Raw genomic sequence first — 57,671 nt, 5'->3', positions numbered from 1 at the left:
CTTGGTCAGGTAGAGATCGCGTCGTTCTGGTGGTAGATCAGAGTGCTGTAAGAGGTGGACTGTACTGGAAAGCGCTTGCAGTGGGTTATTAATCTCATGCGCCATTGCGGTAGCAAGACGGCCAATTGCCGCAAGTTTTTCGGCCTGCGCAAGCTCGCGCGCCAGACGCTGTCGCTCGCTGATGTCGCGAGCAATGACCAGAAAGAGGCGCTGATCGCCATCAGGCACTACACTGACGCTCACTGCTACCGCAGTCTCATGCCCATCGGCGGTACAGAGTGTCGTTTCGATTTCACTATGCTCACTGCGACCGTTGACCGCAGTGCTCAACAGGGCAGGCAAGGTTGGCAACAAGCGGCAAGGGTTGAGCCTCAATATTTCCTCTCCAGGATACCCCGACAGGCGGGTCAACGCTAAATTGGCATCGAGAACGTTCATCCCGGTTGCATCGAGCAGCAAGACCGCATCGTTGGCATGGCGGAGGAGTGCGCGATAGCGCTCTTCCGAACGCAAGACCTCACTGTACAACCGGGCGTTCTCAATCGCCACGGCTGCCTGCCCGGCGAGCAGTTGTAATAGTTCTTGATCAGCAGCCGTAAAGGCCGCATCGAGCGTTGCTTTTGCTGCGTTGAGTACACCAAGCACATGCTCGCCAGCCATGATGGGAACCGACAACGCGGTAGTCAGTTCTGGGGCCAGGAGATGAGGCTTAAGTGCTTGATACCAGGGTGATAAGACAAGGTGCTGATCAATCAGCAGTGGCTGGCGATGGCGAACTACCCATCCAGAGATACTCCTGGCTACCGGTATCAGGGCACCAATGCCGACCGTGTCAGGCAGGCCGGTGCAGGCCACGATGCGGAGAGCCTGCTCATCCGGCTCCAACAGCATGAGCGAGGCGCGTTCAGCATGCACCTCAACCCGTACCGTTTCGATAATCAAGGCGTATAGGCGTGACTGATCAAGCTCAGCCAACAGATGCTGACTGATCTGCAACAGTGGTCGCAACGCTGCCAGGCGATCACTGGCTCGTATGGCCTGCCGTTTGGCAACTAGCTCGCGAGCCATATCGGCCAATTCCTGGGCGCGGAACGGTTTAATCAACAGACCACGGGCACCGAGGCGCATAGCGTAGGAAATCTGCTCGATAGAAGCAGCGCCACTGACAATCAAAATGGGCACACTGATGTCACGTGATCGGATCAATTCGAGCAGTTGGAGACCATTCATCCCTGGCATGACCAGATCGACCATAACCAGGTCAAACACCGTTGGTTCCAGCGCCTCCAACGCTGTCGTGACATCAGCAGCCGTTGTTACCACAAACCCGATCCGTGTCAGCGTTTGCCGACACAGGTCGCGTAACTGCGGATCGTCATCGACAACTAGTACGTGGCCAGCCCAACTGCTCATACGGTTATCCCGCAATCTCCAGTGATTACGAGGAGCTATAGCGACGGGCCAGTTCAGCCCACACTGCCTCTGCTGTCATTCCTTGCTGTTCAAGCAACACCAGGCTATGGTAGATAAGATCGGCCAATTCGTAGGCGATCTCTGCCGGGTTCCCATTTTTGGCGGCAATAATCACTTCGGCTGCTTCCTCGCCGATCTTCTTGCCGATCCGATCAACACCGCCGTGGAGTAGTTTAGCGGTGTAGGACTCGCCTGGTGTAGAATCGCGGCGGGACTGGATACGATCTGCCAGACGTGCCAGAATGGCGACCGGTGGTACTGGCCCAAAAACTTCCGTTTCATCGAGATCACGGAAGAAACAACCTGGCCGGCCCGTATGACAGGTTGGGCCGGCCGGTTCTGCCAGGACTAATAAGGCATCGCCATCACAATCCTGCCGAATCTCGACGAGTCGTAAGGTGTTGCCACTTGTCTCACCTTTACGCCACAGGCGCTGACGCGAGCGGCTATAAAACGTGACAAAGCCGCTGGTGAGCGTGGCAGTTAGCGCCTCTTTATTCATATATCCCAGCATTAATACTTCGCCGCTGCGGGCATGTTGTACGATAGCTGGTAGTAGTTCTGTATCACTTATGGACACCATGCGTCCGGTGTACCTCCCTTATATTCTGTAAGGCCGCAATGTAACAGTTGTCAGTGTATCTAATGGCGGAAATGGCGGCGTCCGGTAAAGACCATCGCCGCACCGGCGGCATCAGCCGCAGCGATCACCTCTTCGTCGCGTACCGAGCCACCGGGCTGAATAATGGCCGTGGCACCGGCAGCAATGGCCGCTTCAACACCATCGGCAAAGGGAAAGAGCGCATCGCTTGCCACCACACTGCCCCGTAGATCGATCCCGGCCTGCTGTGCTTTCCAAACCGCCAGGCGTGAGCTATCTACCCGGCTCATCTGGCCGGCTCCGATGCCAAGAGTACGGTCATGCGCTGCATACACAATAGCATTCGACTTCACGTGTTTTACCACGCGCCAGGCGAAGCGGAGCGCCGCGGCTTCAGCATCGGTTGGGGCCCGTTTGGTAACGACACGCCACTCTTCAGCAGCCAGAGGAGCATGATCAGGTTCTTGCACCAACACACCGCCGGGAACACTCCGCAATTGCCAGCGATCAGCACCGGTGATTGGGCGCACGCTTTGGAGCAGCCGCCGATTCTTCTTGCGGCGGAGCAAGGCCAGGGCATCGGGGGCAAAATCGGGTGCGATGATGATTTCCGAGAAGATTTCATCTACCGCTTCGGCAAACGCGATATCGACCGGTCGGTTGACTGCAATAATGCCACCGAACGGAGCTTCGCGGTCGGTGGCAAATGCTGCTTCCCAGGCATTACGGAGATCGGCAGCGATAGCTACACCACACGGATTGGTATGTTTAATAATGGCAACAGCAGCCGCTTCAGCCGCAGGAAACTCTTCAATCAACTCCTGCGCGGCTGCGGTATCAAGAATATTGTTATAACTTAGCTCTTTACCGTGCAACTGATGGAAGAACGTCCCAAAATCACCGTACAGGGCAGCCGCCTGGTGAGGATTTTCGCCATAGCGAAGAGGCTGATATTTTCGCCAGGCCAGCGGCAGCACATCAGGCAGTGGTTCTGTGCGGAGATAGGCGGCAATGGTCGCATCGTACTCGGCGGTGTGGGCAAACGCCTTCGCGGCCAGGCGCTGTCGTTCGCTCAATGGCACATCGCCGGCGCGTAGGCCATCGAGAATGCCGGCATAATCGGACGGATCGACCAGCACCAGCACTGCCGGGAAATTCTTGGCCGCTGCCCGTAGCAACGCAACACCGCCGATGTCAATCTGCTCTTGGGCTTCAGCCATCGTCACGTCGGGGCGGGCAATAGTAGCGGCGAAGGGGTAGAGGTTAACTACGACCAGATCAATCGGTTGTAGATTATGGGCAGCCAGTTCGGCCATGTGGGACGGCACATCACGGCGCGCCAGCAAGCCGGCGTGAATGGCAGGATGAAGCGTTTTCACCCGGCCATCAAGAATTTCGGGAAAACCGGTGACCTCACTGACAGCCAGAGCGGGGATACCTGCCTCACGTAGTACGCGTTGGGTCTGACCGGTCGAGATAATCTCAACACCAAGATTGTGGAGAGCCTGGGCAAACTCGACAATCCCCGTCTTATCGTAGACGCTCATCAATGCGCGCACAACACGCTCCTCACCAATCACAGAAACAACCCAAAGCGAAACCCTGCCCGCAGCGACGGGCAGGGTCGCATAGCCTCATTGTACCACAGATCAAACGAGCAACTCACGGGCCCGTTCGCGCAACTGGGCAGCAGCCTGACTGGCCCGGTCGGCCCCAATGAGACGGCGGGCTTCAGCTTCAAAGGCATCGGCCGCTGCCAGCATCTCGGCGGCAGAGGCGCGTGAAGGGTCAATGACCCCGGCGATGCGATAGGCTTCCTGAAGTAACACATTTGCGCCAGCACCGAGATACCCGGCAGCGATCTGCTCAAATTCTGGTGCGAGCGATTCACCAGCAGCAGCTTCACGGCGCTCGATCAGACCACTCTGCATCAGTTTGGCAATGATCTCACAGGTACGGGCCTCACCAAGACCGCTGCGTTGGGCAATCTGACCAACTGTATGCTTACCGTTGATCATGGTAAGGACGCGCCACTCTTCAGCGTTGAGACTGATCTCAACGGTACCTGAAGCCGGATTGGGTACCAGGCGTGGCACCATCGCCAGCGTAGGAGTTGTTGCCTGCTGCTGTGACCACGTCTCCTGGCGATGGACACCCTCCATAATAATCGACTCATTACTGGCCGTAATTGTCGTCTGGGGCGATGTCACACCCTCGTGAAAGCGAAACGGCCCGCTTGTGACCGTAAAAAATGTATACACTGCTTCCAGTGGCTCCAGACCGGGCAGTTTCGCATCAACAATTTTTCCATCGCGGAAGAAGATCCATCCGGTCAGCTTCTGGGTTCCTCGCCGGCCATCAATCTCAACACCGCCGGTCTTCTTACTCAGTTGCAACAACTGGATGAGGTCAGTGAGCGAAAACTCGCTCAAATCGCCTGCCAGCGCCATAGCTGTCCCTCACCTTGTCTCGCGTTTGTAATATTGCCCTGGCAACATTACAGCTTACTAATCACGACCCGACTAATCGCCCGCAACGTCTCGAAGACCCCCACACCCTTAGTTGCGATAGCCTCGATCCGCGGCCAATTCATCTTAGTCACACCCAGGAAGTGATCCATCATTGCCACCGGAGCCAGGACATCAGGCGGCAGATCTCGCTTGTTATACTGTAACACAATCGGGAAATCGGCGAAGCGTTTGTTCTGACGGGTAATATTTTGGGCCAACTCACGCAGGCTATTGATGTTTTCCTGCATCTTATTCTTATGTGAGTCGGCAACGAAGACCACACCATCGGCCCCGTTAAGAACGGCAACCCGGGTACGTTCGTACAGGACCTGGCCGGGCACAGTATACAGATGAAAACGGGTCTGGAAACCGCGCACCTTACCTAGATCAAGGGGCAGAAAGTCAAAGAAGAGGGTGCGTTCAGTTTCGGTGGCAATCGAGAGCAGATCGCCTTTGACCTCTTTAGGTACCTGACTGTGGATGTACTGCAAATTCGTCGTTTTGCCGCACATCCCAGGGCCGTAGTAAACGATCTTACAATGTATTTCACGTGCAGCGACATTGATCAGAGCCATAGATTCTCTCGCGAAGCCGGTCGGCGCCAGGCACCGACGCGACCAATCAGCAGGGTAGAAGCGCGGTTAATCGCGGAACAGCAGATCAATGGTATCTTCCATCGATGTACGGAAAGCCGAACCGAGCACTTCATCACGGGCTTTGTGTTGCTGACGTACCCGTTCAAGCACGGCAGCCAGTTCATCGGTTGCCTTCTTAGTAAGGACCTTCACCAGGCCAATGTGGGTGCCCTTGTTGAAGATGATACACAAAATCCACTGCTCTTCGATCAGGGCGATGAAGATATTTTCGCGCACACCTTGCTGGAAGGAAGCACGAAAGTCACGTTCGCGCAAAAGTTTGGCCACTTCCCGCGAGGAAGCAAAGACGCCGGCAATTAGGGCGCCAAGGGCAGTAATGTCTTGCCGGTCGCCATCACCTTTCGAGGAGATGACCTGACCACTTTTGTCGAGGAGCAGGGCATAGTCGCTGCCGGTGTCTTCCACCAGGCGGGAGAGACACTCTTCAATATGAGCGATCTCTTCCGAGGGCACGATGATACTTGTCAACTGAGGATCCATCGCAGCCTACCTTCACGTCTGAGAGTGGCGGGTGTCGATGCGTTACTTTCCAAAATTATAACATACCACTGCTAGATTGCGCTGAGCGCATCGATCATCTCGTCACGATGTTTGGCAGCGAGAAACCGCAGCAAACCGAGATCGTCACGGGAATTAGTGAGCAGCAAGAGCATGGCGTCGCTGCTGATCGGTTCGATGATGACCAGACCGTCTTCGTATTCGAGGACTGCCTGTACCGTGCCACCTTTGGCGACTTCACGCCCCAGGGCGTCAGCCATCGCCAGACCGTTTGAAGCAACCGCACCGATGGCGTCGATATCGACACCGGGTCGGGCGATGCTCTCGATCAACAGGCCGTCGGTTGCCACCACGGCGGCGGCTTCGACACTCTCGACCATGCGAAATCGGGTTAGAAGCTCTTTCAGCTCACTGCTCATGCTGCCTCGCTCTTGCGCCGGAACTCATCTGCGCACTGGTATCTATTATACACGGTCGTTGAACCAATCCGTTTCCATTTAGGACCCAATATCACCACTCAGATTATTCCGCTCTCGATCTTTCGGCGGTCGTCCGGTGCGAATGTTGCGCAATGAATGGATGGTTGCCGCCAGTGCTCGATCAGCCCAACCATAGATGGTTGGCCGGCTTTTTTGTAATTCGTCGGCAATTTGGGTGACGTTGGCCCGGTAGTCGGGATCAAAGGTGGCGAGATTGATCCTGGCTGCCGCAACGATCTGCTGAATCTCTTCGGGAGTCAGTCTGTGTTCACGAATCAGCTTCTGGGCACGTTTGCTGCTCAGATTTACCTTCATGCCGATCTCCTCGCCACAAACTGGCGGACATTTGCCTGCCCGGTACAGGTCTGTTTCTGATTACTGTACCCGTTACCAGAAACAGGCTTTTCTGTATCCTTGCCGCCTGTTACCATCCACGGCGCTGCCGATACCTGTCTGGTGAGGGATTTCGTCGTAATGGTGTTGGTTCACAGTGTAATCTTTTATCATCATACCACGTGTTATTGCTATTGTCGAGTCGTTGTGTAAATAGTAACCGCTTGTTTCAGAGGTGTTGCTGGGGTGTATCTGGTGGTCGGTCGCATGGGATGAAGATCAATCGTCAGCCATGGACTCTGACCGGGTCTTTGTCGGAGTAGAATGTTTGACAATGGTCTTGTAGATCGGTTTGATATGGTGTAAATGTTTACACATGTGAGTATAATCATCATCGTTCTTTTGCCGGTTCTATGGTACAATGAGCCAAATGACCGATCTTCGCCTCCGCCAGCGTGAATATTTGCTCCAGATCAGCCGGGCGCTCACTGCACAGCTTGACTTGGGTAGTGTGCTGAATCTGGTGATTACCTATGCGGTTGAGCTGCTAGCCGGCACGCTAGGCTTTATTGCGTTGTTTGACGAAGAGGATGGTGTTCTGCGCATTCGCGCTTCGGCTCAGTTGCCCCGTGAACTCTGGCCAGCCTTTGCCCCGTTGCTTCGCATCCCGATTGCCGATCTCGGTCGCTATGGCCCACAGGTGCTTCGTGATGTTTCGCTTGATGCCGGCATCCCTCTCCGCCAGATGATTGCGTTGCCGTTGACGGTACGTGATACGCCGCTCGGAGTGATTTATGTCTTCCGCGCAGCACTCAATGTAGCTTTTTCTGCCGATGACCGTCAGATTCTGCAGGATTTTGCCGATCAGGCGGCAATTGCCGTTGGTAATGCCCGTCTGTTTCAGAGTGTGTTGCGCGAGAAACAACATTTAAATGCTTTGATTGAGCAGTCGGCTGATGGAGTGATGATTATTGATGGGCGCTGGCGCATTACAACATTTAACCATACGATGGAACAACTGACCGGCTGGTCGCGCGAAGAGGCGATTGGTCGCCCTTGCGCCGAGGTGCTCGGTATTCGCAATGCGCACGGAGTGAATATCTGTCTGAACGAGTGTCCGTTGCAGCGCCAGCCCGACCTTGCCAATCCGGTGGTGGAAGGCTGGATTACCACGCACGATGGCCGCGAGCTGTTTATTCAGAATCGTTATGCCCCGCAACGCGGTAGTCATGGTCAACTTCTAAGTGCAATTGCCAATGTCCGCGATATTACGGCGCAAAAGATGGAGGAGGAGCGCCAGAATACTTTTATTTCGGTTATTTCCCACGAGTTACGTACACCGGTGAGTATCATCAAGGGGTTTGCCGAGACAATGCTGCGCCCCGATGGGCAATTTACGGTTGAGCAGTATCGTGAAGCGTTACAGGTGATCGGTGAAGAGGCCGACCGTCTGGCCCGTCAGATTCAGGATTTGCTCGATGTGTCACGCGTCGCTGCCGGTGGTCTGCGGCTGGAACGGAGTGATGTGGCGCTCCATCTGCTGGTATCAGATGTTGTGCACCGTTTTGCGGCACAGGTTGGCGAACGGATTGAATTTGAAATCCGCGTGCCTGATGATCTGCCCCCGGTCTATGCCGATTATGAACGGATGCGGCAGGTGTTGACCAATCTGATCGAGAATGCTGTGAAGTATAGTCCGAACGGGGGGGTTATTCGCATTGGCGCCCGTGCCGAGGGCGATATGGCCATTGTCTATGTGTCGGATCAGGGTATCGGTATTCCCCCAGAAGAGCAAGACCTGATCTTCGAGCGCTTTTATCGGGTTGATACACGACTACGCCGCGATCAACCCGGTAGTGGGCTGGGGTTGTTTATTACCCGTGCGATTGTTGAGGAGCATGGCGGTCGGATTTGGGTGGAGAGTCAGGTTGGTCGTGGGTCGCGATTCTTCTTTACCATCCCCCTTAGTCGACGGCAATTGCCCGGCGAATAGTGATCTGTTCGGGTGTCGGTTTGCGATTGTGGGTTGGGTTTATTACGGAAAGCTGCGACGGATGAACGTATGTTGAACTGACGATAACCCAGGTGGTCATCGGCTGCCGATGATTCTTGGATCGTCATGTTGCGCCGGGTGTATGTGCGTATGGTGCCCTCACTCCTGATCTTGCTGATACTGGCTCTGATTTTTCGTCAGGCGGCATTGGCCCTGCTGGTGGCAACGGTGCTGGTGAGTATTGGGGTAGCACGTCTCTGGCAGCGGTGGGCTTTGCAGCGCGTGGAATATCGACGTGCATTGAGCCATCTGCGGGCGTTTCCTGGGGATGAGGTGATCCTCACGATTACGGTGACCAACCGTAAACTTTTACCGCTGGCTCAGCTTCACATCTTCGATGCTATCCCCAGTGGTGTGACGGTCATTGATGCACCGGTGATCTTCAGTGGGAGTCGGCAGAGTAGCCTGATCCGACGCAGCACCGGCCTGCGCTGGTACGAGCGGGTGATCTGGCGTTATCGGCTACGCTGTGATCGACGGGGAACGTTTCGGTTTGGGCCGGCGCAGGCTCAGAGTGGCGATCCCTTTGGTCTTTTTCGTAGCGATGCGACATTTGCCGCCGATGTCTCTCTATTGGTGTACCCCCGGCTCTTCAGTCTGGCCGATCTTGGCCTGCCTGCACGTGATCCGCTGGGTTTGATGCGGGCATCGGCCCTGCTCCGCGATCCCCTACGGGTGGTTGGTGTGCGTGATTACGCGCCGTCAGACCCGCTAAAAGATGTACATTGGGCGGCGACTGCCCGTACCGGGACGTTACAAACTCGGGTGTACGAGCCGACGACATCCCATGTCCTGGCTTTAGTGCTCGATCTCGATACATTTGAGTTCTACTTTCAGGGTATTGATCCCGATCTGGTTGAGCATCTGATCAGTGTTACGGCCACGCTGGCTCAACACAGTATCGGTGCCGGTCATGCGGTTGGGCTGTACGTCAACGGCGCACCGGTCGAAGATGAGCATCTGGTACGGTTGCCGCCGGGCCGCAGTCCGCACCAGCTCGCCCAGATTATGGAGACCCTGGCGCGGCTGACGGCTTACTCAGTCTTACCCGGTGCCCGTCTGCTACGGCTGATGACGCCGGAACTGCATCCTGGTGCCACCATCGTGTTAATCGGTGCAGTTGCCTCCGATCCGATACGCGCAGCATTGCTACGCCTGCGAGAACTCGGTTTCCGGGTGGTCTGGCTCTTCTGCGGTGATCAGCCACCCCCAGCGATACCCGGTGTTCAGACCCATTGGACACCGCGACGAATCGAAGAACCAGACGCGATTTCTCCATCCTATACCCCAGGGGGGTAATCTGGATTACAGACAGGCACGCTTCGACCATGTTATACTCCTTCTTGCTGGCGGCGATAAAAGCGTCGCACAGTGAGATTATTGTGTGAATGATGCTGTTGCAAGGAGATGGTTGATATGCATCACAAAGTCGTTATTATTGGCTCTGGCCCGGCTGGCCTGACAGCGGCGCTCTACGCTGCACGGGCGAATCTTGAACCACTGGTTATTCGTGGCCTGCAACCGGGTGGCTTAATTGCCACGACCAGTGAAGTTGAAAATTATCCTGGTTTTGTTGATGGGATTGGTGGTTTCGAGCTGGCCGAGGCGATGGAAAAACAGGCGGCCCGTTTCGGTGCCCAATTTCTCGACTCGCTGGTGACGAAGGTAGAGGTTGCCCAGCGTCCCTTTACCATTCATACCGATAGCGGGCAGACGGTTACTGCCGATGCGATTATCGTCAGCACCGGCGCCTCGCCGCGCAAACTCGGCGTACCGGGTGAAGAAGAACTGGCCAATCGCGGCGTCAGCTATTGTGCTACCTGCGATGGCTTTTTCTTCCGAGGCAAGAAGGTCGTTGTTGTTGGTGGCGGAAACAGTGCACTTGATGAGGGTTTGTTCTTGACCCGGTATGTGGATGAATTAGTGATTGTCCATCGCCGTGATGCACTGCGCACCGATCCAATTTTACAGGAGCGCGCATTTAGCAATCCAAAAGTGCGTTTTGTCTGGAATTCAGTTGTGGTTGCGATCAATGGCAATGATAAGGTTGAGTCTGTTACCTTGCGTAATGTGCAGACCGGTGAGGTGAGTGAATTACCGACTGATGGAGTGTTTCCGTATATCGGACACGTGCCCAATACTGATTTGTTCCGTGGCATCCTTGAGCTGGATGAGGGTGGGTATATCGTGACCGATGGTCGTACCCGTACCAACATTCCCGGCATCTTTGCTGCGGGTGATGTGACCGATCATATCTATCGACAGGCCGTTACGGCTGCCGGCGATGGCTGCCGGGCAGCTATGGAGGCGACCTGGTATCTGGCCGAGCAAGAGCATGCCCGCTCGAAGGCAAAGGTGTCAGTTGCCTGACCTGGTTTTGAATTTATCTCTTCACAGGGGGGAAAGGTGTCGCTATAATAAGGCTACGATAGCAGCAAAGGAGGTGCCTATGACAGCGACACCCAACAACGATGAGCTGGTTGATGCTGGCGCACGGGAAGGTTTCGAGCACCTCGAGCAGGCCTACATTCTGGAATATCTACGCAGTCAAGGGTTGACTCTCGAACAGGTGCGCACGATGCCCGCCGATCAGGCCAAAGCGATTATGCGAGCGGCATCACTCTATGCTTCAACGCAAATGAGTGTGGTTGAAGCACGAGCGCATCTGGTTGAAGAATTGCACGGCGGGCCACGCGCATTGTAAGATTTGACTGCTGGCTCGCAGGGGAGGGAAGGCGGATTTGGTTATTGGCAGCCTTCCCTCAGTCTTTATGTTGCCCTTAATTACCCAATACCGCGTCTATGATAGCAACGGTGTCGCGCAGATCGGGCAGCAGGACATCCGGGCTGTATTCGGCCAGCTCTGCCATGCTGAACGGTCCGGTAGCGACTGCCACTGTCCGCGCACCGAATGACCGGCCACAGGCAATGTCACGCGGCGTGTCGCCGATAATCACCACGTCCGCTGGCGAGAATGCATAGCGATACCGCTCACTTGCTCGCCCTGCGGCAATCGGCGGGAGCGCCAAACGGTCAAAGTGATCGTCGCCATAAGCACCGGCTTCGACATCAAGCCAGCGAAGAAGGCCAGTACACTCTAGCTTGATCCGGGCCGCCGAAGCGACGTTGCCGGTCAGGGGCGCCTGATAAGCGTGGCTCGAAAGAGCATGCAACGCTTCCACCACACCGGCAAACACGGTGGAGCGTGCAATCAACGCTTCCCGTTGGGCGGTGAGTTCGGCGGTGTACAGGGCAATAAACTCTTGCAAACGTGACTGAATGGTGGCTTCGTCCACTGAAGGGAGACTCTCGCGGATAATCTGCCAGTCGGTTTTACCGGCGTATGAGGTGCGTTCGATCCGCACATGTGGGCCAACCAGTTGCCGCAATGCGGTACGCATAGCATTCGCGGCAATACCATCCGTCGAAAGCAAGGTACCGTCGATATCCCACAGCAATAACCGTCTCATTGTGACTCTCATCGGTGATCGTGGATTCAGCGGGATGGATTATTTCCGATTAATTCGGTGATCGTTTGTAATAACTCATCTAAGTCGGTTGGTTTGGTCAGGAAGCGATCAAAGCCTGCCGCTATAGCCGCACGCCGATCACCCTCGCCGAGACCACTCAGGGCAATAGCCGGGCATTGCCTCAGTGTTGGATGAGTGCGCAACTGTTGCAGCAGCTCAAATCCGTTACAATCCGGCAGACGCAGATCTATCATAAAAAGGGCCGGCAGCGAGATCGGGGCAGCCAGTGCGGCTGCCCCGGTAGCGGCAACTGTGACCTCGAAGCCGTGCCCACGGAGAAAGATAGCGAATAACTGCTGCATCAGCAGATTATCTTCGACGAGCACGATCTGCATGATTCTCTCCCGTTGTGGTGCAATGAGGGTTCGATAGTGCCGGCACCCCTCATTGCACCACCCACGTTGCTTTATGGATAGACTCCGCGCGTCGTGTTGGCATCGGCCACCCGCTGTACCGCCAGGAGATACGCGGCGAGACGGAGCGGAATCTGGCGTTGGGTAGCCATTGCGTACACCTGATCAAATGCACCGACAATAATGCGTTCCAGTTTCTCGTTGATGTCTTGTTCGTCCCAGAAAAACTCTTGCAGTCCCTGCACCCACTCGAAATAGGAGACAATCACCCCACCGGCGTTAGCCAGAATGTCGGGTACGATGATGATCCCCCGTTCACCGAGAATGGCATCAGCGTCGGGAGTTGTCGGCCCGTTTGCCCCTTCCACAATGAGTTTGGTGCGGATGCGTTCGGCATTATTCCCGGTAATCTGGTTTTCGAGCGCTGCCGGGATCAGGACATCACACTCCAATTCGAGTAATTCGCTCCCGCTGATACGTTCTATACCAGGTGCCTGGTACCCCTCAAGCAAATGGAACGACTGGCGGTCGGTGTACGTCCGCATCGCTGGAATGTCAAGCCCGTGGGCACAGTAGTAACCGCCAGAGGCGTCAGCAACCCCGATAATCTTACAACCGAGTTGATGCAGCAGATACGCCGCTGTACTACCGACGTTGCCAAACCCTTGCACAACGATACGCAATCCTTCGAGTGGCCAGTCGAGTTTACGCGCCATTTCGCGAACCATCAGCATCACGCCGCGCCCGGTTGCCTCTACCCGGCCTAACGAGCCACCAACATTGACCGGCTTGCCGGTGATGACAGCAGGTACAGTGTAGCCGCGATGCATCGAAATCGTGTCCATAATCCAGGCCATTACCTGGGCATTGGTGCCAACATCGGGCGCAGGAATATCTTTTTCTGGGCCGAGCAGGATGCTGATTTCAGTGGCAAAACGTCGGGTCAGTCGTTCCAGTTCGCCGATTGACAGTCGTTTGGGATCGACGATCACCCCGCCCTTCGCACCGCCGTAGGGAATGTTTACCAGCGCACATTTCCAGGTCATCCACATCGCCAGTGCCCGCACTTCATCGATATCAACGCTGGGATGGTAGCGGATACCGCCCTTTACCGGGCCACGGCTCAGATTGTGTTGTACCCGATAACCGGTGAAGACCTGAGTGGTACCATCGTCCATCTGCACCGGGAAGTTGACCGTCAGCTCCCGCTGCGGTACACGCAGAATAGCGCGAATATCATCGGGCAAATTCAGCATCTCGGCGGCCTGATCGAACTGTCGTTGAGCGACGTGGAACGGATTAATCTGGTGAGACGTCATTGTCTTTTCCTCTTCATTGATGCAATTCGTTGTGACCTGTGCTTCATATTGTTTATGACTCTATCGCCCTTGGAGACGATAAGGGTTACTACCGGCTCACACGTGTTGCGGCCATTCGCGAGCCTGTTATGCAAGACATGCGAAGGCTAAACCGCTCGCCGTTGGCAAGCGCTCCTGATTATACCAGATATGATGTTTCTGATGAAAGCCGGTCTAATCCAGGGTGTCTTTCACGTTCGCCGATAGATGCCCGGTAGCTACCTGTACGCACCGGTATCACGAGAGTTCTTTACGCATATACAGCCATCCACTCTGCCCGAAGAACAGTCGTCCGAAGAACGAATGGCGAACATGCATTGCCTGAAAGCCCAGCCGCTCGTACAACGTGCGAGCGGCTTGATTCGTTTCGCGGACGTAAAGACCGAGGTAGGTCAGTGAGCGGGCACGTGCCTCTTCTTCGGCGTATTGTAGCAATGTGCGGGCTACACCGCGTCGTCGCCAGGCGGGTGTTACGGCGACATCGGCGATAAACCCTTCGCCATAGCCGATCTGGTGGTCGAGCAGTGACAGTGCGAAGAGTGAGCGGAGTGCGCCCCACCATCCCAGTATCTCGAAGAATGCCGACTCAGCGAAACCACCGCTACCGGCTACCATGTCGCGGGTGCGCAGGCTAATGGTGCCGATAATGTGATCAGCATACTCAGCCACGAACATCCCACGCAGGGCTGCTGGCCCTTGCCGTCGCCACCCGGTAGCCAGCGCACGCGCACCGCGTTCGCTCCCCTGGGGGCCGAATGCTGCGCCAAAGGTGTCGGCAAACGCTTCTCGATGCAAGGCAACAATTGCATCAATATCGCTCAGGCGTGCCGGACGAATCGTAATATCACTGGCCGAGGTGCCAGCTTGTGGCGGTATCGTGGCGTACATGCGCACACAGGATCAAGATGCTTTCAAGCCGGCAAGCTGAAGTTCCAGCCGCTGTGCAATATCGCGATACATGTCTCCACGTCGCTCGGCGGCTGCCAGTTTACGCTGCAAAAGTACGATATATCCCACTGCTGCGCCGAGGGCAGCTATTAAGAACCAACGCATATATCCTCCTTTGCCTTTCGTTGCATATTCTAGCGCAGACCTGACCGGGATTCAAGCCAGAATGCAGAGAGCCAACGGATTGATGTCGATGCACAGGTTGCGTGGCGTCAAGTATGGACTACGTGAGTTTTTCCCCTGCCATCTATGCGCTGGGTTTGCCGTATGTATGGCGCAGGCTGAAGTCAGTGCTACGTTGTGGTGTCCACTATCTAATCGGTAACCGGGCGATGGCGTTGTCGCCAGGCGTGATAGATGGCGATGCTGCCAGCGATAGCCGCATTGAGTGAGCCAACCTGACCGACTATCGGCAAGCGAACTAAAAAGTCGCACCGTTCCCGTACCAGGCGGGCGATACCGGTGCCTTCCGCGCCGATGACCAGGGCCAGCGGGAGATCGAGGTCAACGGCATCAATATCCTGGGCCTGTTCATCTTGTTCGAGACCGACCACCCAAATGCCGGCGTGCTGCAACTCTTCGATAGTCTGATTGAGGTTTGTCACCATAGCGACACGCAAGTACTCTACAGCACCGCTACTGGCGTTAACGACTGCCGGTGTGATCTCGGCAGCACGCCGACCGGGAATGACCACGCCGTGGCATCCTACCGCTTCGGCAGTGCGGAGCAGGGTGCCGATATTCTGCGGGTCTTGCAGATGGTCGAGCAACAAGAGTAATGCTGCCTCTCGGCGTTCGGCAGCGGCATCGAGACAGGTATCGAGTTCAACGTAAGGGTACGGTCCGGTCTCTAACATGACCCCTTGATGATTGGCATCACGTAGTCGGCGGTCGAGGGTCTGACGTTCGATTCGTTCAACCGGCACCCCGGCCTGTTGAGCCAGATTGATGATTTCAGCGATAATACCGCTTTCCTGCACACTTTGCGAGACATACAAACGGTGGAATACGCGACGGCGGGCGCGAAGAGACTCACGTACCGCGTTGCGTCCGTATAGCAACTCGGTTGCCATAATCAACTCTCTCAAGCTATGTGCCGGTGTTTACCACACCAGCAAGGGTCTACAGACCAAAGGCATCTTTGATGCGCCCGAAAAACCCTTCATCGTGATGATCATCACCGGAGGGGGTGAAGGTTTGGGCTAATTCCTGGAACAAACGTCGCTGTTGCTCGGTCAATTTGGTAGGGATGTCTACCCGGATCACCACAATCTGATCGCCGCGCCCTTGTTGGCGGAGATAGGGTACACCTTTGCCGCGCAGGCGAAACGTCTGTCCGTGTTGGGTTCCGGGCGGGAGGTGCAACCGCTCACTTCCTTCGAGAGTCGGCACACTCACCTCCCCGCCGAGTGCCGCCTGAGCGACATTCACGGTCAGATTGAGGATAATATCGTTGCCATCACGCTCGAAGATGGGATGAGGCTGAATATCAAGGGCGACATACAGGTTGCCGGGTGGCCCATCGCGGGGACCAGCCTCACCTTCACCGCTGATGCGGATTTGTTGTGTTCCATCGACACCGGCAGGCACGCGCACCGTGATCTTGCGGGTCTGGCGCACCCGTCCTTCACCGCGGCACTCACGGCAGGGAATGGGAATGACATAACCAGTACCGCCACAGGTGTCACAGGTGGTGACAGTGACCATATTGAAGATGGGGGCACGCTGGCGAATCTCACCGGTACCGCCACAGCGGGGACAGCGGGTTGGTTCTGTACCCGGTTCAGCTCCAGAGCCTTGACACGCCGGGCAGGTTTCGAGCCGGCGAAACTCGATCTCCTTTTCGGTACCGAATACAGCTTCTTCAAAGGTGAGTCGCAGCGTGTAGCGCAGATCGGCACCACGTAATGGCCCACGTGTGCTGCGCCCCACACCGGCACCTCCGAAGAAGGCATCGAAGATCGAGCTAAAGGGATCAACCCCGCCAAACGGATCGGCGCCGACACCACCAAAACCGGGTGGATTATGGCCGAAACGGTCATACATTGCCCGCTTCTGCTCGTCGGAGAGCACTTCGTAGGCTTCGTTGATCTCCTTGAATTTCGCTTCAGCGTCCGGCGATTTATTGACATCGGGGTGGTACTGACGGGCCAGACGGCGAAACGCCTTCTTGATTTCGTCGGGCGTCGCACTGCGGCTCACCCCGAGCACTTCGTAGTAGTCGCGCTTGGCACCCGCTGTCATAATTCATTCCTCGTGACGAATGCTGCCATCGAGCAGCACGGTGTGTACCGACCTACCGCTATCTCTACTCTTTAACCTCATAATCTCCTTCGACCGTGCCGGCAGCATCATTTGACGTTGTCGTGACTGTGATCTGTTGCAGAGCAACGGCCAGTTCAGCGATTCGATTGCGAATCATCTGCTCATCATCATTGGCAACCACACTGCGTAGGGCCATCATCTTCTCTTCAACAGTGCTCCGCAGAGCCGGGTCGAGGGTGTCACCGGCTTCGCGTAACGACTTTTCGGCAGTGTACAGAATGCTATCAGCCTGATTCCGTGCTGCAATCAGCTCACGACGGCGGCGATCCTCTTCTGCGTGCAGTTCGGCATCGCGCACCATCTGCTCGATCTCTTCTTTCGACAGACCGGAAGAGGCAGTAATTGTTATCCGCTGTTCCTTACCGGTTGCCTTATCACGCGCACTGACGCTCACAATCCCATTGGCGTCAATATCGAACGTTACTTCAATTTGCGGCACACCGCGGGGAGCTGGCGGGATACCCGACAACTCAAAGCGACCGAGACTCTTGTTATAGCGCGCTTCGGCCCGTTCACCCTGCAAGACATGAATTTCTACACTGGTCTGGTTATCGCTAGCGGTTGAAAAAACCTGACTCTTGCGGGTTGGGATAGTCGTGTTGCGCTCGATAAGTGGCGTCATAACGCCGCCATAGGTTTCAATACCGAGCGTTAACGGTGTCACATCGAGCAGCAGAATATCTTTGACTTCACCACCCAGTACACCAGCCTGGATAGCGGCACCAATGGCTACTACCTCATCTGGGTTCACGCTGCGGTTCGGCTCTTTGCCAAAGAAATTGCGGACAGCGGCCTGAATTGCCGGCATCCGGGTCTGACCACCAACCAGAATAATCTCATCGATCTGGCTGGGTTGTAAACCGGCGTCACGCAGCGCCTGGCGAACCGGCCCCATGCTGCGCTCGATTAAATCAGCACAGAGCTGTTCGAGGCGCGAACGGGTTAGCGTAGCGCTCAGATGTTTCGGGCCACTGGAATCTGCCGTAATGAACGGCAAACTGATCTCGGTCTGCATCAACGAGCTAAGCTCCATCTTAGCCTTTTCGGCCGCTTCTTTCAGGCGCTGAAGCGCTACCCGGTCGTTGCGCAAATCGATCCCGTGTTCTTTCTGAAACTCATCGGCCAGCCAATCAATAATCCGCTGGTCAAAATCGTCCCCACCGAGGTGAGTGTCGCCACTGGTGGCCTTTACCTCAATCACACCTTCGCTCAGCTCAAGAATACTGACGTCGAAAGTGCCGCCACCCATATCGTAGACGACCACCAGCTCATCCTGGCCCTTCTTATCCAGGCCGTAGGCAAGCGCACTGGCCGTTGGCTCGTTCACAATACGCAGCACCTCGAGGCCGGCAATCTTTCCGGCATCTTTCGTCGCCTGGCGCTGGCTATCGTTAAAGTAAGCCGGGACAGTAATCACCGCTTGAGTTACCGGCTCACCGAGGTATGCCTCGGCATCGGCCTTGAGCTTCTGCAAAACCATCGCCGAAATCTCTGGCGGGGCATACTCACGGCCGGCCATTAAAACGCGCACATCGCCGTTGGGAGCCGCCGTGAGTTGATACGGCACCAACTCTTTGTCGCGTTGCACCGAAGGCTCATTAAACTTACGGCCAATAAACCGCTTCACCGAGAAGATCGTATTCTCAGGATTAGTGACGGCTTGTCGGCGGGCAACCTGACCGACAACCCGCTCACCAGATTTCGTAATTGCAACAACAGAGGGGGTCAGGCGCGAACCTTCAGCGTTGGGGATGACGACCACATCACCCCCTTCAACCACTGCAACGACCGAATTCGTTGTCCCCAAATCAATCCCAATCACTTTTGGCATTGGTAATTACCCTTTACCTTACACAGGCTTTTGGTGACTTTATCCGCGACCTACCTTGACCATACTCGGACGGATCACGCGATCGTGAAGCAGATAACCACGCTGCAATTCGGCGATGACCTTACCTTCCTGTCCCTCTGCATCTTCATAAATAACTGCTTCGTGAAGGTTGGGGTCAAATTCTTGCCCCAGTGCCTCAATCGGCTTAACCCCCTCACTTTCGAGGATGGTACGCAATTTCTGGGCAATGAGTTGCGTGCCCTGCCACCACGGTGTTTCGGCAATGTCAGGTGGAATGTTAGCAATAGCACGCTCGAAATCATCGAGTACCGGCAGCAGCTTTAAGATCAGAGCTGCGCCAGCATTCCGCACCAGCTCGCTGCGTTCAGTTTCGGTGCGGCGCTTGAAATTGCGGTAATCGGCGACTGCTCGCATCCACTGATCCTTGTACTCGGCAGCCTGGGCTTCGGCCTGCGCCAGGCGGTTTTGCAGATCGGCAATGACGGCTGCCGGATCAGCGGCTTCAGACGTAGCAGCCTCTACCGTCGTGTCAGGAGTTTCGGCTACAGCCTTGTCTGCTGACTGAGGTGCAGCAGCTTCGGTGGTTGTCTCAGGTTTCACTTCCTCAGTGTCTGGCATAGGTTCCTCTCATTATCTACTATACACCGCCTATCGTTCAGCGGCAGGTTCTATATCAGAAGGACGGGTATTAACGTGGTACAGATCGGCCAGCAGATTACTCATCAGCGACGCGATATAACGCACGGTTGAGATTGATCGTGGGTAAGCCATCCGGGTCGGCCCAATCACACCGAGCACACCTACCAATGCGCCTTCAACGCCATAGCGGGCCAGGATAACACTATAATCGCGCATCGCATCTTCACCATGTTCGCCACCGATAATCACCTGAACGCCACCAGAGGCGAGGGCCTGGGGGATCAGCGGACTCAGACCACGACCACTCTTCAGAATCTCCAGCGTGCGGCGCAGGCGTTCAATGGCTCGCTCGGCATCATCACGGCCACTGGCAGGCAAAAATTCCGGCTGGCTCAGCATTTCCAGGATGCCATCGGAATAAATCTGTTCCTGGGCCTGCTCTTCAAACACACTCATTGCCCGTACCACCAGATCGACGAGTGAGCGTTCAAACTCGCTCAGGGGCACCCCATTAAAGGTTGCGATAGCGGCCAGCTCCTCGGCCCGGCTGAGCGTGGCATCAGCCAGTAAATCGCTCACCAGCCCGGCAGCGCGACGCAGGTCTTCGGGAGTCCGTCCCGGCTCGATAGGCAGCGTCTGTTGCTTCACAATCCCACCGTGAAGGACAATCACTGCCAGCGCCATCGTCTCGTGGATCGCGATCAGCTCCAGGCTCTTAAAGCGGAGCTGCTCGGCGCGGGGCGCAGTGGCCACCGAGGCATTGTGTGCCGTGCGGGCCAGCACTGCACAGGCCAGTTGTACCCACTGATCGAGTTCCCCACGCACCTGATAAAACTGGTGGCGGATCATGCGCTGTTCGGCGGGGGACAGGGTGGTGCGCTCCATTAAATTCTCGACAAAAAAGCGATAGCCAGCATCGGTCGGAATCCGCCCGCCCGACGTATGCGGATGGGTGAGAAACCCCAACTCTTCGAGCGCAGCCATATCATTACGCACAGTCGCCGAGGAGACGGGAAGGCGATATTTACGCACCAGCGTCTCGGAGGCAACTGGCGTTGCCGTATCAACAAACTCTTGAATGACCAGCTTGAGTATCATCTGCCGGCGTTCGGTCAGAGGTCCGCTCATCGCTGTATCCTGCCTCGCTGGTCGCTGGTTAGCACTCGTGAGGTGAGAGTGCTAAGTCTTCTAACGTAAAAGGTTGGCGTGCATCTGATGCACGCCGTTAGAGAGTATAGCACAAGTTTCGCCACTTGTCACGGGGGGAGATGCACTTGGGTCTGGGGCAACGGTTGTGTCAAGGCGCAAAGACACCACCGCTACGTATGGCTACCTGACAATCTGCGGCAGAAAGACAAGATATCCAGGCGTGAGTTTACTCACAAATACATCATGGGCACCGTTATATGATGGGTCATACGCTCCGTTATTCGTAGGGAAATCGGCAGAATCAGTCCATCCCGCGACGTAGATATTGCTTTGCGTATCAACAGTCAGACCGAAAGCCCTGTCAGTGTCACTACCGCCGAGGAAGGTACTGAAGCTTAAACTCGACAAGTCATCGTTAAGAACACTGACAAAAACATCATCGCCACCATTATGTGAGGCATCAGGCACCCCCGGCGTGATCGGGAAATTGGTGGAACTGGTATTACCTGTCACAAACACATTACCTTGAGAGTCAACATGCATGGCGATAACATATTCACCTCCAGATCCACCAAGGAGAGAACTGGTGATTGGATTAGAAAGATTGTTGTCGAACTTGAGAATGAAAGCATCGTTACTACCATTAGGTGATGTGTCGTATGCACTGGTGGTGAGAGGAAATCCGGCCGACCAGGTATCGCCGGCAATATACAGGTTGTCATCAGCGTCAACAAATAACGCGTAAGCGAAATCCCAACTTTCACCGCCGAGGAAGGTACCGGCTTCAAGGCTGGTCAAATTACTGTTCAATTTGCTAATAAAGATGTCACTGATACCATTATAGGAACTATCAAATGCACCGGATGCAGTTGGAAAGTTATTAGAGTCAGTGCTTCCTATAGTGTATACTGATCCCTGACTATCGAGAGTGATAGCGGTAGGTTTATCATAGCTACTTCCACCCAGGAACGTGCTGGCAACCAGAGTACTCAAGTTTTCATCTAACTTACTCACGAACGAATCGACACCTCCATTGTACGAGGTAGCGAAGGCGCCAGGGATAGTTGGAAAATCTGTAGATGTAGTATATCCTGCTACATAAACATTGCCTTGATTATCAACGACAACGTCTTTGACAGCATCGAAATTGCTTCCACCCAGGAAAGTACTGGCGATCAGATTAGTTAAATTACTGTTTAATTTACTGATGAACGTATCAAGTGTGTCATCGAGCGAGGTGTCATATGCTCCTGTTGTAGATGGAAAGTCGTTGGATATCGTTCTGCCAGCGACGTAGACATTACCCTGAGCGTCAAGAGTAATAGCATCAATTATTTCAGAACCACTCCCGCCTAAAAATGTACCAGCCATCAGATTGGTGAGATCACTGCTAAGTTTGGTTACGAAGGCGTCAAAGTAGCCATTGGATGTATGATCATATGATGTTGAACTAGTTGGGAAACCTTTATTTTCAGTATACCCTGCTATATAGACGTTATTTTGATCATCGATAGCAATAGTATTAGCAACATCATTACCACTGCCACCGAGAATTGTACTCGCCAGTAGTGTGGAAAGATTGCTGCTAATTTTGCTTGCGAAGGCATCACCGGCATAGTTGCCTGTGCCAATGTAGTATACTTCAAATACTCCTTCGGTAGTTGGGAAGTTGTCGGAGCGAGTTTCTCCTGTTATGTACATATTTCTCTGATTGTCTAAAGTGATATTACTTATTTCATCATCATTACTGCCACCCAAAAAAGTACTGATCATAAGTAAAGTCAGATCATTGCTCAGCTTACTCACGAAACCATCGCCACTCCCATTTTGGGTTGTATTATACGCGCCTAAAGTAGTTGGAAAATTTGCTGAATAAGTCTTTCCTGCAACATAAATATTGTTTTGAGTATCTAGTATTAAAGTTTTAGCCTCATCTATGTCAGTTCCTCCAAGCAAAGTGCTGGCAGAAAGACTAGATAGGTTACTATTTAGTTTGCTTACGAAAGCATCGCTGAAACCTCCATTGTAGAATTTATCATACGCTTCATTGGTTGTTGGAAAGTCGTCAGATATTGTTGATCCCACAACATAGATGTTGGTTTGATCATCAATCACAATGTCAAAGATATATTCGCTATCGCTACCTCCAACGAAAGTGCTACTGTTAAGGGTAGTCAAATCATTGCTTAGTTTGCTTATAAACCCATCTCCTCCGTAGAATGGTGTCCCACCATCATACACCGTATCGTAGGAACCCGAAGTCGTGGGAAAGTCAGCAGAGGAAGTCTGTCCCGCTACATAGATATTGCCCAGGCTATCAATAACGATGCCGAAAGCCTCATCAAGTTCACTTCCACCCAGAACAGTACTGGCGATTAGGGAGGTCAGATTATTGTTTAGCTTGCTGATAAAAGCATCATTGTCACTGCTACTGCTATCGTATGACCCCGGCGTTGTTGGAAAGCCAGTTGCCCCAGTCATTCCAGTTACATATACATTACCTTGATTATCCAAAGCGATATCGTTAGCGACATCAAATCCTTCTTTGCCGATAAAAGTACTGGCAATCAGGTTAGATAAGTTGTTATTTAGCTTTGCAATAAAAACATCAGCAGTACCGGAACTGCTATGGGTATTATCATATACTCCTGAAGTGACTGGAAAGTTGTCTGACTCAGTCCATCCTGTTACGTATACATTGCCTTGTGAGTCTATAGTGATTGCAGTACCTGTATCACCTTCACCACCATCGATGAACGTACTTGCGACTAAAGTGGTTAAATCGTTACTCATCTTACTAACAAAAACATCACCATCATCGTATATGTTACCTCTGAACGATTCATTGTCATTTTGGGATGTGTCGAATGCTCCTGATGTGGTTAGAAAATTACTAGAGCCGGTATGCCCCGTCACATAAACGTTACCATTAGCATCTACGCTAATTGCTTTACCCAGATCACTCCCACTCCTACCCGGATCACCCAAAAACGTACTTGTCGCCAGCATCGTTGCCACACTGGTTTGCGCAGGTGCTGGCGAGTTGTATTCACCGTTACCGAACGACGTGCCAATTGGTGCCTTGACAATCCCGTCGGCTACGATAACCGGCGCGATGGTCAAGTGATGTGGTACTCCAGTGCGAGTTACCGCCTCCAGCAGTGGTAACAGCAAGCGTTGGTTGCCGGCCTGTACAGCCAGTTCACCATCAGTAATTCCAATCACGTCGCCACCACTCACCTGCATCTCAATACGAGTAAGCATAGCAGGATCATCGGTGATAGCGCCGATGCGTAGCCGTTGTTCGGTCACGGTCAGCTCTAGCATCAATCCCGGCGTCAGTGTTATATGTACTGCTTCCCATACCGGTACGCCTGTCTGCCAGCGACTGGTGTCGTTGCCGGTCAGGAATGAAACTTCGGTTGCCAGAGGCCCGTGCAGGTTGACCTGGGATGCGGTGTGGCTCCCCGCAACGTTGAACGACAGGGTGAGTGGTGGAGCGTCGTTGACGGACAGGTGTAGCTGGCCGTCAATTCTCATTACCAGACGGGCATTACGGCCAGGCAGCATTGCCACAACGTTAGGGTCAAACTGGCCGTGATTTTCGATGAAGAAGTTGCTATCAGCGCGAGCGTAAGAAAGTGGCGGTGCCGGTGATGGGTCAAGCGAAGGAAGTGTGGCAGTGAGCGATTGGATCAGAGTGAGAAGTAAGACCAGTATCAGGTTGAGGGTCAGGATCGCTGGTAGTGGACGATGAAAATGGGGAAAGGGTGTCGTTAAGCGTGGGGAAGAAGTGCTGGTTATCGTGCACCTCTCAGGTGAAGTAGTTCACCGATCAGGAGGGCATTACAGGGCGTGGTTTAGGGGCGGAGGAATGTGTGGTGATGACGACAATGCACGTCTGGTGTTGTGATTGTGGTGGGGTTGATCACCAGATTAGAATAATCGTAGTAATACCAATTATTCGTTGTCAAGCTACGCCTGACAATGGACAGGTTAATATTTCTGCACTGTGGGCTATTGTTACCCGATGTGGTGTAATGAGGTGCCATTAGGTTGGGGAAGACTTTCAACTCTGTTTCGATCTGGTCGAATTGGTAGAGAGATTTGGTCGCCAGGCAGCGTTATCATGCTCCAGGGACAATATCTGGCTTATCGATGGTGATGCAAGCGAGTCCTGGTTGGGCAAAGAGAGCACTGGAGAAGTCCTCATTCTTGTTCATTTCGGCTTTCCCAGGGCCGATTGATGTTTGTTGTTAGTATGATGTGCGAGGCACTGCCACCTGCTGTTGTGTGAGGATGTCATTCAGCGGAGTCTGTGCTCGTGGATAGCCAGGGTGGTCTTCTTTCATTGTGTGATCTGGTCGTCTCTTCCCGCTCTCTATGTCTCAGGCCACCCTTTCTCTGATCGCCTTGCTAAGATATTGAACCAACAATTACGCCCCCCACTCCCGTTCCAGGGCACTCTCGCTATCACCTAAAAGATGACGGGTTGCCGGGGCATAATTGCCCGGCATGGTACGGAGTGCGACAGCCAGCGTTGCCAGGTCGGAGGGATAGGTAATCCGAAACCAGAGTGGGAGGCGCGCAACGTGCAGGCCACGTCGTTGTAGACTGTCCAACCAGGGGCGAAGCTCTTCTAAGGTTACCGGAATCCTGCCTATCGCTGTTGATTGACGTACTCCCAGCGCATACCAGCCGCCACGATCACACAGGCCGATCACCAGGTCTGCCCAGTTATCCAGCAATGTATACGCATCGCGGATGCGGCTTTCGGGAAGGTGAGGAGTGTCGCCGCTCAGGATCAACAACGGCCTCTCAACCGCTTCAGCAGCGATCTGAATGGTCGTAGTGATACGAGCAGGAACACCGGTTACCCGCAGAACCAGTGCCTGAAGGTCGGTGACAAAGGCGTTAGACCACCAACTAGCCTCAATGCCAAAGGTCTCCCGCAGAGCAGATGATCGGTCGAGGATCAGGGTTGTGCGCTGCATGCGCTTCTCCAGTAGTACCTGTATGCGAAACCACGCCTATTATAGACGGTCGTAGTCTTTCATGGAACAGGAAAGTTGAGCTGAAGTTAAAAAATAGATGAAATTTTTGTGCCGAACGGTTACAGAATGAAGCAATCATCACCGCTGGTTGCCTGAGTTTTATCAGTAGCCTTCCCTTGCTATGTCTATACTGGTACAAGGCAGGCAAAACGATTCCTGCATACAGGCAAGGAGGCAATAATGGGATCTCGACGGATTACACTCGATGGCAATGAAGCGGTTGCGAATGTTGCCTATCAACTGAGTGAAGTGATAGCGATTTATCCGATAACTCCTTCAACCCCGATGGGGGAACTGGCCGATGCCTTTGCCGCCACCGGTAAACCTAATCTGTGGGGTGTTGTGCCCACTGTTTACGAGATGCAATCAGAGGGTGGAGCTGCCGGTGCGCTGCATGGTGCGATGCAGACCGGCGCCTTGACAACGACGTTTACGGCATCTCAGGGCTTGTTGTTGATGATCCCGAACCTGTTTAAGATGGCGGCTGAGATGACCCCCGGTGTCTTTCATGTGGCTGCCCGGGCCGTCGCGACGCAGGCATTATCAATCTTTGGCGATCAATCCGATGTGATGGCAGCGCGGACGACCGGTGTAGGCATGCTGGCTTCGGCTTCAGTCCAAGAGGCGCAAGATTTGGCCCTGATTGCCCACGCCAGTTCGCTGGCCGGGAAGTTGCCAGTGATCCACTTCTTCGATGGATTTCGTACTTCACACGAAGTAAATACAATCATTGCACTTGAGGATGGCGAAATCCGGGCCATGATTAAAGATGAGTGGATTCATGATCAGCGAGCGCATGCGTTGTCGCCAGAACATCCGGTCATTCGCGGTACCGCACAGAATCCCGATGTAGCGTTTCAAGCCCGTGAGCGTATCCAGCCGATTCTCGATACCTTCCCTGCCGTTGTGCAAGAGCAGATGGATCGTTTCGCCGGTATCACCGGTCGGCAGTATCACCTCTTCGACTATTTCGGCGCGCCTGATGCCGAGCGAGTGATTGTAGTGATGGGTTCGGGTGGTGAGACAGCCCGTGAGACCGCCTTTTATCTCAATCGACAGGGGGAGAAGGTTGGGGTGATACAGGTTCGGCTCTTCCGTCCGTTTGCAGAGGCCGCATTCCGTGCCGTCCTGCCGCCAACGGTGAGAGCGATTGCCGTACTTGACCGCACTAAAGAACCGGGAGCTGCCGGTGAACCGCTCTTCCTCGACGTCGTTGCCGCCCTGCGTGGGCAGCCGATCACGATCATCGGTGGCCGCTATGGCCTCTCGTCGAAGGAGTTTACGCCAGGCATGGCGGCAGCAGTATTTGCCGAGCTGAACAAGCCCCAACCGAAAGCGCACTTTACTGTCGGTATTATCGACGATGTGAGCAACACTAGCCTCGAATATGATCCGGACCTCTGTATCGATCCGCCGGGTACCGTCCGTTGTGTGTTCTGGGGGCTTGGTTCTGATGGTACCGTCGGCGCAAACAAGAATAGTATCAAGATCATCGGTGATAGTAGCGAAGGTGATGCCGAACGTTACGCTCAGGGCTATTTCGTTTATGACTCGAAAAAATCGGGATCGGTAACCATTTCGCACCTGCGCTTCGGCCCATCACCGTTAGCAACGCCCTACCTGATCGGCAAGGGTCAGGCACAATTCGTCGCCTGCCATCAGTTTAGCTTCCTCGAACGGTTTGATGTGTTGCAGTATGCCGCACCCGATGGGGTCTTCCTGCTGAATAGCCCCTATGGCCCGGATCAGGTCTGGCATCAGTTACCGTCAGTGGTACAGCACAAGATTCGTGATCTGAAGCTACGCTTCTATGTGATTGATGCCACCGCTGTCGCCAATGAAGTCGGCATGCGCGGACGTATTAATACCGTGATGCAGACCTGTTTCTTTGCCATTAGCGGTGTGCTGCCGCACGATGAGGCAATTGCTGCGATCAAGCAGGCTATTAAGAAGACATACGGTCGGCGTGGCGAGACGGTGGTACGGCAGAACTGGGCAGCCGTGGATCGCACCCTTGATCGCCTCTACGAAGTGCCCATTCCACCGCCGACTGAAGATAACGGTCTGGCGATGCGACCGCCGGTACCGGCCAACGCCCCCGCATTTGTACGGGATGTCCTGGGCGCGATGATTGCCGGTCGCGGTGATGAGTTGCCGGTAAGTGCAATTCCAATCGACGGTTCGTTCCCCACCGGGACAACCAAATGGGAGAAGCGTAATATCGCGCTCGAAATACCGGTCTGGGATCCGAATATCTGTATCCAATGCAACAAATGTGTCTTCGTCTGTCCGCACGCGACGATTCGGGCGAAGGTGTACCCTGAAGAGGCACTCGCCGGCGCTCCTGAAGGCTTCCAGAGCGCACCGGCCCGCTTCAAAGAGTTTCCCGGCCAGCGTTACACCTTGCAGGTTGCACCCGAAGATTGTACCGGTTGTGGCCTCTGTGTTGAAGCCTGTCCGGTGAAAGACAAGCGGGCTGTCGGTCGCAAGGCCGTCAATCTCCAACCACAAGCCCCCATTCGCGCACGTGAGGTGACGTACTGGGACTTCTTCATCTCGCTGCCTGACATTGACCGCACGCAGATCCCGATGGGTAGCGTGAAGCATACGCAGTTGTTTGTGCCGCTGATGGAGTTTTCCGGCGCATGCGCCGGCTGTGGCGAGACACCCTATCTCAAGTTGTTGAGCCAGCTTTTTGGTGATCGGGCGATCATCGCAAACGCGACCGGTTGCTCGTCGATCTACGGTGGGAACTTGCCGACCACCCCGTGGACGACCAACGTCGAGGGGCGGGGACCGGCCTGGTGTAACTCGCTCTTCGAGGATAACGGTGAGTTTGGGCTGGGGATGCGGTTGAGCATCGATCAGCAACTCGCGCATGCGCAGATGCTGCTTCAGCGGTTACGGCCATTGCTCGGTGCTGAGTTTGTTGAAGACTTGCTCAATGCCGATCAGCGCACAGAAGCCGGGATTCGTGAACAGCGTGAACGGGTAGCTATCCTCAAGCAGCGCCTGACCGAGCTGTTGCAGGATAATCCGCCAGAAGCACCACAGATGCGTGATCTACTGGCGCTGGCCGATGTGCTGATCCGACGCAGCATCTGGATTGTGGGGGGTGATGGCTGGGCCTATGACATTGGCTTCGGTGGTCTTGACCACGTCTTCGCCTCGGGGCGCGACGTGAACATTCTGGTGTTGGATACGGAAGTCTACTCCAACACCGGTGGCCAGGCCAGCAAATCAACGCCAACCGGTGCAGTTGCCAAGTTCGCCGCCGGTGGCAAGGGTGGCGTGAAGAAAGACCTGGCCCAGATTGCGATGACCTACGGTGATGTCTATGTAGCCCGCGTCGCGTTTGGGGCCGACGATGTCCAGACTCTGCGCGCCTTCCAGGAGGCTGAAGCCTATCCCGGTGTTTCACTCATCATTGCCTACAGCCACTGCATTGCGCACGGCTACGATCTGCGCCGTGGGCTTGAACAACAGCGCCTGGCCGTCGAGTCGGGGATCTGGCCACTCTATCGTTACAACCCGGCCATTCACGAAGGTTCACCGCTGACGATTGACTCGAAGGCACCGACTGTCGATCCTGAAGTCTACCTGCGTGGCGAAGGACGCTTCCAGATGTTGCAACAGGCCAATCCGGCTCGCTACGAGCAGTTACTTGCCAGTTTGCGGCGGCAGGTAGCGTTGAAATGGTCCCATTTACAGTGGATGGCGAATGAGCTGCTGGCTGAAACGAAGGAGGGGCTGCGATGATTGATCTGAGTACGACCTATCTGGGGATGCCACTGCGCACACCGCTGGTCGCCGCGGCGTCTCCGATTAGCCGGAACGTTGAGCTGGCCCGCCAGCTTGAAGAGGCCGGCCTGGGCGCAATCGTGATGTATTCGCTCTTCGAGGAACAGATCATTCAAAACAGCCTCGAACTTGACCGGATGCTCAGCCATGGTGCCGAGAGTTTTGCCGAAGCGCTCAGCTATCTGCCCGAACATGGTGTGTACAGCGTTGGCCCGGAACGCTATCTCGAACAGGTGGCGGCATTGAAACGTGCGTTGAGTATTCCGGTGATCGGTAGTCTCAACGGCGTGTCGGCCGGGGGCTGGGTGCGTTATGCCCGTCTGATCCAGGAAGCGGGAGCTGATGCACTCGAATTGAATATCTATTTCATACCGGTGGATACCAACATCACCAGCAGCGAACTCGAAGATATGTATGTCGAACTGGTGCGGGCAGTGCGGGCCGAGATCACCATTCCCCTGGCTGTCAAGATCGGCCCCTACGTCACTGCCTTGCCCAATTTTGCCTGGCGATTGATGGAAGCCGGCGCGAATGCGCTGGTGCTGTTTAACCGCTTTTACCAGCCCGATTTCGATCTCGAACAACTGACGGTGCGCCCAAACCTGCAATTGAGCACGTCAGCCGAATTACGTTTGCCGTTGCGCTGGATCGCCCTGCTGTATGGGCGGATTCCACTGGAGTTCGCGATTAGTAGTGGTGTGCATAGTGCCATTGATGCTCTGAAGGGCTTGATGGCAGGTGCCAGCGTAGCCATGATGGCTTCAGCCCTGCTGCGTGGGCGGGCGCCCGATGTCTTGCGCAGTATTCTGCACGATATGGAATTATGGCTCACCGAACACGAGTATGAGTCGATTTCTCAGCTCCGTGGGAGTATGAGCCAACGGGCAGTGGCCGAGCCGGCAGCGTTTGAGCGGGCCAACTACATTCGGGTACTGGAAGATTACCGACCACCGTATGCGTTGGGTAGCCATACCGATCTGACCGGTCGGATGCTCTATCCGTTCATCGACGAGACATAGTCTTCGACGTATGCATTGCTGCCTTCCTTGCCACCGACGGTCTGGACACCCAGACCGTCGGTGTGTTGATGCACAATGATCTTGAACGGATAAGATGCTCTACCATCATCACCCGATCTCTTGACAACCACCCGTCGTATGTCTATACTTCATTCCATCAAGCGATTGATTAAATACATCCACGCAATGAAGCGTCTCACAACAGCGCACAAATGAGTCGGTGAATCGCTCAATCACTATCATCCTGGACCAGGTTATCACCGCAGATTGCAGCCTGTTCATAGCAGCCCAGCAGTTTAGGAGCGATGCAATGATGCATGAAAGTCAGACCGAAGCCGGTGGGAGTGCTGAGCGTATTCTCGCTGCCGCCGCGGCACTCTTCGCCAGTTATGGCTATCACGGCATGTCGATGCGTGCGCTGGCCGCAGCCGTGGGATTGAATATCGCAACCATTCACTACCACGTCGGTAGCAAGCTCGATCTCTACCGGAGTGTTTTTCGGCGGTTAGCCGAACGTGAACAGGCGGTGATTAGTGCTCATATTGGTGACCTGCCAACAGCGCTTATCTCTGATCCGGTAGCGCTTCAACAGCGTCTCAATGCTCTGATTGACGCGCTGGTTGATCTCACGCTGACCCATCCCGAAATGCCGCGCCTCTGGCTACGGCGCTGGCTTGAACAGGATGACTCGCCGGGTGCGCTGGAAGCTGAAGTCTCGGCACCGCTTTATACGCTGGTGCTTGATCTCTTGCAGCGTGCGCAGGCTGCCGGCTCTATTGCGCCAACACCTGATTTGCGTCTCATCCTCCATAGCTTTACCTGGATACTCTACGGCTACTTTGCCGGTGGGCCACTCGATCCGACCGGTCTGCGACTTGATCCTGCCGACCCGGAGCGGGTGGCCGCCTTTAAACAGTTTTTGCACCTTTACACGGCCAGGTTGCTGGGCTTTCCCGATCCGTCAGAACCCGGCAATAGCACATAAGGGCGGTGATCCAGGAAGGAGCGAGGTATGAGTCGGCTGCTGCGCTACATCACGTATTCGATGGGCAATTTTGCCAACACGATTGCCTACCAGGTCTTCGGTAATCGGATTCAGTTCTACTATGTGGATGTATTAGGGCTAAGTGCCGCTACTGCCGGTATTATCTGGACGATCTACGGTTTATGGAATGCGATTAATGACCCCCTGATGGGGCAGTTATCCGACCGCACGCGCACACCGATGGGGCGGCGTGTGCCGTATGTGGTCTTTGGCGCAGTGCCGCTCGGCCTCTCGTTCTTTTTTCTCTGGACACCGCCGGGACAATCGCCCTGGTTGTTAGCCGCCTATTTTCTCATCATTCTGTTCATCTTCGATACCCTCTACAGCCTGACCATTATCGCCTACAATGCGCTCTTTCCTGAAGTGGCCCCCAATCTACGCGAACGGATCAATCTGTCGGCAACCCGTGAGGTGCTGGCGACCGTTGCCCTTCTGCTGTCGTTTATTCTGGCGCCGATTCTGGCCGAGACGGTGGGCTACATCTGGATGGGGGCAATCATGGGAACGCTGGTAGGGGTGGGCTACCTGATCGCAATGATTGGGGTGCGTGAAGCTCCGGTGCAGCATGACGGTCAGCAGGTACATCTGCTCGCTGCGTTGCGGATTACACTCGCCAGTCGAGCGTTTCGCTGGTTTATCGGTGCGAACATCGCCAAAGAGTATGTCTGGCTGGCACTAGCTGCTATGCTCCCATTCTGGCGCAAATATGCGCTGGGCATTCAGGGGCCTATCGAAGTGGTCGGTATCCGGCTGAGCGGTGGCGATGCAGAAGCGATCTTGCTGGGAGTGCCGATTTTGCTCACCATTCCGATGCTGCTGGCCTGGCGACCACTGGTAACCCGGATCGGACCGCGGTGCGCCTGGATGATTACCAGCCTCTGCTTTATTCCCGGTTTTGTGATGATGATGCTGGCAACCGATTTTGTCTCCGGTCTGATGGGCACACTGCTGGTGGTGCCAGGGCTTGCCGGCTCGATGTTGATGCCGTTCCCGCTGATCTCTGAGGTGATCGATGACGATGCAGCTCGCCATGGTGTGCGCCGGGAAGGCATCTTCTTCGGAATGAATGGTGGGATTACCAAACTGGCCTTCTCGGCGCAAGGGGTGCTCTTTGCGAGTGTTCTGTCGCTGGCCGGCTATGTCGCCGGGAGCGATCTGCAAACTCCTGGTGCCATTTGGGGTATTCGTTTTCTGATCGGTGGCACGACAATTATCGCCGCCCTGATCATCGTCTTTTGTATGTGGAAGTATCCGTTGGAGCGAGCGCCGAAAGCTGCATTGGCGCCAGAAAGGGTTGTGTCGTGAGTTTTCCTGCTATCGGGATGGCTCCAGCTGAAATTCTTAGCGCACTACATCGCTTTAAAATGACCGATCTCGATTGGCGACACGGTCGGGTGTGGGCGTATGTCTATCAACCAGATGAAGCGGCAACCGATCTCATGCAACAGGCGTACCTCTATTATCTGACCGAGAATTGCCTCGATCCCACCACCTTTCCCAGCACCGCTCACCTTGAACAGGAAGTGGTGCGGATGGTTGCCGATCTGCTCGGTGGTGATGAAGAGACGTGTGGGAACGTAACAGCGGGCGGGACTGAGAGCATTTTGCTCGCGGTGAAGACGGCTCGTGACTGGGCAAGCCACCAACGGCCTGCGATTAAGCAACCCGAAATGGTGCTCGCGCGTACTGCCCACGCTGCTTTTCACAAAGCGGCGCACTATCTGGGCGTCAAGCCGGTCGTGGTGGATTTTGACCCGGTGACCTTCGCGGCTGATGTGGCGGCAATGCGGGCCGCGATTAACGAACGTACCATTATGCTGGTGGCGTCAGCTCCTTCGTATGCCCAGGGTGCGCTCGATCCGGTGGCCGACATCGCAGCACTTGCCCAGGAACACGGCCTGCTTTGCCACGTTGATGCCTGTGTTGGTGGGATGTATCTGCCGTTTCTGCGTCAGTTAGGACGTGAGATTCCGCCCTTCGATCTGAGTGTGCCAGGGGTGACCTCGCTTTCGGTTGATTTGCATAAATATGGCTACGCTGCCAAAGGGGCATCGGTTATTCTCTACCGCCACCGTGCGTTGCGCCGCTATCAGTTGTTTGCTTCGACCGATACCACAGCCTATACGGTCATCAACCCAACGGTGCTCAGTTCTCGTTCGGCGGGGCCGCTGGCGGCGGCCTGGGCACTCTTGCGTTACCTCGGTGCCGTCGGCTATCGTCAGATCGTGGCGGCTGTTCAGGACGCAACCGACCGTCTGATTGCCGGGATTGCGGCAATTCCCGATCTTCAGGTGCTGGGTCAACCGGTGATGAGTATGGTGGCTGTGGCGTCACCAACTATCAACGTCTTTCAACTGGCCGATGCGATGCGTCGGCGTGGATGGTACGTTCAGCCCCAATTGTCAGCTCCTCACTCGCCACGGAACATCCATTTCTCGGTTTCGTATGGGGTGGCTGGCTACGTTGATGCACTGCTCGCCGACCTTGCGGCCTGCGTCGCCGAGGTGTGCCATTGGCCGCCGGTTGACCGCAATCTGGTTGAGATGGCCGTTCGTGCGCTGACCGTTGATCATTCTCCGTCCGCTGTCCAACAGCTCTGGCAGGCCATCGGGTTGGCTGAAGGCCGGTTGCCGACCGATATGGCTCTGATTAACGAAGTGCTCGATGCTCTGCCCGATGCGATTGCTAATGAGCTGGTAATTGATGTCTTCAATGCGTTGTTTTAGCAATAGTTTCTGTCACCTGCTGCCCGGGTGTCGGTTGTAACTGATGGCGTACTGGCCTTGCTTATGATGCAGCATAGCTGCAGGAAGGGGTAGTATGACGGCAACAACCTCTCGACGAATCTGGTTGATCACCGGTGCCGGAGGTGGTTTTGGGTGCAGTCTCGTGCGACGGCTTCTCGATCGTGGCGAGGGGGTCGCTGCTGCCGACCGTAGCCTCGAATTGCTCGCCGCTCTCCCTTCCTCAGAAGACGGCTCTCTATTGCCGGTCGTTATCGATCTCACCGATCCCATGACCATCCAGGCTGGTGTGGCGGCGGTGATCGACCGGTTTGGACGGATCGACGTGCTGGTAAATAACGCCGGTCTGGGTCACGGTGGCCCGCTTGAAGAGGTGTCACTGACCGACATCCGGCGCCTGTTCGATGTCAATATCATCGGGATGATGCTGATCACGCAGGCTGTCCTGCCGGTGATGCGGGCGGCTGGTGGTGGGCGGATCATCAATCTTTCATCGGATAGCGGGCTCATCGGCTTCCCGTTTCAAGGTCTCTACACTGCGACCAAGCATGCAGTGGAAGGTTTTTCCGATAGCCTGTATCAAGAGGTGGCTCCGTTCGGCATCCACGTCTCGGTCATTCAACCCTGTGGGATGTTCAAGACGGCGATGCCGGCGAATGCGATTGCCCAGGCCCGTTCGGTACTCAAACCTGATAGCCCCTACGCTGATCGTGTCTTACGAATGGCGTCTGCCCTATCCGCTGCCTGGGAGACAGCGCGTGATCCCGCTGAAGTTGCCCAGGCTATTCTCGACGTTGCCGATGCCGATCCACCACCGATTCGTCGGCGAGTTGGCGCCCCTGATCGTACTGGCTTGCTGGGTCTACGTCAGCAGATGAGTCACGATGATCTGGTACGGTTTATCTACCGGCTGACAACCGAACCAACGCCACCACCGTTGCCGAAAGTGCGCGGTGATGGCGGTTGGCTGGTGGTACGAACGTTGCGGGAAGCCGGAGTTACCCATGCCTTCACCATTGTCGGCGGTCACAACTACCAGATTGTCAATGCCTGTCGCGAAGAGGGCTTGTGTGTCATCGATGCCCGCAACGAAATGCATGCCGCCCATATGGCCGATGCGTTTGCCCGACTGGCGCGTCGTCCTGCCTTGCTCACCGTCGATGCTGCACCGGGGTTGGTGAATGCGGTGGCCGGGATCGAGGTGGCCTATGAAGCGCAGGTGCCGATGATTGTCGTTTCGGCGCAGGGTTCGTTGGCCGGACGGGATATTGGAGTCATGCAGGCAATTGACCAGCTCCGGCTCGTGCGCTCGATCACAAAATGGCAACGCACCTGCTTCGAGACCAGGCGCCTACCCGAATATACGGCTGCTGCGATCAGACATGCTACTACCGGTCGGCCTGGCCCAACCTTTCTGGATTTTCCACTTGAGGTAATGCAGGCAACCATTGATGTTGAGACCGTCCCTCAACCGCTTCACTATCGGGTGACGAGTGGCCCGCTGGCCGATCCCGACTTACTCCGGCAAGTGATCGAGATGCTACGCAAGGCACGTCACCCCCTGATTATTGCCGGCAGCGGGGTCTGGTGGGCGCATGGCGAAGCCGAACTGATTCGTTTTGTCCAGACAACCGGCATTCCGGTGTTGACGCGCAACCTGGCACGCGGAATCATTCCTGACGATCATCCGCTGGCAGCCGGCTTTTACCCGTCGCCCGCCGCTTTGGCCGACGCCTTTCTGGTTATTGGAACCCGGCTCGATTGGACAATCGGTTATGGACGACCGCCGCTCTTCTCACCTGATGCACCGGTAGCCCAAATCGATCTCCATCCCGAAAGTATTGGCAAGACACGACCGATTGAGATCGGGATTGTGGCTGATGCGGCGCAGGCACTACGGCAATTGAACGCAATGGTATCGGCAACCGGGTCGTGGGCGATGGATGCAGAGTGGCCGGCACTGGCACACGGCAGTATCACTGCGATGCGCCAACAAACGGCTACTGCGGCTCAATTATCGACCCGCGATCAACGCCCAATCCATTCGATTGAACTGATGCAGGCGCTGGCCGAATGTCTTCCCCGCGAAGCGATCAAAGTTGTCGATGGCGGTTACAGTGCAGCCTTCGCCATCCAATACCTCGACGCTTATGTCCCCAGCGGTGTGCTGTGGGTTGGCAGTACCGGTCATCTTGGCGTCGGCTTAGGCTTCGCTATCGGGGCCAAACTGGCCAGACCCGATGCGCCGGTGGTGGCAATTATGGGTGATGGTGCCTTTGGTCTCTGTGGGATGGAGTTTGATACCGCGGTACGTCACCAGTTACCGATCGTTGTAGTCGTCGCCAACGATGCCGGTTGGGGTGAGACGCGCGACGGTCAGCGACGACGGTGGGGAGACGCGGCTATTCTCGGCACAGCGCTCAACCCAACCCGTTACGATGAACTGGCCCGTGCTCTCGGCGGGCACGGCGAACATGTCACGCGCCTCGACGAACTAGCGCCGGCTATACGGCGTGCTTTTGCAGCGGGAAAACCGGCATTGATCAACGTCATCACCGATCCCGAACAACGCAGCAGTGCGGTTAGCGGTCTGCCGTGGATTGTAGAGTAGAATAGCCGGTAAAGCGATTCTTCGTTCAGGCGAAGCTATTCATCAAGGAGGATGCGATGACCCCGGTGGCCGCGGCGTTGAGCTATCTTACGGAACATCGTGACCAACACCTGTCTGCCCTGTACGAATTGCTGAGCATCCCCAGCGTAAGCATGGATCCGGCCCACCGGGCCGATATGGTGCGAGCCGCTGAATGGCTGGCAACCCGCCTGCGGCATATTGGGATGCACCACACTGAGATTGTTGCTGACCACGGGCTGCCACTGGTCTACAGCGAATGGATTGGTGCCAAACAAGCGCCAACGCTGCTCATCTACGGCCATTACGATGTACAGCCTGCCGACCCGTTAGCTGAATGGCATACACCACCCTTTGCACCCTCACTGGTCGGTGAGAACCTCTATGCTCGCGGCGCGTCCGATGACAAGGGTCAGGTGATGGCCGTGATCTTTGCCCTGGCTTCCTGGCTCCAGACCAGCGGTCGTTTGCCGGTTAACGTTAAATTGATCATCGAGGGCGAAGAAGAAGTGTCGAGTACGCTGCTTCATCGTTTCGTGGCCGATCAGGCTGAAAGGCTTCGTTGTGATGCGGTGTTGCTGGTTGATTCGATGATGCTCAGCCCGCAACAACCGCTCATCCTCTACGGCACACGGGGCAATTGTTATCTGGAAGTGACTGTGCGTGGCCCAAAGACCGATCTTCACTCCGGTACCTTTGGCGGTGTAGTAGATAATCCGTTCAACGTACTGGTACGCCTGCTTGCTGTACTGCAAGATGGTGAGACACGCCGGGTCCGGGTGCCGGGATTTTATCAGAAGGTGCGCATAGTTGATGACGAAGAGCGAGCGTTGATCAATCGCCTGCCGGTGAGTGATGCGGTATTGCAGGCGCTGACCGGTGCACCGGCGCTGGCCGGAGAAGAGGGCTTTACGCCACTTGAGCGGGCCAGTATCAGGCCAACCTTTGACATCCACGGCATCAGCGGGGGGTTTACGGGGCCGGGCAAAAAGACGGTGATCCCGGCTCAGGCCAGGGCCAAACTCTCGATGCGCCTGGTACCACATCAAGACCCGGTTGAAATTGGTGAACTGGTGCGGAACTTCCTGCAGCAGCAGGCACCATCAACTGTACAGGTATCGGTAGAGGTATTGAGTGCGTCGTGGCCGGTGCTGGTTGATTATCGGCATCCGACGGTGCAGGTGGCTTCAACAGCCTTCGCAAAGGCATTTGGGAGACCGGCGGCCTTCTCAATTGGTGGAGGCACCCTGCCAATTGCGGCAACCTTCCAGAAACACCTGCAAGCACCGCTCGTCATTACCGGTTTTGGCTTGCCTGATGACAATCTGCACGCGCCGAATGAAAAGATATTTTTACCCTGCCTGTTTGGCGGTAGTGCAATGATCATTCACTACCTGGCTGAACTGGCAGATGCGTATGTCTTAAGATAACCAGGTTGCTACCTTTATCACCACAGAGACATAGATGACACAGAGGAGATGGGTATAATCTGGGTTGATACCGTGAGGTGTGACGTAGCACATCTATAGGAACTGGCTACTACCTACATCGTTCATGCGGTTGCGCCATACGGTGTTGAATGCAACGTCATATTTCCTGACAGTCAGACTCTATAGCCTGCTCACTGCATAGGTGGCAATTTGAGTTAAGATAAAGACTTCTCTGGTGCAAAACCTGGAAGCTATTGCACGCATCCACGTCGAAGTTACGTACTGAATTGGCTTCCTTCCACCCTTTGGGCTAAACGGGTCGCATGGCTTGGGATGCGCAAGCTATGCTTCCGCATCCCACCACACCTACACAGTTGCGGGTCGTACCGGTTCCCCTGCCTGTCATATCAAATCTGATGCGATAGAAGTTCTGCACGCTATACAAAGATCTTCCAGGCACCATCCCTGCATGATGCGCACTGCGTACAGGCACCGGTCTAACCCTGGGAGCCTGAACATCCGACTCGTCCACCACCTGAACAGCACTTGCGACTGACCCAATGTTTCACTCTCGCCTCAGCCCTCGCCGGTTCAGAAATGGACAGAAACTATGAGCTAACACCATTTCTTCCTCGTCAGGACGCCTCAATGTTGGTTTCTGCTCTCCCTTCCCCTACACATCGCCTATGCATTCCCCACAATTATCTTACGGTGTTCACCACATGCGTATCAGCGGGTATGATCGCTATGGGTGCTGTGTTGGGCAACACGCCAGGGATCAGTCGTACCGTGAGCTGTCCGCATCTATGGATGGAACGCGGCATCGTGGCCGCGGGGGACGTCGCGACAGAGCGTGAGGCAGGGTGCTTGAACGGCTGTCATCACGCGGTGCTATCGTGCGCTTGGACGACAGGCGTATGACCGAATGCCGGATACCAACGCCCACCTACCCGGCTCATGGCCCGGTGGCAGTGTGCCGCTCCAGCCGTGCCAGCACGTGCTGGATGGGTTGCCGTACCCGCTCGGCATGCGCGTGGCGCGAAGTTTGGAGTGCGGCAGCCATGCTGCCGCAGCAGCCGTACACACGTCCAGCGCATGGTACATTGTTACCCATCCTGGTCACGAGGATGCTGGATGTGCTCGTCTCGATCATCGAGTCGGTCGGGCATGCATGAGCTACCTGCGCGTAGACGTGTTGTTGCAATAGGTTCGCGCCTGCGCATCAGCGGCCACGGCCAGTACCTGACGGTAGCGAAGGTGATGCCTCCACGCGGGCTGGAAGCCCCCGCCACAGATAGCCCATACCACACGGTAGCGAAGGTGATGCCTCCACGCGGGCTGGAAGCCCCCGCCCCACAGATAGCCCATACCACAGGGAGCGCTTGCAGCCCGACCTAACGCAGCGAGGTATCGTTAATCGCCTGACCATACGGTGTGCGTGACGGATGATGCACCGTATCCATGATGATGAGATATGAGGCGTCATATCGGCTGCTGTGTGACAAGTGGGTAACGCATAGCTACCGTAACAGGGCAGGTCGGGCACGGGTGGGTTGGTGCGGGGCGGGTTGGGCACCCGCCCCTACCGCCGTAACGAGGTTGGCACGGAGTAGGCACGGGGAGTTGGGCACCCGCCCCTACTAACTAATCTGCGGCGACCATACGCCCTTTTTCTACCACTGTCAAACCCAACTGTTCTCGTATTGGCGTCCGTGGGCGGAGATAATTACGAACCTCACTGGCAATAATCTCGGCAGTCATCCGCAACTGGGCCAGCCAGGGCGCAGGGGCCATCTGTTTGTGCATATAGCTGTCGAAGGTTAAGCGTTGCACATCGTAATTACGGCACATTTCGGTAAATACCTCCATCTGCCGCTCGTTACCGTAACCCCACATCTGCAAAAAGCGCAAGAAGCGGTACATCGTACCGTACTGTTTCCACCAGCGCCGTTCGTAGTGGCGCAGGTTTGCTGCACTGGGAGCATCGAGATACTCGGCCAATGTTTGGGCTGCCATCTGACCACTCTTCATTGCCCAGTAGATACCTTCACCGGAGGTATGTACGACCAACCCGGCGGCATCCCCGATCAGCATGGCACGGTCAAATGCCATATGTGGCCGAGGCTCCATCGGCAGTGCGTGCGCCTCGCGCAGGATTGTCTGCCCACCGGCCAGGGCATCACCAAGCCGGCGCTTGAGGTTCGTCAACAACTGTTTTGCTGCGGTACTATGATGCGGGCCGGCACCGATACCTACGGCGATATGGTCACGCTTGGGGAAAGCCCAGGCGTACAGATCGGGACTAACTTCATAACCGAGATACAGGTCAGCCGTCTCCTCCCAGTGCGCCATCTTGTCTGGTGGGAGTTTAATCCGCTCTTGAATGGCCACTGCGCGGGGAAGATGCGGTAAGCCGAGAAACTTCGCCGTTGGCGAATAGGCACCATCGGCGCCGATAACTACATCGGCCCAGACCGAACCTTCGCGACCGGATGGCGTGCGGTAAGTGGCAACAACTCCACGCCGGTCAACCCGCAAACCGGTTAACTGAGCATGGATCAGCTCGGCGCCACGTTCTTGGGCGCGTTGCCGCAAAAAGCTATCAAAGACTTCGCGCCGCACCATAGCGACGTAGTCATCGTCACTGGGGATCGTGCCGGCTACCGGTACACGTGTCTCCTGTCCCGACGGCGACACGATCATACACTGCTTTACTTTGCGATCAATCAGACTGGTCGGGAGATCGAATTCACGAAAGGCGGCTGGTGGTACTGCACCACCACACGGCTTCGCCTTACTCAACTCCTTTTCAAGCATGATGGTCTCGATACCGAACGACCGCAGCGTAATTGCTGCGGTCGCTCCGCCTACCGATGCGCCAACAATCAGAACCCGTGGTGCCATTCCAACCCACCTCTAGGGGCACAAGCCCGTCAAGCTGCCAGACCAATCGCCGCCGCCAACATGCCCCAGACATAGAGCATAATCGCGGTCGCGTTGAAGAAGACCTCATTGTTTTCAGGGTCACGGATAAAGCGGGCGTTAGGAATACTCTGCGCTGCTAGTAAGATCGCGACAACCGTTGCCGCAACCGGATGGCCCCAATGGAAGAGCAACCCGATCACCGCAATCTGCGCCACCCCCATGGTTGTCACGACCATCCGCGCAGCCATCACCTTGCCGTACTGTACCGGTATCGAACGGATGCCCATGATGGTATCGCCACGGATGCTCTTAAAATCATTGACAGTCATAATACCGTGTGCACCGAGCGAATAGAGGAGGGCAATCGTCACACTCTCACCGGTCAGCGGGGCAAATGCGGCGTGACCAGCCATCCATGCCAGACCTTCGTAAGAGATGGCTACCAGTGCGTTACCGATCCAGCCATTGCGCTTGCCCCGGATTGGCCGCAAACTGTAGGCCAGCGCGAAAACCAGGCCCAGTGCGACAAAAAAAGCAACCTGTCGCCCCAGGAAGAGAGCAATACTCGCTCCAATCCAGGTGAGGACAGCGGTCAAAATATAGACGTGCCGTAATGAGACCTGCCCCGAAGGAATGAGGCGATGTGGCTCATTAATCGCATCTACCTCACGGTCGGCGTAATCGTTGACGACTTGCGACAGGCCACACAGGATAGGGCCGGCCATGAACATCCCAAGGAGCAGGCGGCCAATCGACTCGTTCCAGCCCAGGGCACCGCTGGCAATAGCGCCGCACATAAAGGCCCAGGTTGGTGCAAACCAGGTGACCGGTTTCATCAACTGGATTGAACGCACCAACCATGCATGGCGCGATTGGGGCTGTTTGTGCAGGGGTAGCGACGGAGGAGAAGATAGCCTGGTTTGATCGCTCATGTCGCTCATGGGAAACGCTCTCTAGCGCATTGATGGCGCGGGGGCGCTTTGCGCCCCCTTCAACACGATCGTTTACCGTCCACGAAGTTGAGGTGGCAAGACAACAGTCCCTGCATCACCAGATGGAATATTGGCCTGATTGATCGACGCCAGTGGGATATTGTTCCCCCGGTGGCAGGTGTAACAGCCGGGCACATTGTAAATCTGACCATCGCCCAGACGCTGGTACGAATAGCGGCTGGCTGCACCACTACCGGTAGGAATTTCCGGTTTAGCAATCGCGCCGTAGCGTGGCCAGTTCTCGGCCAGCCAGGTTGTCAGCAGCAACATGCGTTGTGCTTTCAACTTATTGTAGGCGTACACCGGATTAAGGACATTATCGCCGGCCGGATTCAGCTCATAGGCCGCAAAGTTACGCGAGTTGTGACAGAACGTACAGCCAACCCCAAGCGACCAGGCCTGATAGTTCATCACGTTCTGGTTAATGGTCACCTGATCCTGCGTGCGGCCGCCATCATAGGTCAGGGCAAGTGAACCACGCCCACTTTCGGGCTCATTGGGATCGAATGGCTTCCAGACCTGATAATTGTAAATATAGAAGAGAATGGCATCTTTGAGCAGTACCGGCTCGCGAATCGCTTCGGGCTTCTGCGCCGGGTCGAGGATCGCCATTCCATTGGTATCAAGCGGATCGACTGTTACCTTAATCGGTGGCACTGAATTGATAAATTGAGTACCAAACCCCTCAAGATTATTAGGTGCATTGTTATGACAGGTTGCGCACTGGACATAATTCCCCTGCCAGTTGGGGAGGTTGACAATGAACTCTGCATTTACGTCACGTACCAGACGCAACATGTTTCGGGCCGCAACCTTCTGCGGATATTCATCACTGGAAAAGTTGTTGATGTTGTGACAATATTGACAACCAACGCCAAGAGCGCCCGAAACATACTGCTGCATGTACGTCCAGACTTGCGCTGAACTCATCCCAACCAGCACCTGGACATTTACCGTATTTGGATACTGCTGGATCCAGGCCTGACCAGCCTGTACTCCTTCGTTCCATGCCTGCCTACCCATCCAGTTCTGGCGGCCATCGGTGGGAGTGACCGCAGGTGAGCTGGTGATAACTTTAATCCCATCACTTGGACTCCAGCGGGCACCGGCTGTTTGTGCGGCCACCCGTTGCGCACGGCCTAATGTCAAATCGTATACCCACCAGAAGGTAGCCGTTGTAATGACCGCGACAACGATTCCCACCGCCACCGAAACAACGATCGCCAATTGCCGATCACTTGGTCGTGACGATTGCATGGGCCTCTCCTGATCCAGATCGGCGAACCGATATTATCGGAGCCGATGCAAGCGCGAGATTGCGGCGGAAGGGCGACGCCGCCCCTGACTATATAAAGTATACACGAATTGTTTTGTGAGGTCAATTTTTTATTTATGTGCAAAAACGCCGAATCTCCGTCGCCTGCGAACAACAACCGCCAGCAGTGACGCTGCTGGCGGTTGCCGTCTCACGCGAGCCGTGGCCGGCCCGCCATCGGTCAAATCCCGAACAGCGCACGCGCTGCGCTTAACAGCAGAGCACCGCCTCCGGCATTCGACAGCCAGTTGTACTCTGGGCTGCTCAGAACGATGAAGTGGATAAGCAGCGCCACCACAAAACCGAGAATAGTAAAAATGACGATATTCGTCCGCACCGGGCTGCGAGGCTGCATGAATAGTCCCTCCTCACTCTACATAATCTAAGGAAGCCACGGTTTCCAGAGATAGACCAGCAGGTGGGCAATGGCTGCAATGACACCAAAGCCGTAGAACGACTTCACTACGATGTCGTGCAGCAGCCAGTCCTGGTTGTTAAACAGCGGACGCCATTTTGGTGGAACCAGATCATCGTCGTCGCGCATGGGCGAACCTCCACTCTTCTGCTACCGGCGAAATTGTGACTGACACCCGGCTGGTCTCCTGCGAAACTGCCGCTATCGTAAGCGCCCTTCAGCGGTATTCGTTGAAGACCATGCAACGGCGGTGTGTTGCTTAAATTATATAGAAATCAAAGAAAAATGTCAATCCGTTGCTTTTAAGAAAAAAGACAATCCCAGGTTGCGATTCTTCTGGTATTCCGTGCTCAGTAAGCAGGTTGTTTCAAATGCCTGTAACTGCTTTGGGTTGGGTGCGTACAGATGTTGTTGGTCGATGATTCGGTTGATTCGGAGCGTACCTGCGTGATGTTACGGCTGGGTAGCCCTGAATCCCAGCGATGCCTTATTGGGTTGCTAGAAGTTATCTCAATACTGACCGACTCCATGATCGTGACGAGCACATACCGTATCCCCGTGACCAGCAGGGTAAACGGCGTAACACGCGCATGATCGTGAGCGTGGCTGATGCGGCAGCCACGCTGCCGCACTCCAAACTCCGCGACACACGCCTGACGAACGGGCAAGGCCACCCATCCAATCAGTGATGGTATTGGCTAGGGATGATCGTCAGCCCTTCGCTTGTGCGATGGTCGGGTAGCATGACCGCACAGATTTTTACGAAATTAAGTTCTAGTTGAGTATGGATGTCTTGCGTCACGGCAGTCTTCTGATTGCATAGGTGCAAGTGCTGAATTTTTTGTGCCCTACCATCTTCATCATTCATGCATGGTTTCCTGAAAAGAACTTCCATCCTGCGACTGACGCCAATTTCTCGCCAGACCAGTTATACTGCTATGACGATATTTGTCTTGTCAGGAGTTGCTATGCACCACCTGCGTCTGTTGTTACCGTATCTACATCGTTATCGTCGCCGGTTGCTCCTCGGCTTGCTGGCAGCAGCCCTTGGTGCATCGGTAAGCGCTCTCGCTCCGCTGGTTTTGCGTCTGGCAGTAGATCGGGTCGCCAACGGCACTATCGTTCCACTGGAATTGATCTGGTTTGGTGGCGCACTGATCGGTCTGGCTCTCATTGATGGTGGCCTGAAATTTGCCCAGCGTATGCTAATTGCAGTGACGTCGTATCGGATTGAGAACGATCTGCGTGCCGATCTGTTTGATCGTCTGTTGTCGTTTGAACAGATGTTTTATCAGCAACATTACACTGGCGATCTGATGGCGCGTCTGACAAACGATTTGAGTGCAGTTCGTCAGTTTCTTGGTCCTGGACTTAATGGTGCCGCTACTGCGATTCTGACCTTTCTGGCTGCCGCTGTGCTAATGTTTCTGGTTCAGCCAGTGCTGGCATTGATTGTGGTCTTGTTGTTGCCGTTGGCAACAATTGTGTTTGTCGCTATCGGTGGCCGGATGCGCCAGATTTTTCATCGGGTGCAGGATCAGTTTGGTGTGCTGTCGACTCGTGCCCAAGAGAATTTTGCCGGTATTCGCACGGTGAAAGCCTTTGCTCAGGAAGAGGCTGAGATTGCGGTGTTTACCGCTGATAACGAGCGGTACCGTGATCTGAATCTACGCTATGTGCTGCTGTCGGGTGCGTTGTGGCCGGCCATGACGCTCTGTCTCGGTCTGATCTCGGCGTTGATTTTGCTGGTTGGTGGGCAAATGGTAGCTGCCGGGACGCTGACCATCGGTGAGCTGGTGCAGTTCAATGCGTATCTGGCGCTGCTGGCCTTCCCGATGATCATTCTGGGCTGGATGGTCAATCTATTTCAACAGGCAACTGCTTCGCTCGAACGGTTACGAGACATTCTGCGCCGTCAACCGCTGATTACCTCGCCGGTAACGCCACGTCTGCCTGCCGGCGAGGGCGAAATTGAGTTTCGCGGTGTGGGTGTGCGGGCCGGCCATTCCGATCAGCAATGGCTGCTGCGCAATCTGTCGTTCCGGGTGCCGGCAGGTACGGTGCTGGCAATCGTTGGCGCTACCGGTGCCGGGAAGACGACGTTGATCAATCTTCTGGGTCGTGTGCGCGATCCTGATGTCGGGCAGGTGTTGGTCGATGGGATTGATGTCCGTGATCTCGATCTGGCTGCGCTTCGACGAATGATTGGCTATGTGCCACAGGAGAGTTTCCTCTTCAGTGTGCCGTTGCGCGAGAACATTGGGTTTGGCGTTGAAACAATTGATCTCGATCGCCTCAATCACGTGGTTGAGGTCTCTCGTCTGGTGAATGATCTGGACCAGTTACCCGGTGGTATGGAGACAATGGTAGGTGAACGAGGGGTAACGTTGTCTGGCGGGCAGAAACAACGGGTTGCGATTGCCCGTGCCTTAATGCGCGATCCCCGGATTCTGGTTCTCGATGATGCCTTGAGTAGTGTTGATACCCACACGGCGGCCCAGATTTTGGCCGGCCTTCGCGCCGAGATGACCGGTCGGACGACTATCATTATTGCCCAGCGGATTGCTACCGTGCGTGATGCCGACCAGATCATTGTGCTGGACGAAGGTCAGATTGTTGAACGTGGTTCGCATCAGGAACTGCTTGCCCGTAATGGACGTTACGCTGCTATGTATCGCCGCGAGTTGCTCGCCGCTGAGCTGGAACGTGATGATTAGCAGGTTCAGAATTTGTCAACAGAATCCTCCGGGATGGGGGAAAGGCATTGCCTTCATAATCATCACGGAGACTCGCTGGGGCATATCTGGATAGGTGCTAAGCAGGTCTGGCGTGTTTTCAGTTATAAGGAGTTCAGGGTGGCACATCAGTTTGATGATGACACAATTCTCGGCAAAGCCTACGATGGTCGTTTGGTGCGTCGCCTGGCAACCTATGTTATTCCCTATTGGGGGCGGCTAGGTGTTGCAATTGTGCTGTTGATCGGAGCGATCCTCTCTGATCTGGTACCACCGCTGTTGATCCAACAGGCTATCGATGGCCCGATTAGTGCTGGAGTCATTGATGGCGTCTGGCCCTACTTTGTCGCCTTCCTTGGCGCGTTGCTGGCCAATTTTCTGTTTCGCTATAGCCATTCCTACTTCATCAACAGCGTTGGTCAGCAGGTGATGAAGGATTTGCGGGTTGCGATCTTTCGTCACATTCAGTACATGAGCCTCTCGTTCTTCAATCGCAACCCGGTAGGACGGTTGATCACGCGCATTACCAATGATGTTGATGCGCTCAACGAATTCCTAACTCAGGGTGTGGTGATGATTGTGGCCGATCTGCTGACCCTGATCGGGATTATTGTGGTGATGTTTGTGCTGAACTGGCGTCTGGCCCTGATCAGTCTGGCCACGTTGCCCGTCTTGATGCTGATCGTTTCCATCTACCAGCGCTTTATGCGTGCGGCATATCGCCTGGTACGGCAGCGCCTGGCCCGGATCAATGCCTTCCTCAGCGAGCAGATCAGTGGTATCCTGGTGACCCAGCTCTTCAACGGCGAAGCACGCAGTCGGGTAGCGTTTGCCCGTCTGAGTGATGACTACATGCAGGCCAACATCCGTTCAGTGCTGATCTTCGCTATCTTTATCCCATCGGTTAACCTGCTGGCCGCCATTGGTACGGCAGCACTGCTGTGGGGCGGTGGCAACGGTGTGCTGGCCGGTTGGGCATCGCTGGGTATGCTGGTAGCGTTTATTCAATACCTCGAACGGGCCTTTCAACCCATCCGTAATCTGGCTGAACGGTACACTGTCTTGCAGTCGGCCATGGCATCGGCAGAGCGGATTTTTGCGGTGCTCGATACACAGGCTGAGGTACGCGACCCGGTGCAACCCCGTACCTTGCCGACGCCGGTACGGGGCGAGATCGAGTTGCGCAATGTCGTGTTTGGCTACAATCCGCAGGAACCCGTGTTATGCGGGATCAGTCTGCATATTCCTGCCGGACAATCGGTTGCTATCGTTGGCGCGACCGGTGCCGGCAAGAGTTCGCTGGTCGGGCTGCTGGCCCGGTTCTACGATGTGCAGCAGGGCAGTATCACGCTCGATGGGATCGACATTCGCGATCTGCCCCAGGCCGAATTACGGCGGCACGTTGCAGCAGTACCGCAGGACCCGGTCTGTTTCAGTGGGACTATCGCCAGCAATATTCGCCTGCACAATAGCGCAATCAGTGACGAGCAGGTACGGGCCGCTGCCGAACTGGTCGGCGCCCACCGGTTTATCGAACGGCTGCCGGGTGGCTACAACCACGAAGTGCGCGAACGGGGAGCGAATCTCTCTATCGGTCAACGCCAGTTACTGGCCTTTGCCAGAGCCATTGCCTTTAACCCCGAAGTATTGCTGATTCTCGATGAAGCAACCAGCAGTGTTGATACCGAGACCGAAGCTCTTATCCAGGAGGCGCTAGCGCGATTGATGCGGGGCCGCACGAGCATCATCATTGCCCATCGCCTGAGCACCATTCGCCACGTTGATCGGATTATCGTGCTGCATAAGGGACGAGTGGTTGAGGACGGAACCCATGATGAGCTGCTGGCGCGGCATGGTTATTACTACCGCCTGTATCAGTTGCAGTTTGCCGGAATGGATAGGTAGGTGGGTGTTCATCGCGGAGGCACAGAGGACACAGAGACTCTGACAAAACCCTCTGTGCTCGCTGTGTCTCGGTGGTGATATTCACAGCCGCTCGCCAGGAATCAGGTCTTCACAGAGGCACAAAGGACACAGAGACTCTGACAAAACCCTCTGTGCTCGCTGTGTTTCGGTGGTGAACAATCAACCACTTGTTGCTACCTGTCGGCGCGGGATAGCCACCGTAAACGCACTTCCCTCGCCAGGGGCGCTCCGCAGCGCGATCTGACCACCGTGCGCTTCGACGATATGGCGTACAATCGCCAGCCCAAGCCCACTGCCGGGATATTCACGAGCCAGCGAATGATCAACCTGGTAGAATGGGAGGAAGATTTTTTCGTGCTCGCCGGCAGGAATGCCGATCCCGGTATCTTCGACCCGAATGATCAGGCGGGTTGGTTCATCACGGACAATGAACCGAACTCGCCCACCGGGTTTGGTGTATTGGAAGGCGTTTTCGAGGAGATTGCGTAACAAATGTTCAAATGCCGAGCGATCAACTTCAATCGGCTGCATCTCTGAAAGGAGAACATCGAACTGCAATTGCGCCTGAGCCGCCCGTTCGCGGGCGGCGGCGATGAGCGGACGCAGAATATCGAGGGGCTGTAATTGCACAAAATTGAGTGACCGACTGCGTACCTCCTGAAAGTAGAGCAGGTTGTTGAGCTGGCGGGCTAAGACCTCGCTGCTGCGACGCATGACGCGAACCGCTTCTTCCTGCTGTGGTGTGAGCGGACCCAGCATGCCGCGGTCGAAGAGTTCGAGATAGCCAAGGAGCGACGTGAGGGGGGTGCGTAGTTCGTGCGAGAGGGTTGCCAGGAACTGATCCTTCATCCGGTCGAGGTCTTGCAATTGAGCGTTGGCCAGTGTCAGTTCACGTACCCGCGCTTCAAGCCGCTCGACCAGCTTCTGGTTGTACGAGCGTAACAGCTCCGTCTCCATGACTTCCGGCAAGCATTCGCGGCGCCCCTCAATGAATTCGGCGATCTGCGCCGGCAGCGCACGAGCATCAATCGGCTTACTCAGATACCCATCGCAGCCGGCAACTAAGGCTCGTTCGCGTGATCCGGGTGAGGCATCTGCGGTCAGGGCGATAATCGGCACATTGTGCATGTGGGCCAGTGAACGCAGGCGGGTTGTTGTTTCGTAGCCATCGAGACCGGGGATGCCGAGATCGACCAGCACCAGTGCCGGATGTGTCGTGCGGGCAAGGGCAAGACCACCCGGTCCGTCTTCTGCAATGACAACCTGATAGCCGCGGGCGCTGAGTACTCGCTGAACCAGACGTTGATTGTCTGGATTATCTTCAATGTACAGGATTTGTGGCAACTGGTTCATGGTGTCGTCGTGTCAATGTTCACCGGCGTGGCCAGCAATGCCGGTTGCGCAACCGGTATCGTGAAGGTAAATGTTGAACCAATTCCTGGTGTACTATCGACCCAAATTCTTCCCCCCTGAGCCAGCACTAATTTGTGCGTGATCGCCAATCCTAAACCGGTACCGCTGAGCCGTGATCGGCGACCATGTATCTGAACAAATTCGCTGAAGATCTCGTGTTGTCGTTCCAGCGGTATCCCGATGCCGGTATCTGATACGCTGACCGCAACATACCGCCCGACTTTTCCGTCTTCACTTACTTCATCATGCACTCGTGCGCTTACTGTAATAGTACCACGTTCTGTAAACTTGATAGCATTCGAGAGGAGATTAAACAGAATTTGCCGGAGTCGATCACTATCAGCGGCGATGTCGGGTAAGGTGACCGGGACTGCATTACGCAATGTTACCGGTCGGTTTCTCAGCAGCGTCTGGACGGTATCACAGACCTCGCTCGTAATATGGTAGAGGTTGACACTGCTAATTTCCAGATTGAGATGACCGGCTTCGATGCGGGCCAGGTCAAGTAATTCATTGATGAGATGAAGCAGGAAGTGCCCATTACGGTTGATGCTCTGGATGTCTTCGCGCTGCGTCGGGGTTAACGGCTGTTCGGTATCATCGAGTAACACGGTAGAAAAGCCAATGATGGCATTCAGCGGTGTGCGAAGCTCATGGCTGATACTGGCCAGAAAATCGCTCTTGCGTCGGTCGGCCAGTTGTGCCCGTTCTAACGCCACCCGTAGCTCTTCGGTTCGTCGTGCTACCTGTTGCTCAAGGTCGTTGTAGAGCTGCACATTCTCAATCGTCAGGCCAACCATGCTGGCAAAGGTCAGCAGTTGGGCGGCATCGCGTGCCTGCACCGGACGCTGACTCAGTTTGTAATCTGCTGAAATAATCCCGATCACCGCATCGTTGCGACCAAAGATAGGGGCCTGGACATACGAACGACTGGCTGAGGCAGCTTGTTTGATCTTGTCAACCCGCGGATGTTCCCAGGGATTATCAACAATGATAGCTTTCCGGCTCCGCACAACATCTGCTTCGACACTGCCACCGTCTACCCGCAGTGGATGCGCGTTGGCAACCGCGAGAAACTGCTGTGCCTGATCTTCATTTCCAGGACCGAACGAAGCACTTACAGCCCGCAAGACATCACCGTCAACCAGATACAGTACCGCCCTGTCAAAGCCAAATCGCTCACACACCACTTTTGGGATAGTTTCCAGCAAGATCGGCCAGGAGAGAATGCTTTTTAATTCATTGGAGACGGCATTGAGGGTGGCGAGTTGACGGGCATTTTCTTCCAGCTCGACAATTTTGCTCTGCAGCGTATCGGTCATGCGGTTGAAGGCGTCAACCAGTTGCCCGATCTCGTCAATTCCGGCTACGGGCAAGCGTCGCGAGAGATCGCCACCCGCGACCGCCTGCACGCCCTCGCGGAGGACGCTGATCCGACTGGTGAATGAGAGCGATAGCAAGAGTCCGAGAAAGCCAATCGTAACGATAATCATCAACAAGACTGCAACAAGCTGATTCCACAATCGGCTCTGGCTCTCGCTGAGACGATGACCGGTGGCGATTGCCGGTGCATCAATCTCGTTGGCGGGTATGACCAGTGCTACACTCCAGCCGGCAGTTGTGATGGGGGCATAAGCCACGTAGCTGGCCTGCCCATCTTCCTGAATGAGTTGCACGCCTGATTGCCGCGCCACCATCTGCTCGGCAACGGCCCGGAGGTCGGTGTTGGTTGCATTGAGCAGGTTTTCAGTCTGGTATGGCTGATCCCAGCGTCCATTCGCTTGCATGTTTGGCCGAACCACAACATCGCCATTCGCATTGATGAGCAGCGCATACCCGCTCGAACCAACATCAACCGTTAACAGGTCTTGTTGAATCGTTTCGAGCAGGAGATCGAAGGCAACAACACCGATGAATTGACCCTGTTCATCGTATAACGGACTGGCGCAGGTTGTAGCCAGTAAGCCGGTGTTAGCATCAACATACGGTTCCGTCCACACCGTTGTACCGGCGTCACGGGCTTTGACGTACCACGGTCGTACTCGCGGATCGAACGATTCGAGGGTTAACAACTGATCAATGACGGCTTCATTGTCAAAGGCAATAATGCCTCCCGTTTCCAGCGCGATATAGCCAATGTTAACCAGTGGGTTATTAGCCACGATTTCTCGCAAGAGAGGGATAACGCGGCGCACATACCCGACTTCGGCAGCGTAGGTTCGCAACAGGTCTTCGCTGGGGCGGGGTGCTATCCAGACCCGCTCGTTGCTGAACGCGACTACCGGTGTGTTGTAGCGTTGCAGGGCGTAACCGGCAACAGTTTCCACCTGTTGCTGGACACCGGTAAGCGATGCATCGTAAAACTGGGCCTTGTCAGTGGCACGTTGGCGCAGGCTAGCAGTTGCCTGCTGGCGGAGGGCGTTTGTGCCCTCGACGACAGCCGTTTCACGGGCAATATTCAAACTGCTCAGTCCGAGCCATCCAACGATAATCAGTGGTGGTAAGGCCAGACCGAGCAGCAAGAGCAGGATTTTGAGCTGTATGCTTGAGCGAATAGCATTCATCATGGATGCACACAACTATGTTGGTAACCGTGTCACGGCTATTGGTTATGAAATCGTTGTGTATGGTAGCAGAAAGTGGCGTAAATCGCAATTATCACGAGATGACGGATGCCTTACAGTAGAAGTTATCTCATTCGTTACGGGCAGCCTCCATGATCACGATAGCACAACTTTGATGAAATAAGTTCTAAGTGAGACAGGCCGTAGTGAGACGGTTCACCTATCTGTGGAATGATATACACGTTGGCACGGGCTAAACACATGCTGTATGGAGGTCAGAAGCGCAAGGTCTTTGTGCTGGCGTAGGTCGAAAGCCTGGGCTGCGTAGAACCTGTTTCAAAAAACATTTACTAGAAGTTATCTTATTCATTACTGACCGACTCCATGATCGTGACGATCACACCCAGTATTTCCGTGACCAGGAGAGTCAACGGTGTGCCACACGCCGGATCGTGGGTACAGCTGCTGCGGCAGCATGGCTGCCGCACTCCAAACGCCGCGACACACACATGGCGAACGGGCAAGGCAACCAATTCAGCGAGTTGATGGCACGACCGGAGCTGTACTCTGCCAGCGAGCCAGGAGTGGTAGGCTGTCTTTGGTGATTGGCAAGCGTGCATGCGCCTGTGCGACCGTCTGGGAGCATAACAGCACAGCTTTTTATGAAATAACCTAAGTTGCCACCTACGCCGTGAGCAGGCCACGTGAGGTTGACTGCTATGATGAACGGTACGACGCTGTACACAACACCGTGGAGCGTACCTGTATGAACTATGCAGGTAGCAGCCAGGTTCCATCGATGTGCTATGTCAGACTCTAAGGTGGCAACGCGGGTTATGCCCATTCTCTGTGTCCTCCGTGCCTCTGTGGTGATAAAGGTAGCAACTTGGGTTTGAAATAAGTTCTAGTGCGAACTCTCCTGGGAAGTCCATCACAGATGCATGGGATCCCTTCCAGTCTGTCATCATTTCGTCACCCAGACTGCTCGCCTTTTACGACGCAGTATCGTTAGTATGATTGATGGAGAAGCTATTCTTATCGCCGAGGTGTGCGATGACTTCCTGGTTTCGTCTCGTGATCTGTATCGGCCTCCTCTGGGCGCTGATGTTACCATGGTCGGCAAGATCGGCAGGGTTGGAACGAACTGCTGATGGACGACCTGATGAACAACTCTTTGTAACCGATCAAACCGTTGCGCCGGGTGATACACTGCCATTGTTGCCGGCTACTGACGGGTTCCTCACCCCACCGACGCCGACCCCGCGTTCATTTACCCACATGCTGCTGCGTTGGTCGGCAGCCCCCGACCTCAATCCACGACTGACCTTGCGGGTCAGTGCCGATGGTGTGGTCTGGAGCGACTGGTACGAGGTGCAGGAAGATGATGAGTTGTGGCAACCTGCGGATGGCCCCGATCTGCACTGGAGCGAGATGGTCTATGTCGGTGCTGCCCGGCACTGGTATCAGGTGCGCGTAGATGTGCCTTCGGCGTCATCCACATTCCGTTCGCTCCTCGTGAGTACAGTAGATAGTCGTTTTGGTCCCGCAGCACCAACCGCGACGATGTCCGGCGAGCCGGCGGCAGTTGCCCGTCCACCGGTTGTCAGTCGGACGGCGTGGGGCAATCCTCACGGCCAAACCAGCCCACTGGCGCCACCAGCCTACTATCCGGTACGCCATCTGGTGATTCATCACACTGCCGACTCCAACACTCTGGCCGAAGGTCAGACCTGGGCTGATCGGGTGCGTGCAATCTGGTCATTCCATACGTACACACGGGGCTGGGGCGATATTGGCTACAACTACCTGATCGATCCGAATGGGGTTATCTACGAGGGGCGGGCCGGTGGTGATGATGTTGTTGGTTTTCACGATACGGCCAACTATGGTTCGCTGGGCGTTTCGCTCATCGGTACGTATAGCAGTGTGGCACCTACTGCCGCGGCTATTGACTCACTGGTGGCACTATTGGCATGGAAGGCCGATCAGAAGCGGATCGATCCGCTTGGGCGCAGTTTCTACTATGGCTGTTCGATCTCCCGCTTCTGCGCACCGTTCAATCCCGGTGCAGTGATTGACCATATCAGTGGTCATCGCCAGGTGACACCGGGGCATACCACGTGTCCGGGTGATGCCCTCTTCAATCTACTGCCGCAGATTCGGCAGCGTGTCCAGGCGCGGCTGACAGGTGAAAGTCAGCCCGACAATGGCGATCTGATTGTGGAAGAACATGAGAGTGGATTTACCCGCAGCAACGCGAACTGGTATCAGATGGCATGCGGATACGGCGGCACGACACTGTATACCTTTGCGACCGATAAACAGTCCGAAAGCACAAACTTCGCAACCTGGCGCCCCAATTTACCGGCCTCTGGTGTCTACCGGGTTTTAGTCCACGTGCCAGCCGGTTGTGCTGGGCTGAATGTAAGTCAACAGGTGCGGTACCGTATTACGACAGCCGGTGGCGTGGTGGAACGGGTTGTCAATCAGGCCACTCAAACTGGCTGGATCGATCTTGGTACCTACAATGTTGCTGCCAGTACCGCCAGTATTTCTCTCTCAGACCTCACCGGCGAACCGCTCAGTAGTCAGCGTGCCGTGTTGTTTGATGCTGTGCAATGGCAGCCGATTGACACCTCTCGCCAGCGCATGGAACTGGTGGCCGTTGAATATGGCGCAACGACGATTGCCGCCGGTGAGGTGTTGCCGGTGCGCTTTACCGTCCGCAATGTCGGTTCTGAACCGATTTACGGTCAAGACCCCCAGGGTGGGAGTGTGTTCGACCTGAGTAGCGATCAGTTCGAACGTGATGGCTACGTCTATGATGAAGGCGAATGTTTTCTCGGTGCGGCAAACCAGGACTATCCCACCTTTCCGAAAGAGGCAGGTCGTTTCCGCGTCATGTTAGGCCCGCAAGATCGTACTATGCCCTGTGCCGGTGAGACAGGTGGCTATCCGTGGCGGTGGGGGATCAGTGGCCGTCTCGATCCCGGTCAGACGCAAACTATTGTCGGCTACGTGCGTTTTCGCACGCCGGGCGTGGTAACATTGCGGGCCGGCGCGATTCACGAGTATGTCAGCTACGTCGCGCTTGCGCAAGCCGAACAACAAATTACGATCACGCCGGAACGTCAACCTCCGCAGATCACCCGCTATACCGGGTTGTTCCAACCGCTGGCGATGGTCTATGAGTTAGCCAATACACCTGAACGCCTGCTGGCCCGCACCCAGAACCCGCTCTCGATTCGCCGCGGTGCCTTGTTGGGGAGTTTTGTCTGGTATGGTGACCTACGCGAGTGGGGAGACGGAGGGCCGGTACCTGAGCGCAACAATCACTTCCTGATTGAACAGACACGAACCTTTGTAGCGCCGGTCAGCGGAGAATACACCTTCGAGTTGAGCAGTGATGATGGGGCATGGCTGTGGGTGAACGAGCGGTTGGTCGTGGCAGATACCGGCTTGCATCCGCTCCGAACGCTGACCGGTACGATCACGCTGACGGCCGGCCTCCATACCCTGTCTGTCAAGTATTTTGAACTCGATGGAAGTGCAGCGGTTGGCTATCGGGTGAAGGAGCCGGGGGCAAGCGATTTTCAACTGGTGCGGGATGGTCTGATCAGTGGTGAGATACTTGGGTCGTTGTTCCGGCGTCTCGACGGTTTACGGTTGAGTGCCTCGGACCTGGGTGGTGGGAGCACACTGCTGCGTTACTCCTGGGATGGCGAGACATGGGTGACAACCACCGAACCGTTTATTGAGATAGGAGCATTGGCTGATGGCGACTACCATCTGCGGTATCAGGCGTTCGACAGCAATGGCAATGAGTCTGAGGTCGTCAGTCTTCAGTTTCGGGTTGACAGCAGGGTGTCGGTGTATCAGGTGATGCTTCCTCTGGTGACACGCGAGTGAGTGGGGTAGCGATGTAGAGGCGCTGTTGTTCTGCCAGGATGCCAGGTTGTCTGGGTGTCTCACCGGCTTGATGGGCATCAAAACAGGATTCTGAGACGCAGAGCAAGGCTCGTGCTCCAGTACGCCCTCTCTCCTACACAGAGACCTAACGATGACACGCACGATACGTGTCGTTAGCAGTGGATCACCTGTGCTGATTGCAAATCGACGCACATCTGCCAGCCCCGCGTACATCCGCGTTGCGTTGCGCTTAATAAAGCAGAAGTTATGCGGGATCATGTACGTTGCCTGTGCCGCTGTTTCTGAACCTGTGTGGCGGAGAAGAAAACCGAGATTTGCACTTGGGCTGCTTCAGAAGGTACGCTGGTCTTGACCTGCTGTCTGCTGCTGGTTGATGTCTGAGCCGGTGCAAAGCAAGATCTGAATGTAGTCATACTCTTGCTTACGTTCTTGAAAAAGAATGTGCTTGTTCGCAAACCTACCGCGATCCCAGGTACCATCGTCATAATGCTGATAGAGTTCTTCGTAGGGTGTAGCAGAAATAATGTACGCATCCAGGGATATGCGTGTTTGATTACTTGTTGCCGCCAGCTTTTTCGCCAGCTTTTCCGCCAGCTCTGGCAGCCGCTCGTGCAGACGGGCCTTCTCATCGTGGATGTAGGCTTTGGCATGTCGCATGCCATGCGGTTCAACAAAGATGATACGTTGTGTTTGTTGTTGAGTATCCACTACCCATAGAATGAAATCCGGGTAAAAGCCGCTGTTCTCGAAGAAGCCCACCCCTTTGCCGCGGCTCAGGTTGCGCAGCACGTACACTTCTTTTCCTGCCATCATACTGTCTTTCTCGTTCTGCCAGAAGTCCTTCAAGTCGCGCACGAAGCGCACTTCGCTCTCCCTGAGCGCCGGCGGGATAGAACTAAATTTGTCCGTTTCCTGCACCAGCAAGGGAAGGTAGAGATGACCATCGAAATGGATACGGGGAAGGTCACGGTCTTCCT

The 57,671-nt window shown here is 55.2% G+C and carries 41 protein-coding genes and 1 pseudogene (1 of these 42 running past the window's edge); 14 read left to right on the top strand and 28 right to left on the bottom strand.

Features of this window, described 5'->3' with window-relative positions:
- From VAE57_RS03030 to VAE57_RS02995, 8 genes are all read right to left on the bottom strand, one after another.
- Positions 1-1,413, bottom strand: the 5' portion of a protein-coding gene (locus VAE57_RS03030; protein ID WP_322820432.1) for a response regulator. It extends 588 nt beyond the left edge of the window; the window shows 1,413 of its 2,001 coding nt (coding positions 1-1,413); it begins with the start codon at positions 1,411-1,413; its stop codon lies off the left edge, out of view.
- A 25-nt stretch (positions 1,414-1,438) separates the two neighbouring features.
- Positions 1,439-2,056 carry a bifunctional phosphoribosyl-AMP cyclohydrolase/phosphoribosyl-ATP diphosphatase HisIE gene (hisIE, locus tag VAE57_RS03025; RefSeq protein ID WP_322820431.1) on the bottom strand — a complete coding sequence of 206 codons (618 nt, stop codon included), beginning with the start codon at positions 2,054-2,056 and terminating at the stop codon, positions 1,439-1,441.
- 59 nt (positions 2,057-2,115) lie between these two features.
- Positions 2,116-3,633: a bifunctional phosphoribosylaminoimidazolecarboxamide formyltransferase/IMP cyclohydrolase gene (gene purH / locus VAE57_RS03020; RefSeq protein WP_322820430.1), complete on the bottom strand. Its 1,518-nt coding sequence runs from the start codon at positions 3,631-3,633 to the stop codon at positions 2,116-2,118.
- Between the two features lie 90 nt (positions 3,634-3,723).
- Positions 3,724-4,524 (bottom strand): DUF4388 domain-containing protein, encoded by an 801-nt coding sequence (locus VAE57_RS03015; protein ID WP_322820429.1) that lies wholly within the window; start codon positions 4,522-4,524, stop codon positions 3,724-3,726.
- Positions 4,525-4,571: 47 nt separating this feature from the next.
- A complete protein-coding gene (locus VAE57_RS03010; protein WP_012257926.1) occupies positions 4,572-5,159 on the bottom strand; it encodes a GTP-binding protein in 588 nt (195 codons plus the stop codon).
- 66 nt (positions 5,160-5,225) lie between these two features.
- On the bottom strand, positions 5,226-5,720 hold the full coding sequence (locus VAE57_RS03005; protein ID WP_012257927.1) for a roadblock/LC7 domain-containing protein: 495 nt from the start codon (positions 5,718-5,720) through the stop codon (positions 5,226-5,228).
- 71 nt (positions 5,721-5,791) lie between these two features.
- Entirely contained in the window at positions 5,792-6,157 is a 366-nt protein-coding gene (locus VAE57_RS03000; protein ID WP_287156446.1) for a roadblock/LC7 domain-containing protein, read from the bottom strand.
- A gap of 78 nt (positions 6,158-6,235) precedes the next feature.
- Positions 6,236-6,532, bottom strand: coding sequence for a hypothetical protein (locus tag VAE57_RS02995; protein WP_287156445.1), 297 nt, complete (start codon positions 6,530-6,532; stop codon positions 6,236-6,238).
- Positions 6,533-6,971: 439 nt separating this feature from the next.
- Here VAE57_RS02995 and VAE57_RS02990 point away from each other — a divergent pair, with 439 nt between their 5' ends.
- The 4 genes from VAE57_RS02990 (at position 6,972) to VAE57_RS02975 (ending at position 11,307) form a co-directional block, all read left to right on the top strand.
- The gene (locus VAE57_RS02990) at positions 6,972-8,543 is read left to right on the top strand and encodes an ATP-binding protein (protein ID WP_416208425.1); all 1,572 of its coding nucleotides are present in this window, start codon (positions 6,972-6,974) and stop codon (positions 8,541-8,543) included.
- Positions 8,544-8,693: 150 nt separating this feature from the next.
- Positions 8,694-9,902 carry a DUF58 domain-containing protein gene (locus VAE57_RS02985; RefSeq protein WP_322820427.1) on the top strand — a complete coding sequence of 403 codons (1,209 nt, stop codon included), beginning with the start codon at positions 8,694-8,696 and terminating at the stop codon, positions 9,900-9,902.
- Positions 9,903-10,019: 117 nt separating this feature from the next.
- The gene (gene trxB / locus VAE57_RS02980) at positions 10,020-10,973 is read left to right on the top strand and encodes a thioredoxin-disulfide reductase (RefSeq protein WP_322820426.1); all 954 of its coding nucleotides are present in this window, start codon (positions 10,020-10,022) and stop codon (positions 10,971-10,973) included.
- Between the two features lie 79 nt (positions 10,974-11,052).
- Complete coding sequence (locus tag VAE57_RS02975; RefSeq protein ID WP_322820425.1) at positions 11,053-11,307, top strand: hypothetical protein; 255 nt, start codon at positions 11,053-11,055, stop codon at positions 11,305-11,307.
- A gap of 76 nt (positions 11,308-11,383) precedes the next feature.
- Here the strand turns inward: VAE57_RS02975 and VAE57_RS02970 are convergent, their stop codons facing one another.
- The 12 genes from VAE57_RS02970 to VAE57_RS02915 all read right to left on the bottom strand — a co-directional run bounded on the left by VAE57_RS02970 (position 11,384) and on the right by VAE57_RS02915 (position 25,751).
- Positions 11,384-12,073, bottom strand: coding sequence for an HAD family hydrolase (locus VAE57_RS02970; protein ID WP_322820424.1), 690 nt, complete (start codon positions 12,071-12,073; stop codon positions 11,384-11,386).
- Between the two features lie 26 nt (positions 12,074-12,099).
- Positions 12,100-12,468 (bottom strand): response regulator, encoded by a 369-nt coding sequence (locus tag VAE57_RS02965; RefSeq protein ID WP_322820423.1) that lies wholly within the window; start codon positions 12,466-12,468, stop codon positions 12,100-12,102.
- A 71-nt stretch (positions 12,469-12,539) separates the two neighbouring features.
- Positions 12,540-13,805, bottom strand: a complete 1,266-nt coding sequence (locus tag VAE57_RS02960) for a Glu/Leu/Phe/Val dehydrogenase (protein ID WP_322820422.1) — start codon at positions 13,803-13,805, stop codon at positions 12,540-12,542.
- Between the two features lie 276 nt (positions 13,806-14,081).
- Positions 14,082-14,732 (bottom strand): N-acetyltransferase, encoded by a 651-nt coding sequence (locus VAE57_RS02955; RefSeq protein ID WP_322820421.1) that lies wholly within the window; start codon positions 14,730-14,732, stop codon positions 14,082-14,084.
- A 12-nt stretch (positions 14,733-14,744) separates the two neighbouring features.
- A complete protein-coding gene (locus VAE57_RS02950; RefSeq protein WP_322820420.1) occupies positions 14,745-14,897 on the bottom strand; it encodes a hypothetical protein in 153 nt (50 codons plus the stop codon).
- Positions 14,898-15,106: 209 nt separating this feature from the next.
- Entirely contained in the window at positions 15,107-15,865 is a 759-nt protein-coding gene (rlmB, locus tag VAE57_RS02945; RefSeq protein ID WP_322820419.1) for a 23S rRNA (guanosine(2251)-2'-O)-methyltransferase RlmB, read from the bottom strand.
- 49 nt (positions 15,866-15,914) lie between these two features.
- On the bottom strand, positions 15,915-17,036 hold the full coding sequence (gene dnaJ / locus VAE57_RS02940; RefSeq protein ID WP_322820418.1) for a molecular chaperone DnaJ: 1,122 nt from the start codon (positions 17,034-17,036) through the stop codon (positions 15,915-15,917).
- 64 nt (positions 17,037-17,100) lie between these two features.
- The gene (gene dnaK, locus VAE57_RS02935; protein ID WP_322820417.1) at positions 17,101-18,948 is read right to left on the bottom strand and encodes a molecular chaperone DnaK; all 1,848 of its coding nucleotides are present in this window, start codon (positions 18,946-18,948) and stop codon (positions 17,101-17,103) included.
- Positions 18,949-18,987: 39 nt separating this feature from the next.
- Positions 18,988-19,587, bottom strand: a complete 600-nt coding sequence (gene grpE, locus VAE57_RS02930; RefSeq protein ID WP_322820416.1) for a nucleotide exchange factor GrpE — start codon at positions 19,585-19,587, stop codon at positions 18,988-18,990.
- A 30-nt stretch (positions 19,588-19,617) separates the two neighbouring features.
- Positions 19,618-20,736, bottom strand: a complete 1,119-nt coding sequence (gene hrcA, locus VAE57_RS02925; RefSeq protein WP_322820415.1) for a heat-inducible transcriptional repressor HrcA — start codon at positions 20,734-20,736, stop codon at positions 19,618-19,620.
- Between the two features lie 201 nt (positions 20,737-20,937).
- Positions 20,938-24,327: a beta strand repeat-containing protein gene (locus VAE57_RS02920; RefSeq protein ID WP_322820414.1), complete on the bottom strand. Its 3,390-nt coding sequence runs from the start codon at positions 24,325-24,327 to the stop codon at positions 20,938-20,940.
- 866 nt (positions 24,328-25,193) lie between these two features.
- The gene (locus tag VAE57_RS02915) at positions 25,194-25,751 is read right to left on the bottom strand and encodes a DUF2064 domain-containing protein (protein ID WP_322820413.1); all 558 of its coding nucleotides are present in this window, start codon (positions 25,749-25,751) and stop codon (positions 25,194-25,196) included.
- Between the two features lie 240 nt (positions 25,752-25,991).
- Between VAE57_RS02915 and nifJ the strand changes: the two genes are divergently transcribed.
- From nifJ to VAE57_RS02880, 7 genes are all read left to right on the top strand, one after another.
- Complete coding sequence (nifJ, locus tag VAE57_RS02910) at positions 25,992-29,570, top strand: pyruvate:ferredoxin (flavodoxin) oxidoreductase (RefSeq protein ID WP_322820412.1); 3,579 nt, start codon at positions 25,992-25,994, stop codon at positions 29,568-29,570.
- Positions 29,567-30,631 (top strand): dihydroorotate dehydrogenase-like protein, encoded by a 1,065-nt coding sequence (locus tag VAE57_RS02905; protein WP_322820411.1) that lies wholly within the window; start codon positions 29,567-29,569, stop codon positions 30,629-30,631. The genes nifJ and VAE57_RS02905 overlap by 4 nt, the downstream gene beginning before the upstream one ends.
- A 310-nt stretch (positions 30,632-30,941) precedes the next feature.
- A complete protein-coding gene (locus VAE57_RS02900; RefSeq protein ID WP_322820410.1) occupies positions 30,942-31,616 on the top strand; it encodes a TetR/AcrR family transcriptional regulator in 675 nt (224 codons plus the stop codon).
- 27 nt (positions 31,617-31,643) lie between these two features.
- On the top strand, positions 31,644-32,981 hold the full coding sequence (locus VAE57_RS02895) for an MFS transporter (RefSeq protein ID WP_322820409.1): 1,338 nt from the start codon (positions 31,644-31,646) through the stop codon (positions 32,979-32,981).
- Entirely contained in the window at positions 32,978-34,402 is a 1,425-nt protein-coding gene (locus VAE57_RS02890; protein ID WP_322820408.1) for an aspartate aminotransferase family protein, read from the top strand. The genes VAE57_RS02895 and VAE57_RS02890 overlap by 4 nt, the downstream gene beginning before the upstream one ends.
- 94 nt (positions 34,403-34,496) lie before the next feature.
- Entirely contained in the window at positions 34,497-37,031 is a 2,535-nt protein-coding gene (locus VAE57_RS02885; protein ID WP_322820407.1) for an SDR family NAD(P)-dependent oxidoreductase, read from the top strand.
- A 56-nt stretch (positions 37,032-37,087) separates the two neighbouring features.
- On the top strand, positions 37,088-38,479 hold the full coding sequence (locus VAE57_RS02880; protein WP_322820406.1) for a dipeptidase: 1,392 nt from the start codon (positions 37,088-37,090) through the stop codon (positions 38,477-38,479).
- Between the two features lie 1,644 nt (positions 38,480-40,123).
- Here the strand turns inward: VAE57_RS02880 and VAE57_RS02875 are convergent.
- The 5 genes from VAE57_RS02875 to pufB all read right to left on the bottom strand — a co-directional run bounded on the left by VAE57_RS02875 (position 40,124) and on the right by pufB (position 44,255).
- Complete coding sequence (locus tag VAE57_RS02875; RefSeq protein WP_322820405.1) at positions 40,124-41,383, bottom strand: geranylgeranyl diphosphate reductase; 1,260 nt, start codon at positions 41,381-41,383, stop codon at positions 40,124-40,126.
- Between the two features lie 29 nt (positions 41,384-41,412).
- Positions 41,413-42,336: a chlorophyll synthase ChlG gene (chlG, locus tag VAE57_RS02870; protein ID WP_322820404.1), complete on the bottom strand. Its 924-nt coding sequence runs from the start codon at positions 42,334-42,336 to the stop codon at positions 41,413-41,415.
- A gap of 72 nt (positions 42,337-42,408) precedes the next feature.
- A complete protein-coding gene (gene puf2C, locus VAE57_RS02865; protein WP_322820403.1) occupies positions 42,409-43,653 on the bottom strand; it encodes a cytochrome c-554 Puf2C in 1,245 nt (414 codons plus the stop codon).
- Between the two features lie 239 nt (positions 43,654-43,892).
- Positions 43,893-44,066: a light-harvesting antenna LH1, alpha subunit gene (gene pufA, locus VAE57_RS02860; RefSeq protein WP_322820402.1), complete on the bottom strand. Its 174-nt coding sequence runs from the start codon at positions 44,064-44,066 to the stop codon at positions 43,893-43,895.
- 27 nt (positions 44,067-44,093) lie between these two features.
- On the bottom strand, positions 44,094-44,255 hold the full coding sequence (gene pufB / locus VAE57_RS02855) for a light-harvesting antenna LH1, beta subunit (RefSeq protein WP_012257957.1): 162 nt from the start codon (positions 44,253-44,255) through the stop codon (positions 44,094-44,096).
- Between the two features lie 839 nt (positions 44,256-45,094).
- Here pufB and VAE57_RS02850 point away from each other — a divergent pair.
- Positions 45,095-46,843 carry an ABC transporter ATP-binding protein gene (locus tag VAE57_RS02850; protein ID WP_322820401.1) on the top strand — a complete coding sequence of 583 codons (1,749 nt, stop codon included), beginning with the start codon at positions 45,095-45,097 and terminating at the stop codon, positions 46,841-46,843.
- Between the two features lie 138 nt (positions 46,844-46,981).
- Positions 46,982-48,766 carry an ABC transporter ATP-binding protein gene (locus VAE57_RS02845; RefSeq protein ID WP_322820400.1) on the top strand — a complete coding sequence of 595 codons (1,785 nt, stop codon included), beginning with the start codon at positions 46,982-46,984 and terminating at the stop codon, positions 48,764-48,766.
- Positions 48,767-48,946: 180 nt separating this feature from the next.
- Here the strand turns inward: VAE57_RS02845 and VAE57_RS02840 are convergent, their stop codons facing one another.
- A complete protein-coding gene (locus VAE57_RS02840) occupies positions 48,947-50,140 on the bottom strand; it encodes a hybrid sensor histidine kinase/response regulator (protein WP_322820399.1) in 1,194 nt (397 codons plus the stop codon).
- On the bottom strand, positions 50,137-52,767 hold the full coding sequence (locus VAE57_RS02835; protein ID WP_322820398.1) for an ATP-binding protein: 2,631 nt from the start codon (positions 52,765-52,767) through the stop codon (positions 50,137-50,139). The genes VAE57_RS02840 and VAE57_RS02835 overlap by 4 nt, the downstream gene beginning before the upstream one ends.
- 1,050 nt (positions 52,768-53,817) lie before the next feature.
- On the opposite strand from VAE57_RS02835, the gene VAE57_RS02830 reads away from it, so the two are divergent.
- The gene (locus tag VAE57_RS02830; RefSeq protein ID WP_322820397.1) at positions 53,818-56,673 is read left to right on the top strand and encodes an N-acetylmuramoyl-L-alanine amidase; all 2,856 of its coding nucleotides are present in this window, start codon (positions 53,818-53,820) and stop codon (positions 56,671-56,673) included.
- A gap of 351 nt (positions 56,674-57,024) precedes the next feature.
- Here VAE57_RS02830 and VAE57_RS02825 read toward each other — a convergent pair.
- Positions 57,025-57,671: pseudogene (locus VAE57_RS02825) on the bottom strand (hypothetical protein); the annotation flags it as partial.

Origin of the sequence: Chloroflexus sp., assembly GCF_034434295.1 — a bacterium.
GTDB lineage: Bacteria > Chloroflexota > Chloroflexia > Chloroflexales > Chloroflexaceae > Chloroflexus.
This window is presented reverse-complemented; position numbering and strand designations above follow the sequence as displayed.

Bases quoted from the DNA above. Each gene is read 5' to 3' on its own strand.
- VAE57_RS02975 (WP_322820425.1), top strand. From the start codon at position 11,053: ATGACAGCGACACCCAACAACGATGAGCTGGTTGATGCTGGCGCACGG.
- VAE57_RS02915 (WP_322820413.1), bottom strand. From the start codon at position 25,751: ATGCAGCGCACAACCCTGATCCTCGACCGATCATCTGCTCTGCGGGAG.
- pufA (WP_322820402.1), bottom strand. From the start codon at position 44,066: ATGCAGCCTCGCAGCCCGGTGCGGACGAATATCGTCATTTTTACTATT.
- VAE57_RS02995 (WP_287156445.1), bottom strand. From the start codon at position 6,532: ATGAAGGTAAATCTGAGCAGCAAACGTGCCCAGAAGCTGATTCGTGAA.
- dnaK (WP_322820417.1), bottom strand. From the start codon at position 18,948: ATGCCAAAAGTGATTGGGATTGATTTGGGGACAACGAATTCGGTCGTT.
- pufB (WP_012257957.1), bottom strand. From the start codon at position 44,255: ATGCGCGACGACGATGATCTGGTTCCACCAAAATGGCGTCCGCTGTTT.
- VAE57_RS02950 (WP_322820420.1), bottom strand. From the start codon at position 14,897: ATGCGTTGGTTCTTAATAGCTGCCCTCGGCGCAGCAGTGGGATATATC.
- VAE57_RS02835 (WP_322820398.1), bottom strand. From the start codon at position 52,767: ATGATGAATGCTATTCGCTCAAGCATACAGCTCAAAATCCTGCTCTTG.
- VAE57_RS02970 (WP_322820424.1), bottom strand. From the start codon at position 12,073: ATGAGACGGTTATTGCTGTGGGATATCGACGGTACCTTGCTTTCGACG.
- VAE57_RS02880 (WP_322820406.1), top strand. From the start codon at position 37,088: ATGACCCCGGTGGCCGCGGCGTTGAGCTATCTTACGGAACATCGTGAC.
- grpE (WP_322820416.1), bottom strand. From the start codon at position 19,587: ATGCCAGACACTGAGGAAGTGAAACCTGAGACAACCACCGAAGCTGCT.
- VAE57_RS02955 (WP_322820421.1), bottom strand. From the start codon at position 14,732: ATGTACGCCACGATACCGCCACAAGCTGGCACCTCGGCCAGTGATATT.
- VAE57_RS02840 (WP_322820399.1), bottom strand. From the start codon at position 50,140: ATGAACCAGTTGCCACAAATCCTGTACATTGAAGATAATCCAGACAAT.
- VAE57_RS02875 (WP_322820405.1), bottom strand. From the start codon at position 41,383: ATGGCACCACGGGTTCTGATTGTTGGCGCATCGGTAGGCGGAGCGACC.
- hrcA (WP_322820415.1), bottom strand. From the start codon at position 20,736: ATGAGCGGACCTCTGACCGAACGCCGGCAGATGATACTCAAGCTGGTC.
- nifJ (WP_322820412.1), top strand. From the start codon at position 25,992: ATGGGATCTCGACGGATTACACTCGATGGCAATGAAGCGGTTGCGAAT.
- VAE57_RS02985 (WP_322820427.1), top strand. From the start codon at position 8,694: ATGGTGCCCTCACTCCTGATCTTGCTGATACTGGCTCTGATTTTTCGT.
- VAE57_RS02905 (WP_322820411.1), top strand. From the start codon at position 29,567: ATGATTGATCTGAGTACGACCTATCTGGGGATGCCACTGCGCACACCG.
- dnaJ (WP_322820418.1), bottom strand. From the start codon at position 17,036: ATGACAGCGGGTGCCAAGCGCGACTACTACGAAGTGCTCGGGGTGAGC.
- VAE57_RS02885 (WP_322820407.1), top strand. From the start codon at position 34,497: ATGACGGCAACAACCTCTCGACGAATCTGGTTGATCACCGGTGCCGGA.
- puf2C (WP_322820403.1), bottom strand. From the start codon at position 43,653: ATGCAATCGTCACGACCAAGTGATCGGCAATTGGCGATCGTTGTTTCG.
- VAE57_RS02960 (WP_322820422.1), bottom strand. From the start codon at position 13,805: ATGACGTCTCACCAGATTAATCCGTTCCACGTCGCTCAACGACAGTTC.
- VAE57_RS03000 (WP_287156446.1), bottom strand. From the start codon at position 6,157: ATGAGCAGTGAGCTGAAAGAGCTTCTAACCCGATTTCGCATGGTCGAG.
- VAE57_RS02895 (WP_322820409.1), top strand. From the start codon at position 31,644: ATGAGTCGGCTGCTGCGCTACATCACGTATTCGATGGGCAATTTTGCC.
- VAE57_RS02990 (WP_416208425.1), top strand. From the start codon at position 6,972: ATGAGCCAAATGACCGATCTTCGCCTCCGCCAGCGTGAATATTTGCTC.
- VAE57_RS03015 (WP_322820429.1), bottom strand. From the start codon at position 4,524: ATGGCGCTGGCAGGCGATTTGAGCGAGTTTTCGCTCACTGACCTCATC.
- VAE57_RS02900 (WP_322820410.1), top strand. From the start codon at position 30,942: ATGATGCATGAAAGTCAGACCGAAGCCGGTGGGAGTGCTGAGCGTATT.
- VAE57_RS02830 (WP_322820397.1), top strand. From the start codon at position 53,818: ATGACTTCCTGGTTTCGTCTCGTGATCTGTATCGGCCTCCTCTGGGCG.
- VAE57_RS02920 (WP_322820414.1), bottom strand. From the start codon at position 24,327: ATGCTGCCTGGCCGTAATGCCCGTCTGGTAATGAGAATTGACGGCCAG.
- VAE57_RS02850 (WP_322820401.1), top strand. From the start codon at position 45,095: ATGCACCACCTGCGTCTGTTGTTACCGTATCTACATCGTTATCGTCGC.
- trxB (WP_322820426.1), top strand. From the start codon at position 10,020: ATGCATCACAAAGTCGTTATTATTGGCTCTGGCCCGGCTGGCCTGACA.
- chlG (WP_322820404.1), bottom strand. From the start codon at position 42,336: ATGAGCGATCAAACCAGGCTATCTTCTCCTCCGTCGCTACCCCTGCAC.
- VAE57_RS02965 (WP_322820423.1), bottom strand. From the start codon at position 12,468: ATGCAGATCGTGCTCGTCGAAGATAATCTGCTGATGCAGCAGTTATTC.
- VAE57_RS03010 (WP_012257926.1), bottom strand. From the start codon at position 5,159: ATGGCTCTGATCAATGTCGCTGCACGTGAAATACATTGTAAGATCGTT.
- VAE57_RS03005 (WP_012257927.1), bottom strand. From the start codon at position 5,720: ATGGATCCTCAGTTGACAAGTATCATCGTGCCCTCGGAAGAGATCGCT.
- hisIE (WP_322820431.1), bottom strand. From the start codon at position 2,056: ATGGTGTCCATAAGTGATACAGAACTACTACCAGCTATCGTACAACAT.
- rlmB (WP_322820419.1), bottom strand. From the start codon at position 15,865: ATGGCAACCGAGTTGCTATACGGACGCAACGCGGTACGTGAGTCTCTT.